The following is a 57,671-nucleotide window of genomic DNA, read 5'->3' as shown; positions in this document are numbered from 1 at the left end:
GCATATTGGCTACCATAAAGCGCATATTTCGTATAGTAGGTCGTCCTTTATGAACATTTGGGTTTAAGGTAATTTGTTCTGATAAATTCATAGTATTTTAGTTTATTGTTCGTCCTCTAATTGTAACACTTGTATTTCGTGAATAAGTCTATCTACATCGACAAGTTCAGTTCCTTTGTAGTAGCCTCTAATTTGTCCTTTTTTATCTACCAAGACAAAACGTTCTGAATGGTCTATATTGACATACGTATCTTTCTTTTCGGCAGGTAAAAAATAGCTGCATTTTGCTTGCTCAAAAATCTGCTCTTCTGTTCCTGTCAAGAAATACCATTTTGAATTATCGGCATTATATTTCTCTGCGTATTCTTTCAAAACTTCTGGCGTGTCGTAGGTTGGGTCAATGCTATACGAAACTATTTTTATGGCTGCATCATCTTTAAATGCTTCTTGTACACGTATCATTTCGGAAGCCATTTTCGGACAGATATTTTGTGTACAACGAGTAAGAATAAAATTAGCTACATAAATACTCCCTCTCAAATCATTTTGTGTTATTGTTTCTCCAAGTTGATTGGTAAGAGAAAAAGGAATTGTTCGGTGCGTAGAATCTTCAAAATTAGGCGTACAACCTGATGATTTTATAAAAGTAGGGTCAAACTCAGGCAAACGCAAACTGTACATAATTGGAAGTTTTTTGTGCTTTGTTTCACCTGTCCAAAGAAAAGCAATGAATAAGGCAGGAAGAACTAAAATGACAAGTAAAACAGCTAGGTTTTTATAATTTTTTTTCTCTGGAATTGGTTCTGATGTATCTGACATAAAAAGTTGAATTTATTAAAACAAGGTTTAGAATAATAATCTTTTGCAAAACAAAAATGTTTCTTATAGTTCTGCTAAAAACAGATACTACAAGAAACATTTTCAAAAATAACATGGAATAGCTTTTTGGGTTACATGACTAATTCAGGAAAACGAATTCCAAACATAGTCGTTCCTTCGATAAGCATTGACAAAATGAGCCAACAAACAAAAATAGTAGGAGCTATAATAGCAAAAATAAGATATTTTTGTTCATGCTTTAAGTGCATAAATTCAGCTACAATATAACCAGCCTTTACGAGTGTAAGCAAAATAAATACAACATTTCTATACATACTTGGAGGAACAGTAAAAGCAATAACATATTCTACTGCTGTAACAACAGCCAAAATACCTGCTACCATCCAAATTCTCTTGATATTCTTAGCTCTTTGTTCTTTTGGGCTAAGTGATGAATCTACGTGAGCCATAATTTTATATTTTTAATAGTAATAATGTAGAGCAGACCTTAGTCTGCTTAAAATCTGTAGAATAGACTTTAGTCTGTTCAGTATTATTTATACAAGGTAGAAGAATGTAAATACAAATACCCAAACTAAATCTACAAAGTGCCAGTACAAACCTACTTTTTCTACCATTTCGTAGTGTCCTGTGCGACGATAAACGCCCATTACTACATTATAAAAGATAAGAATATTAAGGATTACTCCAATAAGAACGTGAGTACCATGGAATCCTGTAATGAAGAAGAAGAAGTCTGCAAAAAGTGGTGGTCCATATTGGTTTTGAGTCAAACTAGCACCAAAATAAGTTCCTTCTACCAGTTTATCTCCCATAAACATAGTTGTTCCGTGAATAAAGTGACTCCATTCCCAAGCTTGACAGCTAAGAAAAGCAACACCACCTAAGATAGTCCAAAGCATCCATTTTTCTACTTCAGCTTGTCTTTCATCTTCATTAAGCGCAGGACTATGACCAGCCTCAACAGCCAAAACCATAGTAACACTACTCATAATCAAAATAAATGTCATGATACCAACAAAAACAAGAGGAGCATCTACACCATGAAAAAATGGCATTGAATTAAATACCTTCTCTGGAATAGGCCAATAGGTTTGAGAAAAGACAAAATCACTTGCTTCTCCTTGAAAAGAAGGAAATGCAAAACGGGCTACTCCATACGAAATAAGAAAAGCTCCAAAGGTAAAGACATCGGAAAGAAGGAAAAACCACATCATGAGTTTTCCATAACTTGCCTTTAATGGTTCGTTTCCACCGTCCCACATACTGCGAACAGGCGCATTCATTTGTGGTTTAGTAGATTCTGCAATAACTTCTGCTGCCATTGTATAAGTTGTATATAGATTTTTGTAATAAGATTTTTTAATAAAAAAAAAGCAAGACTTGTTTTGTTTTGAAGTTTGTTTTTTACTCTAGCCTTGTCTTTAATTTGATTTATTGTGTAAAATTAGTTAGAAAACTGCAAATTTCCTTATGTTAGACAACTAAAATATAGATTTTTTTATAATTTCAAAACTCAAATCTACTTAAATTGTTGTAAATCAGTTGGTTTTGAGCTTTGTGACTTCCTTTTTTATTCAAAATTTTTCTCAAAAAAACATGTCTAATTCTACTTTAAAGAAAATTTACGCAAAAAATATTGCTCTTATTCGTTTTTTATTTAGTCTTTTGGTAAATGGGTTTACCTTTTTTGGTATCATTGTCTGGAAATGGAACTTTTTTACTATCATTTATTTGTATTGGGCAGAAGAAGTAATTCGTATTATTTTTAGATTTTTTGAGAATAGAATCAATTATAACAAAAATCAAATTTCTAAAGCTGAATTAAAAGTCAAAAATGGAATTACAAGAACAATGCTTTTTCCGATGGGAATTTACTTTGTATTTATTATTGTCATCGTAGGAATTATTGCCTCTCCAAATAGCGATGCTACACTAGATAATCTATTTACAGTATTTTTTAGGAATATGGAATTTAATCTCAATCTAGGTTTAGCCATTTTGAGTGAAATAGCCATTTTGATATATTTATTTAAAAAACTAAATAAAAATAAATTTGATAATCAAAGTAAAATTGTAAGAAGTGAGGCGATGAGTCAAGAAGAATTAGAAAAAGAATTTTTGAGAAGCCAACAAGAAAAAGAAGCTAAAACCTACAAAAATCTTTATCAAAAAGATATGGCAACAAAAAACAATCAACCTTTTTCTACTCAAATGTTAGTTTTGCACGTTTCGATTGTCTTGGGTACACTTCTTTATTTTGCAGCTAATACTGACAAATTACCTATTCAGATAGACTTAGGAGAAGCTGGAAAGTTTGCTTTTGTAATTGTTTTTGCTGCTGTACAGACGGTTGGGGAGATATTGGCTTTTGTAAAGAGTAAGAAAAAGTAATTTAGAATAGAATTTTCAGTAAAAATATGTATATCTTGTTTTAAAAAAGATACTATACTCAATCAAAAGTAGTTTTCGAAACCCTAAGGGTTTAAATACATATAACTAAGGTCTGACTTGAACAAAATTGATTTACTTGCATTTAATTTAGCATTTACTATGAAAATCTTTAAAAGAAAAAAACTTTGGCGTTGGTTATTAATAGGTTTCATAACTCTATTTATTTCAGTTTTGATTGCTCCTTATATACTCTACAAAAATCAAGATTTTATTGCCGAAAAAGTAACTGAAAAGCTCAATGAAATGCAAGTAGGTCATACTACACTTGGTGGACTTCATATATCGCCTTTCAAAAACTTCCCTTATATTTCTGTTGATTTGGAAGACTTAAAATTTTATTCTTCTGATGATGAAACGCAGCGTCCTGTTTATGCTTTCGAAGATGTTTATATTGGTTTTGATGCGTGGAAGCTTTTGGGAGGCGAATACACTATAAAAAAAGTTGTTGTACAAAAAGGAGAGCTACATATTATTCGTTTTGAAGACAGCACTATTAATCTCGTTTTGGCTAAATCACTCAACCCAAAAGAGCTAAAAACAGAATTAGAAAAAGCTGAAAAAGACGAAAATAACCATTTCCATTTAGATTTAAAATCCATAGAATTAGTTGATATTTTTGTGGAAAAAGAAGATCGTTTGGAGAATAACCTTGTACAAACTCAGATAAAAAAAGCAAAAAGTACCTTTATCTACAATACAAGTTTTATCGATAATCATTTGGATATTGATTTTGAGTTGGTAGATTTGAATCTGCACAAGATGGACTTTTTTGTAAACAAACACATCAATATCATATCTGATATACATTATAATCTGAAAGATAATTATCTAGATATAGATCCAAGTGAATTACATATAGAAGGTGGTATTTTTGGCTTGGAAGGACGTATAGATATAGAAAACGATATTTTTATGGATTTGGTGGTCAGTGGAAAGAAACCTGATTTCAAACTTATTACTTCATTTGCTCCTCCAGATGTATATAAAAAATTAGAAAAGTATCGCAATGAAGGAGAAGTTTATTTCAAAGGTATTATTCAAGGAAAAGCGATGGGCAATGCACCTCAAATAACACTAGAGTTTGGTTGTAAAAATGCACATTTTATCAATCCTAATTCTAGCAAATCTATCAATGATTTGAGTTTTGCAGGTTTTTATACCAATGGAGAAGAACACAACCTCAAAACGTCTGAACTTTATCTTGAAAATTTGAGTGGTAAGCCGAATGAGAGTTTTGTAAAAGGAAGCTTTCATGTCATAAATTTTGATGACCCTTATTTTTCGATTGATTTGCACTCTAATCTAAATCTGACTTCCCTCTACGAACTCTTCGAATTAGATATGGTAAAAGACCTAAAAGGACAAGCGATTATTGACATGAACATCGATGAGCTATTAGATGCTAATGATATTCAGAGTATATTAGGGAAGCTAAAAGATGGCACAGATAGCCGTATTATTCTCAAAGATGTTAGTTTTTCTGCTCCTGATTATTATCCACATCCTATCAAAAATCTAAATGCAAAGGCGAGTTTTGTAGGTGGAAAATTACAAATTGATTATTTTGATATTGCCATAGAAGATTCAAAATTGGAGCTTTCGGGACTTGTTTCTAATCTTACAGCACTTTTGCACAATAAAGATGCTGATGTAGAAGCTGATTTGAAAGGCAAAGCATCAAAATTGAATCTTCCTGTACTCTTAGCTTTTGATTCTGCGCTTTCAAAGAGTACAACTGAGGTAATTAGCAATCTTGTTTTTGATACTAAATTTCTGACCAATACAAAATATATTCGTCAAGCTGATGGTATTCCACAAGGAGAATTTTTGGTAGATAGTTTGTTTTTTGATTTAAAAAATTATGCTCATACCATTCATGATTTTCATATTGATATAATGATTGATGAAAATGATGTTCGTGTAAAACGTTTTCATGGAGAAATTGATAAAAGCAATTTTGATTTAGATGCTTATCTCAAAAACTATCACGCACTTTTACCTAAACACGATGCCAAACCGATTGAATTTTATATCGATATTAAGTCCGATAATTTGATTTTTAATGATTTGCTTACCTACGAAGGCAAAAATTATTTACCCGAAGAATACAAAGATGAAACATTGAAGGATTTTGAAGTAGAAGCCTTACTCAATATCAATAGTAAAGATTTATTAGCTAGTGATTTTTTCAAAAATACAGACTTAAAACTTACTGATTTACACGGAAAATTTCGACAACACAAACTCAAAGTAGAGGGCTTACATGGCGATTTTAGTATGCGAAAAGGAGATTTGAGTATCAAAAATTTTAGTGGAAGATTAGGTAAATCTGATATTAAACTAGAAGCTCAACTATTTAATTATTTTGATAGCACAAAAACTTCTAAAGCCAAAGTCAAATTGGTGGCTCAAAATTTAGATGTCAATGAGATTATGAATTATGAAGAACCCAAAAAAGAATCAAATAAAAGTTTGAATAAAGTAGGAGAAACAGCATTAGCAGCTAATCATGATAGTGTTTTTAATATCTTTAGTATTGAGTTTCCAAATCTTGAACTAGATGCAAAAGTAGGGGATTTAACGTATCACAATTATCACTTAACCAATATTACAACTCAAATGCGAAGTACGAGCGAACATTATTTATATATCGATTCGCTTAGTTTTGGTTCTGCTGATGGTCATTTTGGACTCAATGGCTATTTTAATGGTTCAGACCCTACGCATATTTATTTTGACAGTGATTTGAAAATTGATGATGCAGACCTTGATAGACTTTTTTTTAGGTTTGATAATTTCGGACAAGATTTTTTAGTAAAAGAAAATATCCATGGCAGAATTAGTGGAACGGTAAAATCTAAAGTTCGAATGCACACCGATTTAGTTCCTTATTTAAGTGAAACAGAAGCGCATGCAGAGTTGAATATCAGAGATGGTAGTTTGGTAAATTTTCCTCCTTTTGAGGCATTTTCTGATTATATGGGAGATAAAAATTTGCAGAATGTTCGTTTCGGAGAACTTGCTAATATCTTTAATATCAAAAAAGGAAATGTTGATATTCCACGTATGGAAATAAGTTCTTCGTTAGAGTATATGTTTATTTCGGGTACTCAAAATTTTGATACGGATTTGAAGATGAATTATGTAGTCGAAGTACCTTTTAAGCTAGTCCGACAAGCAGCTTGGCAAGCTATGTTTAAGAAAAATAAAAAAGCAGCTAAAGATTTAGAAAAAATAGAAAATGAGATTCAGAGTTCAGACCCAGATAAAAATGCTGCTATGATTAGTATTAATATCTTTGGAACACCTGAAGACTTTGATTTTAAGATGGGCAAAGGGAAAAGAAAGAGGAAATAAAAAAAAGTATATATAACGAAAAAAGCATATGCCAAAAAATCTTACCCTAAGTCGTTTTTTATTTAGTCTTATCGTAAATGGATTCACGCTTTATGGAGTCTTTTTCTTTGACTGGAATTTCTTTACTGTTGTTTATTTGTTTTGGGTAGAGGAGATTATAAGGCTTATTTTTAAGTTTGTTGGAAATATTCTTGAGTATAAAAATAATATCATATCTAAACGAGAGTTTAAATTAGAGAAGAAAGCTGTTCTGAGAATGGGGGTTCTGATGAGTATATATTTTGTATGTATTTTTCTTTTTTTAGGTTATTTTAGACAGGTTAATAATCATATTTGGAAAGATAATTTGGATGTAATCTTATTTCAAGATATGCACTTTAATTTTAATATACTTCTGATGATTGTAAGCGAAATAATACTGTTTTCTTATCTTTTGAAGAATGTAAATACTCTCAAAGAAAAAGGTGAAAAAGCAGATAAAGAAGAGCTATTGAACGGTTTTTTTAGAAAAGAAGAAAAAAAAGAAATTGATATGAATGATTCAGAAAAAGTGATAGATGAGTATTATTTTCCTCATTTTTCTGTTTCAACAGTTTTCTTTCTACTATTTACTTTCTTAGGAATAGGCTTTTACTATGTTGGTAAAGGAAGGTTCAATTTACATACAGGAGAAACAGAAGAGTTTGTTTACATGCTTGTCTTTACAATAATTCAAATAGTAGGAGAAGTTTGGAGTTTTTTGTGGCACAGAAAAAATAGCTTGTAAAAAAAAGACTGACAAAATATTTCGTCAGTCTTTGTAGTCTATGAGTATTTCGAAGCATATAGACACACAATTTCTATAGCTTCAAAATCTCTCCCCCTTTGTTTATTTTTAATGTGTAACTTCTACTTTTAGATGAGGATAAAATTCACCTAACTTTTCGAAGAAATATTCAGCAGTAATTTTTGTTTTTGCTATATCAACAGCATGTTCTCCCTTAAATATTTGACTAATATCTGTATCTGTAAAACGACTGTTTACAATACGATCAATAGCTTGTAAAATACTTTTGCCTTTTTCGGATTTGATAATAATATCATATACTTTTGGACAGTCTCGTCCAGAAATAGCTAATATGTTTAATCTCATTTCCTTTTTTGCTCCTGTGAATTTTATTTCAGCAGTTTGAAGTTTTTCAGAACCAAACAAAATATGCTCAGATAAATCATTATGGATATCTGTATTAATAAAATGAAGTTCTTTTCCACTCAAGATAAAAAAAGCAGGGGCTTCTATCGTATTGGTAGTATTATATGTAAGAGACTGTCGTGCTGTATCTTTGATAGCAGTTTTAACAAACTCTCCCATATTTGACGGCAAAGTTGCAGAAGTATAAGCATCAATAGGATATTCTTTCATCCATTCTTTTAGATAAGGAACTTGTCTATCAAGGAAATCTTGTGATACTTGCTTTTTGTTATTTCGGAGAGCATCTATATTTTGATTTACCTTTTTTTGTTGGTTGAAGGCGTAGGCTATTATTCCTCCAACCAATAAGACTGGAACTATATATAAAAGTGTTACAAACATATATGTTTTTCATTTAGTTAGAACTATAAGACTAGTTTGATTTACTGTTTTATTTCAAGTAGCTTACAGGTCTTATAACTGCTTATCGCCGACTTTTTACTAAAAAAACTCATTACTTTGTACTAGCATTTTTTTTCATATAAGTTTTATATTCTTTTTCTGCTAACTCAATCATTGCATCAAACAAAACAGACTTTTGATCTAGAGTAGATAATTCTTCTTTTAAAGTTGTATTTTGTTTTCTAAGGTTAAGAATTTCTTGTTCTTGTTCGAATAAACGTTGTTCTGTGGTTTTCATAGTATATTGAATTTTGTAATTATTGTAACTTTTTAGTTTAAGTAATTTGAAGAATAATGTATCATCCCTCTTTACTATTGAGTTAGTTAGGTCTGTGCCGACAATCAACATTACAAATGTAAATACATAGAATTGATTTGAGAAGGTGCTTTTAGTAGGTGTGTAATTATAAGACAAACATGTAAAGTTTGAATTAGTATTCGTATTTCACATGTCTGTCTTATAACTGCTTAATAAGGTATAGAAGAAGAGGAGGGTATAAATCAATTTTGCTGAAATCCATTAATAATAGGCAATTTCAGACAGACAGTAGTTCCTTTTCCTTGTTCTGAAATAATTTGATAGTCTGTTGGTATCTTATATTTTTTAGATAATATTTCTAAACGTTCTTTGGCAATATCACCAGAAAGTGATTTGTGTTTCTTTTTTGGAGCTGTATGTATTCCTACTCCATTATCAATAATTTCTATTTGTAATTGTTTGGTTGCTACTAGTTCAGTTATTTTTATTTCTATACGCCATTCTCTTTCTCCATCAAAACCATGTAAAATACTATTTTCCACAAAAGGTTGAATAAGCATAGGAGGAATAAATAAAGCATCTATTTCTAACTCATCAGGCACTTGTATTTGATAAGTAAAATAATCTTTGAATCTAGCTTGTTGTAGGCTAAGATAATTATGCATTGTCTCTACTTCATCTTCTAATGAAATCATTTCTTTCCTACTCAATTCTAAATTACTTCGTAATAATCTACTAAATTGGTTTAAGTAATCGATAGCTTTTTTGGGGTCTTGGAAACGAATTAGACTTTGTAGAGTAGAAAGTGTATTAAAAATAAAATGAGGTTCCATTTGTGTACGCAGCAGTTTTTGTTCTAATATTACCTTTTCGTATTCCTGTTGGAGCTTTCGACTCTTTTGACGGTAGTAAAGAATAGCTAGAATTGCTAGTATGACTAAAATAGCCAATATGGTGATAGCAAGAAAATATTTTGTTTTTTGTAATTCACTTTCTGTTATTTCTACACTCTGATTTAGCTCCTTTATAGATTTTTTGTTTTCCTCAAGTTGATACATCGTATGCATTTCCTCTTTTGCTTGTAGTTCAGCTTTTTTCTGTTTTTCATCTGTCAGTTCTAGCACTTTTTCAGTAGCTTCGTGATATTTATCAAAATTTCTAAATTGGTAGTGATAATTCATCATGGCTTCCCCAAAAGCTAAATGCACTGAGTGAGATAAGTGGAGGGAAGTATCTTGTTGCATTTCTCTTAGTTTACTAATCGTACTATTAGCTTCATTCATTTTTTTTCTCTCTATACTATTTTGCAAGAGACGACAATAAGTTATGTATGTATTTGTAGGAGTATATGGTTTATCTTTCAACTCATTTTGGTCTATTTCTAAAACTCGCTGATAATAAACTCTGGCAGAGTCAAATTGATTACTGAGTTCAAAAAAACTAGCTTTGTGTAAGTAATAAAAGCGATTGCCTTCAACTGAAAGTAATTGATTCTCTCTTTTTTCTAAGTAATAACGAAGTGAATCAGTGTTTTTTTTGGTGTCGTAATCAGTAGAGAAAAGTTGTGTATATATTCTGAACCTTAAATAATCACTTTCAGGAAGAGAATCTATGTAGTTTGCAGCTTTTCTAGTCAAATCATACGCACTTTCCTTCAGACCTATATGAGCATTATTCTCAGCACTATATAAATAAAACATTATTTTATTCTTAGCTGGAATAGTTGAAATAGAAGGATTAGCATCTAGTATAGAAACTACTTTGTTTTTGTAGAAAGAAGAAAGGAAAAATTTGCTTCTATTAAAAGCAATAGTTCCTAACCCATTATAAATAAGTGTTTTTTCATTCTCAAAACCTTCTATATCCTCAATGAGAATAAGGGCTTTTGTTATATAAACTTCTGCACTATCTGTGTTTAAAGGAGCAAAACATCTTCCTATTTGATAATTTATGCTTGCTCTAGCTACTTTATCAGAAGTATACTGCTTTTGGTTTAGCAGATTTTTCCAATATTTTGCCTGATCATCCTCTTCAAGAGATGGTAATTTTGCTTTATTTATTTCTTCAAGTAATTGTTCTGTTGAAGAATCTTCTTGAGCTTCTGTACAAGAAGACAATACAGCAAAAAAGCTAAGGAAAGCAATAGCAAAGTATTTTATCATAATTCCGTCAAATAATTTAGTATAAGTAGTTAGACATAATTAGCGAGTGATTTTTATGATTACTATGATAATTGCAGGATAGTACATAAATACATTTTAATTATATATAAAAATAAATTTAGTGTTTTATTGTATTAATCTTGTATTTTATCTTAAAAATCATATAAATCACTCACTAATCAGTTATATGTATTATTAATTTTGCACGACTACTTATATTCTTTTTTTAATATAAAATTAGTTTTGTTGAAATCCATCAATAATAGGGAGTTTCAGACAAACAGTAGTGCCTTTTCCTTGTTCTGAAAAGATTTGATAGTCTGTAGGTATCTTATATTTTTTAGATAAGATTTCTAAACGTTCTTTAGCAATATCACCAGACATTGATTTATGGTTTTTTTTTGGAGTTGTATGTATTCCTACTCCATTATCAACAATTTCTATTTGTAATTGCTTGGTTTCGGCAAGTTCAGTTATTTTTATATCTATGTGCCACTTTTTTTCTCCATCAAAACCATGTAAAATACTGTTTTCTACAAAGGGCTGAATAAGCATAGGAGGAATAAATAAAGTATCTATTTCCAGTTCGTTAGGAGTTTGTATTTCATACGTAAAATAATCTTTGAACCTAATTTGTTGTAGGCTTAGGTAATTATGTATAGTTTCTATTTCATCTTCTAAAGAAACAATGTCTTGCCGACTTAATTCTAAATTGCTACGTAGCAGTTTACTAAATAGGTTTAGATAATTGATAGCTTTTTGAGATTCTTGAAAACGAATCAGACTTTGCAGAGTAGAAAGTGTATTAAAAATAAAGTGAGGTGCCATTTGTGTTCGTAGCAGTTTTTGTTCTAATACTACTTTTTCATATCCTTGTTGGAGTTCACTTTTTTGAGCTTCTTCTTTTTCTTTTCGATATTGATTAATACGCATAGCCAAAGCAATAGAAAACAAAATAACTTCAGCAGCCGAACCAATGAAAATAAAGTTTTGAGTTATAAAATTAGAAGGTATGACACCATTAATTTGTAGTATCAGTAATACAATTCCAGTTAAGTAACCTACCCAAGCAATACTATAAATTACTGCTTGTTGTTGTTTTTTAAAAATGAGTAAATAAAATCCTATCACAATTAGATAAAGACTAATTACTAAACTCATTACTTGAGATAAAGTATTTAAGATAATGCTATCTATAAATAAGTCAAAAATTGCCATTACTATACTTAATAGAGAAAGGAATTTAAGAACCCAGTAATTTTTTATACTATTTTCTTTTAACTTCAAATATTGAGAACAAAACTCTATAATAAAACAAAAAGCTAAAGCCAATATAAATACCAAATAATAATTCAGACTAGGTATATCAGGATACAAAAATATCTGTGCAAAACCTGTCAGCATTGCATAAAATAATCCTACACAAATAATATAGCCTAAATAATATATATATACTTTATCTTTTACATTAAACGCTAAAAAAAAGTTATACATAAAAAGAGCAAACAAAATCCCAAAGTATATTCCAAAGAAAAAATTAGAATTAGTTTGTTTTTTATCAATTTGTTTTTGGTCAGTCAAATAGATGGGAAGTTCTAAAGGAAATTGACTACTAAATCGTATATAAATCAACTCACTTTCATTAATATCAAATAAAAACATTCGATTGTTATAAGCACGTTGGTCAAAAGGTAGATGTGAACCATAGCGTTTTTTGACAAATGTATTCTCTCTGCTATAATATATATCAAGTGTATCAATTAAGGGATTAGCAATTTCTATAATTTTATTTTTAGCAGATATAGGTAGTTTTATACGAACCCAAATAGCACTATTTGTATTAGCAAAATTTAAAAAATGAGTTGGAGATTCTATAAATTTTACTTTATCTATTTTTTCAATCGTATGGTGGTGTAGAGAATCAACAAAATAAGAAATCTCTAACTTCTGTGCTTGGGAAGTAACTATAAAACCTATAAAAAAGAAAAGAAAAAATAATATATTCTTTAACATATTTTCAAAAAAATAAAATGAATAGTATCTTGTTCCATTTCGCTGAGTTTACTAATTATACTATCAGCCTCTATAGTACTGGACATGAGTTAAATTTTTGACAAAAAAAGGACAGAAAGAGTTAATTTAGAAGTGTGAAAACCAAAAAACTCTATTCCGTCCTGCTGAACAAATATACAAAGGAATTTTCAGATATTCCTATCCATTATGTTCACGCTACTTTGTTGCTTATTAGCTGTATTCTGATAAAAGAAACTGTTAATCTAAACAAATTAAAAAATCAAGTAGGTATTTTTTTAAATTCTCCTACTGTTCAAATTGATTCTCATTATAAACGGCTTACTCGTTATTTTTTGGATGTCTATGTTCAAAAAACACTATGGAAGCTGATTCTAGTTTTTAGTATAGGCTCTTTTTTGAATAGAAAAGACATAAAAAAAGAAATTTTCTATCTAGCTATGGATGGTAGTGTTTGGCAATTAGGGGAATATACCTATCATGTTTTGGTCTTAAGTGTTATTTATAGAAAAATGGCTATTCCTATTTTTTGGATCAATTTAGAACGAAAAGGTAGTTCTACTGTTGCTCATCGTAAAAGTTTATTAGCATCGGCTTTATTGTTATATCCTTTTTTAAAAAGATTTACAATTTTAGCTGATAGAGAGTATAAAGGTAGAGTTTGGTTTAGGTATTTAGAAGAACAAGGATATACTTACATTATTCGTCTTTGTAAGGGAGATTATCAATTAGAAGTTAAAAAATACCACAGCTTACTTAAAAAAGCTAAATCAGGCAAACTAGTAAGCCAAGAATTTGAAACTGACTTTGCAAAAAAACTAAAAATAGTGATTTCTTATAATGCTCAAGCAGCAAAAGAAAGTGAAAAGTTTGTCATTTTATTAACCAACAAATATCGTTTAACAAAGGAGAAAATTAGTGCTATCTATTATCTCAGATGGAAAATAGAGTGTTTATTTAGACATTTGAAAACAAATGGATTTCATTTAGAGGAGTTAGGAATGGTAAACCCAAGAAAAATTCGTGTTCTAATGGCATTAGTAATTGCATCTTTTTTACTCTGTATCTTAGAAGGAGTAAAAACAAAACAAAGAGTAAAAAAAGACAATGAATCCTTTTACGAGTCTGTTTTTAGAATCGGATATGGAAAAGTAGTATTTTATGCTACTTCTATAGACAAAATATTAAAAATAATAACCCAATTAGTGCAAAAATCTAAAACTCAAAATACAACCTAAATTAACACATGTCCAGTACTGTAATCAGCCTCACTCTTTTCTCCTTTCTGTATACTGATTTTCAAGAGATAACCATTATAAAGGTCTGTTTTTTTATTTTCAAAACCTTCTACATCATCAATTAGAATAAGAGCTTTTGTTGCATACATTTCTGCACTGTATATACTGAGAGAAGCAAAGTTTTTTCCTATTATATAATTTATCCTTGCATTTGCTACTCTATCAGAAGTATATTTGTCTTTGTTTAACTCATCTTTCCAAAAAACTATTTTTTCTTCTTGATTTAAAACCTTGTCAGAAGTTTTATCAGAAAGTTGTGCTTCTATCTCTTTTATTTCTTCAAGTAATTGTTCTGTCGAAACGTCTTCTTGAGCTTCTGTACAAGAAGACAATACAGCAAAAAGACCAAGTAACACAATAGTAAAGTATTTTATCATAATCCATTCAAGTTATTTAGTATATACTCTTTTCGTCTAACAGAAACAGAAATGTTTTTGCCATTCTTTAATAGAATATAACCTGTTTTTAAATATTTATCAATGTGAAATTTATTAACTAAAAAGGACTGATGACACCTCAAAAAAAACTCTTTTGGCAAAATTTCTTCGTAAAATTTAAGTGTCTTGGAAGCCAAAATAGATTGATTATTTTGTAAATAAATTTTGGTATAAGAAGAGTCACTTTCACAATAAACAATGTCTTTCAAACTAACCATTTGGATAAAATCTATTGAGGAAATAGAAATCATATCTTCCAAAGTAAGTTTTTTTCGTTCATAAGTAGTATTTGTTACAGCCAGTCTTTCATCAGCTGTTGGGAGTATTTTTTGTTCTAATCGTTCTATGGCTTTTGAAAACTCTTCATCGTTTATAGGCTTTAATAAATAATCAAAAGCTCCATAACGAATAGCTTTTATAGTATGCTCTTCGAAGGCTGTTATAAATATGAATTTGAAACCAACACGAGGAAAATGATTCAAAATATCAAAAGAAGTTCCGTCTGAAAGTTGAATGTCTAATAAGGCTAAGTCTGGTTTTAATCTTGGCAACTCTTGAATCGCATCTTTTACTGTAGCACTACTTCCTATATATTCTAATGAAGGATGATTAGTAACATGCCATATTATTTCTTCCCTAATTATTGGTTCATCCTCTATGACAAAGGTTTTTAGTTTATCCATAAATCCGATATTTATCTTTTAATATTTAACTATAAACTTGAAGTTGCGAAAGATACTAAAATTTGATTGTTTTTAGATTATAAAATTTATTTCAAGTGATTTAGATAGAACTTTACATGAAGGAAAAAGGTAACATGTTTAGTTACACAGACTTCGCAATTCCGTATAAATTATAATTTCGTAATTTTAGCACGGTTTTTTAAGTATATATTCATACTACTAGACATTATTCAAATAAATAGGTCAGTCCCAAAGGGCAGACTGTCTATCAAAACTAAAAACAAGCAAGATTGACCATAAACAGTCTGCTCTACGAGGCTGACCTATACAGTAATTAATAAAATGTCTAGTAGTATAGTATATATTGTTTCTTAGTCTCCAATTTCTATTTCCTAAATAATAACTATTTCAATGAAATTTCTAATTCCTATTATTCTAACAAGCCTTTTTAGTCTTTCTTTCATAAATAAAGATACAGATTCTTTTCAAACTGATAAAAACCAGATTACTGTAAAAGAATTTATTTCCTTTTTCGAAAATCGTACAAACCCAGATGCTGTTGATAAAGAAATCGGTAAAAAAGAATGGATTTATGTCAGTTCTGAAAAACACGGAACTACACAGGTTGATATGTGGATGTTCGAAATCTATTATCACGATGTGCAGTATATCATGCAGAGTATTTTTTCTCCTGAAAAAGGATTACAGACCAATCAATTACAACTCCACTTTCAACACCGTCAGCCGTATGAAGATTTTGTAGCACAGTTTGTGGATTCTAATTTAGACCAAACAAAACAAGAGAAAAAAGGAAATATCTACATTACACATTATGCAAATGATAAATATTTTGTTTATACAATCATTGATAGAGCGCAAAAAATGCCATATCGTGTTACGATTGCAGAATTACCTTAACAATTTGTAACTTAGTAGCGTTCTAATAACGTAAAGTAGGCTTGAAATAAGTCGTAATTTTTAATCCGTAATCCGTAATCCGTAATTATTTTAACTTATGGCTGAATATATATTATTATCGATTTTTATTGTATTTATGATTCTGTTTGTCATTTACTCTCGTACCAAAAAACTGAGAGATAATTTTAGACACAATATGGATGAGGAAGAAGTAGCCATCGAACCACCACAACCAAAACCTAGACGTTCTTTGGAAGATACTTTGAAGGCACTTACACAGCCTCATGAACTTCCAAAAATAGAAGAAGAAGAAAATCCTGCTGAAAACCTTTTGCAAGAAGTAAGAGATAGACGAGCAAAAGACCTTTTGGAGAGAAATAAAAGTTTGAGAGAAATTCCTGATAAAAAACCAATTATTCCAAAATTAGGAACTCCTATTACAGAAAGTCCTGAGACAAGGCGTTTGAAAGAGCAACTATCACGAGGAACTAGACAAAATGATACAGGAAGTCAAAACTATTATTCTATGAATAGTGATGAAGCCCATTATGCTAATTACAAAAACAAACAACAAAATTCATCTAATAAGTTTGGTGGCATGATGCGAAATTCTAATTCTGTTAAAGATGCTTTTATTGCTTCAGAAATATTTAAGACTAAATTTTAAGAAAATGAACTTTTTATTGATTCTAATCAAGACTCTTTTTTTTACTTTTCTATGTTTTATTTGTTTTTATAATAAAGCACAAACTACGCAAACAGAAGTAATATATTTTCCAACGGTAAAAAACAAAAGTGTAAAAGAACTTCAAACTAAAACAGGGGAATTTGAGTATGAGTTTTTGATGACAGATAAAAGTAAATGGAAAGCTCGTTTGTTTATTCCCAACATCAAAGAGGAGCAAAAAATACCCTTGGTTATTGCATTACATTGGGCAGGAAATAAAAATGTTTATAAAGAATTTGCTACATGTTTGGCTTTTCCTGCCTTTGATAGTAAGAATGTAATTATAGTAGCTCCTTCTTCAGAAGGAAAAATGTGGACAGATGAACCAATAGAAATACGTCTTATTCGTTTGGTAAAACAGCTCAAAAAATATTTGCCTATTGATGAAGATAAAATAATGATAATGGGATATAGCAATGGAGGAATCGCAAGCTGGCAATTTGCTTTAAAATACCCAAAGTTATTTTCGGTAGCTTTACCAATGGCAGCTATTTATTCTTCAAAAAAAATAACTATTCCTGTGTATGCTTTACATGGAAAGAATGACGAGTTGTTTGATGTAGAAAATTCTGAAAAAAGCTTGTTAGAATCGATTTCAAAAGGAAGTAAAATTGAGTATAAAATCATTGAAAATTTGTCCCATTACATGGCTTGTAATTATCTGGAAGAGTTAAAGAAAATGATTGATTCGATTAATAAAGAAGTGTTTTGAAAAACTGGATACACCTGTATTTCAACAAAGTAATGCCTAAAAAAGTATTTTTTAGTTTTAGATTCGTAAATTTGTTAATCTTGTTCATTAAATCCTTATATAATTTTGTTTTTTAAGGATTTTAGTGTAATTTTTTATAAAAATAATTCAAATTAGTTTTGATAAATTCCCTTTTGAAAAAAACTAATTTGTTCCTAAATATGCAAAAATCCCTTGTTTTTATTTTTTGTTGGTGTGCTTTCTTTATTTCTTCTTTTGGAGAGAAGGGGAAAACTGTGGCTCAAAATTCGTTTAAAAGTCAAAACTCTTCTTTTGAAAAAGTAAATGAGAAACCAAATAAAACTCAAGATAAAACTCAAGTAGAATTTGTGTTAGACAAAACACTAAGAGGACATTCAGCAGGTGTGCAAAATATTCGTTTTAGTCCTGATGGAAAATGGATTGCTTCGGCTAGTCTTGACCGAACGATTATTATTTGGGATGTCGAAACAGGTATTTTAAGACACCGTTTGTATGCTCACTCGGCAAGTGTTTATGAAGTTACATTTAATCAGAAAGGAGATTTACTTGCCAGTGCTTCCGAAGATGGAACAGTTTGTTTGTGGGATGCTCGTTATGGAAAACTTTTAGGGACGTACAAAAACAAGCCTTTATCTCTTACCAATGGACTTATTTTGCGTTCTGCTTCCTTTGTTGTTTTTTCTCCAGATAATAAATACTTGTATTTTGGTGGCGACAATGGTTATGTTATGCGTGTTCGTATTGATATTCCAAATCAGATTCCGATGCAAGTTTTTTCTATTAACTCTGAAAAAGATTTACTTTCGAATACTATTACAGGAGGAACGATTGCAAGCACAGGAAAAGAACTTATTTTTAGTGTCGATCATTATGTGTATGCTATTTCTCTTCAAAATCATAAATTAGTTCGTCGTTTTCATCACTCAAAATCTGATATAAATGATATTGTAATCGGTGCAAACAAAAACCAAATTACAGGTTGGGGATTTGATGGAACGCTTGTTACTTGGGATTATTTTTCTACCAAAAAGTTAGATGTTTTTCAAGTTTCTCCAAAAGAAAATTATAGTGCTGCTGCATACAGTAAAAATGGAGAATATATAGCAACAGGTGCAAATGGAATCGTTGCCAAGATTTGGGATACAAAGACAAAAGAAAATATAGCAACACTTTCAGAATCGAAGAGAATAGTGAGAGTTTGTCGTTTTAGTCCAATAGAAAATAAAGTAGCAATAGCTTCTTACGATGGAAGAGTCTATATTTGGAAAGAAAAAATAGAAGATGATGAGCAGAAAGAATTAGAGGAACTAGAAAAACAGCAAGAAAAAATTTTAGCAACTACAAATCAAAAGGAAACAATCAATCAAGTAAAAAATGGAGCGTGTGATACTGTTTTTGTGGATAGAATTGTAGAAAAGATAGTTGAAACACCAATTTATTTAGAAGCAAAAAATAATTCAGAAAGTCAGCAAGCAAGCCTAGAAAATATAGAACCAATTATAAAAGAAAAAATAGTCTATGTTCATGATACAGTTTACATTCGTGATACCGTTTATCAGAAGGTTTTTATAAAAGCAGAAACGAAAGAGGATGTGAAAAATAATTTAGAGAATGATAAAAAAAATGATAATAAAGAAAGTCAATCAACCATAAAAAAAAATGGAATTCAAAATCCTTTAGAGATACATATAGATAGCACAGAAGAAACAAAACAGAATAATCAAGACATAAAACAAGAAGAAGAATCTGAATTTGACAAACAATTTACAGTAGGAAAGACACTCAATCTTCATAATATTCAGTTCAAACAAGGAACTTCAGAACTACTTTCTCAAGCGTATCAAGATTTGGAAAAATTGCTTTCTATTTTGAATAAGTATCCAAAAATGAAGATTTCTTTGGGAGGACATACCGATAATGTCGGTTTGCATACAGTCAATCTTCGTCTTTCGGGTGAGCGTGTCAAGACTGTTCAAAATTACTTAGTTTCTAATGGTATTGCTCGTTCACGCATTCAAACAAGAGCTTATGGTGGAAAATATCCTATTGCAAGCAATTCAGATGAAGAAACACGAAAACTCAACCGTAGAGTAGAAATCACAATTCTTTCGAAGTAAATTAAATTAAATCTAGTATTTTAATATAAAAAGTCTTACCTTGTAGGCGTATGCACTTTGTTAATAAACTGTTTTTTACATTAGGAACAGAAATTAATTAAGATGTATATCTTTTAATACAAGTGATTGATAATTAAGGTATGGCATTCGTAATTGTTCCTTAGTATCTAACACTCTAAAAATTTTATACTACCCATTTATTAAAAACAAAAAAATATGAACAACAAAGCTAATTTTGTGTTATTTTTCTTACTTCTTAGTGTTTTTTTTAGTCTTTCTTTAGCTTCTTGTGAATGGAAAAGTGAAGAGGACGAAGTTGGAATTGTAGAATGTGATACTTCACAGGTAACACTTTCAGGAACGGTAAAGCCTATTTTACAAACAAACTGCTATTCGTGTCATTCGGCTGCTGGTGCATCATCTTTGGGAGCTGGAATAAATTTAGAAAGCTATGCGTCATTAAAAAGTAGAGCTACGAATGGTTCTTTATTGGGAGCTATCAAACATTCTTCTGGATATTCACCTATGCCAAAAGGTGCTGCAAAAATAGCTAGTTGTGATATTCGTTTAATCGAAACTTGGATTAATGATGGAGCAAAAGATGATTAAATTATCCAAAACAGCTTTAACAAATCCTACAAAACATATTTATTGCAATTATTACTACTAAAAAAATAAAATAATGAACAAAAATTATTCATTTCTTTCAGCTTTTTTAATCTTCTTTTTTACTTGTTTTTCATATCAATTTGCAGTTGCTCAAGATGATTTAGATGCTCTTTTAGATGAGCAAGAACAAGAAAACCCTACAACAGAATACATTACAGGCGCATATAAATCAACTCGTCTTATCAATCTACATACTTCTGAAAAAGTAGCCAAAGGAGCTTTAGAGTTCAGAATTTCACACCGTTTCGGAACGCTTGATGGTGGTGGTTATGAGTTTTTTGGACTAGACCAAGCTACTATTCGATTAGGTTTTGAATATGGATTAAGTGATCGAATTATGATAGGTTTGGGCAGAAATTCATTTCAAAAAACCTACGACGGACTTTTCAAAGCAGACCTTTTAAGACAAAGCACAGGTGAAAAAAATATGCCGATTAGCCTAACTTATGTAGGAACAACAGCCATAAATACCTTAAAAGCAAATGCAGGAGAAGAAAAAACTTTTGCAAATCGATTGACTTATACACATCAAGTGATTATAAGTAAGAAATTTAGTGAAGGGTTTTCGTTTTTGCTTGCTCCTTCGTGGGTACATCGCAATCTTGTTCCAACAGCAGAAGATAAAAATGATTTGTATGCGTTAGGTTTTGGAGGAAGAATAAAACTAACAAAACGTACTTCTTTTAATGCAGAATATGTTTTTAGAATGCCAGTTGAAAATTCACCTCTTTTTGATTCCTATTATAATTCTCTTTCTGTTGGTTTTGATATCGAAACAGGTGGACACGTTTTTCAATTACATTTGACAAATTCTCGTTCAATGATAGAAAAAGGATTTATTGCTGAAACTGGTGGCGACTGGCTAGACGGTGGCATACATTTTGGCTTTAATATCACTAGAGAATTTGTAGTCAATAGAAAAAAATTCAAATAAATTAATCAAACTTTAATCATCATTTCACCTATGAAAATTTATCACTCAGTATTTTTTATTGCAATATTATTTGTTATTCAAAGTGTTAATTCAACAGCCTTTTCACAGCGTTATACATTAGAAGAAAGTAAAGTTCACTTTTTTTCTAGCGCACCTATGGAAGATATAGAAGCAAATAACAAAGATTGCAAAGGCGTAATTGATACCAAAACAAATGCTTTTTCATTCCGTATTCCTATCAAGTCATTTATTTTTCCATCTTCTTTGATGCAACAGCATTTTAATGAAAATTATATGGATAGCGAAAAATATCCAAATGCAACTTTCAAAGGAACGATTGAAGGAGATTATGACCTCACAACGGATGGAACGTATGATGTTGTGGCAGTTGGAGATTTAGAAATTCACGGCAAAAAACAAGCTCGTAAAATTCCTAGTCAGATAATTGTCAAGAATGGAAAGGCTTCTATAAAAAGTACATTTGACGTAAAATTAGAAGACCACGATGTCGAAATTCCATCACTTATGTTTCAAAAAATAGCTGAAACTGTCAAAGTTGATATGGATTCGGATTTGAAATTATATGAATAGGAAATTGAACACAATTTAAAAACTATATTTTTGCTTTCACGAGCATAGATTTCCAAAGAAAAGGCAGACGACCACAACCCACAAAATCGGTTACTTTAAAGTCTGCCTCTTCTAAAAGTTGTGTAAGTGTTTTTTTAGACCAAAATTTTATATGTCCTCCGTCCCAAAGAACTGTAAAATGAGAATCCATTTTTCCAGTAACTGATAATAATACATTTTTTAAGTAACCATGATAAGGTGTTGTAATCAAAATTTCTCCTCCATTATTTTTTTGAAGAATTTGTTTACAAAAAGAAATATACTTTTTTGGGTCGTAAAGATGTTCGATTACTTCAGTAGAAATAATAGTATCAAATTTCAAGTTTACTAATTCATTAGGCAAAGAATCTGTACTCAAATCTTGAACAAAAAAACGTTTTTTTCCTCCTTGTTCTGCCTGACATTCTTTGCGTTGATTTGCTATTTCAACTCCACTTTCAGAAGCATCAGTTCCATATACTTCAAATCCTTTTTGAATCAAAATAGCTGTCAGCCAGCCATTTCCACAACCTACATCAAGGATTAATTTATTTTTATTTTTGTCTAATAGAGAAAGAATATTATCTACTAAATAGTTTTCTGTATGATCGTTATTGGCTATCTGATAACCGTAATCTTTGTATTCACTCATTGTTTTGATGAAATATGAAGGAGTTTTTTATAGTTTGATTTCTTTTATTCAGTCCACAAACGTCTATTTGGAATATCATTTTTTCCTAAAGTAAAAATAGCATTTATCCCAAAAATAGGCGTTTGTTGATTCAAATTTCTTGTAGGTTTTAGTTCTTCGCCAGCCATATTATATTGTGCTAATGCAATAAACTGTTTGGTATGAAGTCCTGCAAAAGCTCCCAAATAGATATTTTTATGAATAGGAAAAAACCATTCTGTTTGTATGCGTTGTTCTTGAAAAAAACGACGTTCTGACTTAGGATTTATCTTCTGAATTTCTTTAAAAAGCTCAAAAGAAATTGTTCCGATGAGTTTTTTTTGTGGGTTGTTTTTTGAAATTGTAAAATATTTGTTTGCTGCAAACTGAAAACGAAGCCTAGAAATAGGGTCGTAAAAAGAATTATTTGATAAAATTCTTTCAATAGCAACTTGCTGCCATAAGGTCAAATCAATTTTTTTGATAGGTGAATAATGGCGTAAATGTCCACGCAAAGTAGTCGTATTAATATTCAATTCGGAATACCTAAAAGAAAGTCCTCCTATCCATTTTTGAGAAAGTAAGCGTTCATAACTTAGATACAGACTTTGTTGATAAAAATAATCTTTATCTGTCTGTTTCATAGTAGAATGTTTACCCAAAACTTGAATAAGAAAAACATTTTTCGAAACAAAATTACTATCCAAATCAGCATTATCATTTAAACTAATTTGAGTATTCAAGCCAAACCAAATATCATTCTCTAGTCGTACTTTTTCTTTTGGATAATCGTTTTGACTATATGACTCATTGCATAATAACAACCCAAAAAATATAAGTAGAAAGCAGAAATGTAATTTCATAATTTACAGTTAATCATTAATAACTTATCACTAAATTAAAGTACATTCAAAGTCTGTTCCTTTATCTTCTCTAATTCTTCTTTCATTTCCACGACAAAATGCTGCATATCAGCATCGTTTGCTTTTGAGCCGATTGTATTTATTTCTCTACCCATTTCTTGCGCTATAAAATTCAGTTTTTTTCCACTTGTATTTTCCTTTGTTAATTCTTTCAAAAAGTAGTCAATATGCGTTTTTAAGCGAACTTGTTCTTCTGCAATATCTAGTTTTTCGGCATAATAAATAACTTCTTGTTCGAAACGATTTTTATCAAAATTATCTGAATTGACTACGCTCTCAATATTTTTTTCTAATTTCTGACGAATTTTTTCTATTCTGCGAGGTTCAATCTTATTGATTTCTGAAAGCGAATTTTTAATAGAACTCAAACATTCCTCTATTTGATTTTGTAGAGATTTTCCTTCGTCTTTTCTAAACTCATTACAATCTAAAAGAGCCTTTTCAATGGTTTGATAGATAGCTTTCCAATGTGATTCGATGGCTTCTTCGTTGGCTTTTTCTATAAAAACATTGTCTTGCATCATTGCAATTCTGAAAATATCATCGGTAGGAGCGTTTAACTCTTTAGCTGATTTTATCATCGCTTCATAATAACTACTTACAAGCTGCTGATTGACAACTAATTGAGAAATATTCTCTCCCTTCGAAACGTAATTGAGGGTTATATATACTTTTCCTCTTTCTAGTATTTTTTGAGCTAGATTCTTTACTTCAATTTCTTTATCTGCAAACAGTTTTGGAAGGCGAAGACTACAATCTAAATATTTCGAATTGACTGTTTTTATTTCTGTATTGATGGTATATTCTTCGTTCTCTAAATTGCTACTTCCATAACCTGTCATTGATTTTAACATATTCTTTTATTTTCTAATTGCTTATAAAGTGAAGTTTGTTTTTTGAAGTGATAAAGATAAGAAAGTTTGATTGAATTTATTGGTTACGTTCTATCTAAAAATCTAATAATTTTCTGTCTTTGTTAGTTAATTTTGATTGTTTTTCTAAATAAATTTCACAAAAAATTGTAACTTTGCTCAAAATATAAGCAACTTATTTACTAAGAAAAGAATATGTCAGATAAATTATTTTTGGAAAAACTAGGGTTTACAACTCAAAACGAGGTATTATATATAAAAAAATACTCCTTGCAAAATTATACTATAAAAGTAGATACTAGTACAAAAAAAATATTTTATAGGTCAGATAATCAGACAACAGTAGAAAGACAAAATGATAATCAAATACAATTAGGAGATAAAACTACCTCAAACCTTAATCAAGCAGAAAATTATGTTGTATTAGAATGTGTAAACAGGCTTTTAGAAAAAGGATATGAAGCAAATGACATTCATTTAGAAAGACGTTATCCTTCTGGAAGAGGTGCAAGTGGAGGAAAGTCAGATATTTGTGTATATGGAAAAGATACAAAATCTTTATTGGTCATAGAGTGTAAGACATGGGGAACAGAATTTGAGCGAGAAAAAATAAAAATGAACGAACATGGAGGACAATTATTTGCCTATTTAGCTAATGACCAAAATGCTAAGTTTCTCGTTTTATATACTTCTAAATTGAACGAAAAAGAAAATTTTGAATATGAAAATTTAATTGTACAAATTAAAGACAGAGAGGAAGATTTAGTAAAGTTGCTCAAACAAATCGAAGAAGAAGACTTAAAATTATATAGAGATGCAAAAAATAAAAGTGAGTTTTTTGAAGTGTGGAAAGATACTTTTATAAAATACGTTCATTTTAACGGTGTGTTTGATGAAGATGCAAATCCGTATTCTTTAGAATTAAAAGCTCTCAAAAAGAAAAATTTGAAATCAATAGAAGATGCAACAGGATTATTTAACAAATTTGCTGAAATTCTAAGGCACAATAATATTTCAGATAATTCAAACGCATTTAATAAAATTCTCTCGTTGTTTCTCTGCAAAATTGTAGATGAAGAAAAAAATGATGAAGAAATCTTAGATTTTCAAGTCCGAGAAGATGAACAATACGAACATATCATTGACCGTCTGCAAGCTCTTTATCAAACAGGAATGAAAAAACTCAATGAAGAGGTTATTTATTATTCTGAAAAAGAATTACAAGATATTATTCGTCTTTATCCTGCTCAAACACCAATTCATAAAGTAGAAGAAATTTTTAGAGAACTAAAATATTATACACACAATGAATTTGCATTTAAAGAAGTTCATAACAGAAAGTTATTTGTTCAAAATGGAAAGGTTTTAAGAGAAGTAATCAAACTTATTCAGAATTTCCGTTTTCGTTTTTCAAATAAACAAGCTGTATTAGGCGATTTTTTTGAATTAATGCTTAATCATGGTGTAAAACAGTCAGAAGGTCAGTTTTTTACACCTATTCCTATTGTTCGTTACATTATTCTTTCTCTTGGCTATGAAAATATAATTCAGAATAAAATAAAAGAAGGGAAAGAAAAAATTTTACCTAAAGTTTTAGATTATGCGTGTGGTGCAGGACATTTTCTGACAGAGAGTGTAGAAGAAATACAAGCTATTATTAAAAGAATGGATACTTCTACTCTTTCTTTAGAATTACAAAAAAAGATAGAAATCTATAAAAAAGGAACAGAATGGGCTGAGAATTTTATTTATGGAATAGAAAAAGATTATAGATTGGCTCGTGCTTCTCAAATAGCCTGTTATATAAATGGTGATGGTGATGCAAACATTATTTTTGGAGATGGATTGGAAGATAATGAAAAACTGAAATTAGAAGAGAACAAATTTGATATTGTGGTTGCCAATCCTCCTTATTCAGTTGATGCTTTCAAAAATTATCTCAATGTAGGAAAAGCACATTTTGAGCTTTTTGATAGCTTGACAGAAAATAGCAATGAAATTGAAACTCTATTTATTGAAAGAACAAAACAAGTTCTTAACTACGGTGGAGTAGCAGGAATTGTTTTGCCTACTTCTATTTTTGAAAGTGGGGGGATTTATATAAAAGCAAGAGAAATTCTTTTGAAATATTTTGAGATAAAAGGAATTACAATTTTAGGAAGTAAAACATTTATTGCTACCAACGTAAAGACATTAATTGTATTTTTGAAGAGAAGAAATGATGATTTTTTAGAAGACCGTCAGCAAATAGTCTCATCTTTATTTTCGAATATAAAATATGAGAAAGAATTTAGTTATTTAGACGCAGAAAAACTATTGAGTTTGTTTGTAGAATATAGAGATTTTGATTTGGAAGAGTACAAGCTATTTTTACAAACTGAAGTTTCAGATGAGTTATTACAAACTGAAATGTTTTTGGAATATAAAATGGCTTTTGATACTCTTTCTGAAACCAAAAGGTTGAAAGCAACAGCTTCTTTTAAAAGAAAAACCAAAGAAGAAAAGTTAGGAATCTTAAACTCTAAATTTTATTTGTATTGTAAAGAAAAGGAAAAAGAAAAATTTTTGTATTTTATGTTATGCCTGTCAGATGCCAACAAAAACCCTCACATCATAGAAAAATATTATGACTTTCAACAAACAGTTGTGGTAAAGACAGGTAAAACAACTACTGAGCAAACAGAAACTTTAGGATATGAATTTAGTACACGAAAAGGACAAGAGGGAATAAAAATTAATAGTTATGGTGGAAAGTTATTTGATGAAGAAAATATATTGAATCCTAAAAAAGCAAGTAATTATATTTATAAATCTATCTTAGATGAAAAAATAAAAGCTATTGATGAAGAAATAAAAGAACAAGTGCAATTATTCAATTTAGTTGAATTAATAGACTTTGACCAAACTGACTTTGATAAAAAAATTAGCACCGAAACGGTATCGAAAACAAGTTGGGAAGAGATTTGGCAATCAGATAATATAACTATTCTTAGTTCTATTGCACATATTCAGAAGGGAAGTTCTATCACAAAAGCAAAAACTATAGAAGGCAAAATTCCAGTTATTGCAGGAGGACAACAGCCAGCTTATTATCATAATGTATCAAATCGTTCTGAAAATTGTATAACAGTAAGTGCTTCGGGAGCTTATGCAGGTTTTTTAAATTTTTGGGATACAGAAATATTTGCTTCTGATTGTACGACAGTTCAATCTTTAGATGAAGATAAAATTTCGACTAAACTACTTTATGAAATTCTTAAAGTAGTTCAATCTGAATTGTATAAATTACAAAGAGGACAGGCTCAACCTCACGTTTATCCAAGAGATATTCAAAAAATTAAAATCCCTATACCTACTAAAAAACAACAAGTTTTAATACAAGAGGATTTATTCAAGTTAGAAACTGAAAGAGGAAATTATTTATCAAAAGGAGTGTCTGTTTCAGAACTAGATGCGATTTTACAAGAACAAAAAAAGAAAATTATTGAAAAATATTGTTTTGGTAGGTAAAGTATTCAATTCTTATTCATACTCATTACTCTCAAAAACTTTATTCTCTTTTCTATAAAAAAACATATCCATTTGCCAAAGCATATCATCTTTTTTTCTTCTCATAATATCCACTAAATCAGCAGGATAAAAACCTTTTTTGTCTAAATACTGACACAGTTCATAAAAACGAAGACTGTTTTGTGAAGTATCTTCATCATTTTGTACAATCTGAAAATTATATACTTCAATTATTAATAAATCTGCTTGTTCTAGCGTTTTGGTTGCGCCTTCCAAAATTGGAATCTCAAAACCGTGTGTATCTAATTTTATACAAAAAGGAGGTTGTAATTTGTGTTTTTCTACCTGCAAATCTATCGTCGTAACAGGAACAGTAATGCAGTTTTTTTCTAGTTTTTCTTTAGAAGCCAATCCTGCGTGAAGGTCGGAAGCATCAAAATAAATTTCTCCTTCGGCATCTCCAGCAGCAGCCATACAAATCGAAATATTTTGACTTTTTGATTGAAAAGATTCTAAATCCTTACGGTGTCCTTCTTGCGCCTCAACTAGCAAATAATGTGAATTTGGAAAGAATTGCATCGCTAGTTCTGTCCATCTTCCATCAGAAGCTCCCACATCTATAAAACTTTTTGGCGAAGTATGTTTTGTACTGCGTTCTAATCCACCAGCCATTGTGAGTGAATTTCTGTCTATTTTATCTATATGATAGCCTAATTTATTGATAAAGGCTTTTAGAGAGCGTACTAATTTCTGTTTCAAGTTAATTTTGATTATCTTTTGTGAGTAAAATTGAATATGCAAAATTAGAAAACCCTTTTTCAAACTCAAAACACAAAAAACGAATACTTATTTGCTTTTATTGGTTTTTGGACTAAAAATTACACATAAACTACAAAAATTGTAATTTAGTAGTGGATTTTTATCATAATTTTAAGCAACTTTGTGTGTTGAGAAAAAATACTCACTATCTAAAACGACTCTTTTTTTATTTTTAATCATTATTTCTGCTTATCATTTTTTGAACTTTTACAAGGAAAATATAATTTTTACTCTAAACACACACACTAGGGACTGCTTTTTACAGAACAGATTGACAAATCATTTTCTAAATTTTTTGTATTCGATTGTTTTGCTAATGAGTTGTTTTGTTGTGCAGAGTATATTTTCGATTTCGTATGCACAAAGTAATATGTCTTTTGAGCATATCACTATTGATGAAGGACTTTCACAAAACACACCTAATGTTTTCTTTCAAGATTCTCGTGGCTTGCTTTGGATAGGCACACAAGATGGACTCAATATGTATGATGGAATCAAGTTTCATCATTATAAGCGTGTTGTTGATGATATAAATTCTATTTCTGATAATCTGATTCTTTGTATTACAGAAGATAAAGAAGGAAATATGTGGATAGGAACTGAAGGAGGATTGAATGTTTTTGACTTTGCCAAACAGCATTTTACAAGGTATCGTAATAATCCGATTGATGAAACAAGCATTATAAGTAATACTATTCGTTCTATTCACTGTGATAAAAATGGTGAGATTTGGATAGGAACAGACGAAGGACTAGTTCATTTTTTACAAGATGCTAAGGCTTTTGAAACTTTTAGAGAGAAAAAACTTGACGAATGTATTGTTCGTTGTTTTTTAGAAGATAAGAATGGAGTATTATGGGTAGGAACAAATGCAGGAATTGCTGCTTTTGATAGAAAAACAAAACAGTTTGAAAAACGAGGATTCAGACGGGATATTATCAATGGAATGGTAATGGATAATGAAGGGAATATTTGGGCTGGTGGAGCATCAGGACTTTTCAAACGTACTTTTTTAGCTTCAAATTATATAGATGTTGTTCAGAATAGGTATTTGACTATTAATAATGTTTTTATAGATAGTAGAGGTTTGCTTTGGCTCATGACAAATGACGGTTTGCAATATTTAAAGCCTTGGTTCAATTCGCCTCGTTTGCGTGTTATTCGCTCTCGTAATACAGACCCTTCTAGTCTTTCTTCGAATGATATTCTGACTATGTTTGAAGATCAAGCAGGTATTTTTTGGATTGGAACAAATGGATATGGAATCAATAAATTTGATAGAAATAGAATAAAATTTGATACTTACACAGCTTCTCGTACAGGTTTGAGTGATAATACAGTGCGTAGTGTTTTGGAAGATCATTACGGAATCCTTTGGATAGGTACAATACAAGGTCTAAATAAATATAAAGAAGGATTAGATAATGCTTCTGTTATTGGTGTTGTTGCAAGAAAGGGGATTTATGCGTTATTCGAAGACAATCAAAATCAAGTATGGGTCGGAACAGTCGAAGATGGTATTTATGTATTTGATAATAACCAACCTAGTTTGGGTGCTAATTTTAAAAAGCGTTTTACCACAAAAACGACAAAAGGACTTTTAAGTAATTCTATTCGTGTAATCTATCAAGATAAGTCAGGAACAATTTGGATAGGTACAGACAAAGGAGGTATTTCAAGATATGATGCAAATACAAATTCATTTACAGCTTTTGTTCACGAACCAAATGTTCCTAGTTCATTGTCTAATGACAGAGTAAGAGGGATTTATGAAGATTCAGAAGGTACTTTATGGGTAAGTACGTATGGTGGTGGATTGAATAAATTTGATGCAAAAAACAAGGTTTTTTCGGCTTATAAAAGTGATGTAAATGACAAATACAGCATTAGTACAAACCGAGTATATCCTGTTTATGAAGATGACAAAAACCATTTTTGGGTTTTGACTTATGGTGGAGGGTTAAATTCATTAGATAGAAAAAGTGGTAAATTCAGACATTTTACAGAAGAAGATGGACTCCCAAATAATGTTTTGTATGGAGTTTTGGAAGATTCTAAAAAGAATTTGTGGTTTAGTACCAATAGAGGAATTAGTAAGTTTACGCCTTCAGATACTACTTTTCTCAATTTTGGTGTAGAAGATGGACTGCAAGCCAATGAGTTTAATTCAGGTGCATACACAAAAGGAAAGTCTGGAATGATGTATTTTGGAGGAATAAATGGACTAAACTATTTCCATCCAGATAGCATTAAAGGAAATAGTTATATCGCTCCTATTTTATTTACCAATTTTCAAGTTAATAACAAAAATATTGAAATTGGAGATAGTAGTATTATTCAAAATCATATTTCTCTTGTAAAACAAATAAAACTGAATCATAAACAAAACTCATTTTCATTTTTCTTTGCATCCCTTCATTATTCTCTTCCTGAAAGAAATAAATATCAATATAAATTAGAAGGTTTCGATGTTGATTGGATAGAATCTGATAGAGGTGAAGCTCAATACACCAACCTAGATGCTGGAGAGTACACCTTCTTAGTAAAAGGTTCTAATTCTGACGGAGTATGGAATGAAGAACCTATATCGATACAGATTTCTATTACAGCAGCATGGTACAATACTCTTGAAGCAAAAATTGCTTTTATAGCAATTATCCTTTTAATTTTCTATTTAATTTATAGATGGAGGGTATGGCGAGTAGAACAAAAGAAAAGACAATTAGAAGAAAAAATTGCATTACGTACTCAAGAACTAACTAAAGAAAAAGAAAAAGTAGAAGAGCAGAATACATTGATAGAGTCTGCTAATAAAAAAATTACAGATTCAATTCGGTATGCACAGCGTATTCAAGATGCCATTATTCCTTCTGAGGAAGAAATGTTAGATGCCTTTACCGAACATTTTGTGCTTTTTCAGCCTCGTGATATTGTGAGTGGAGATTTTTATTGGGCTTGGAAAAAGAATGGTACAAGTCAGTTTGCAGTAGTAGATTGTACAGGACATGGTGTTCCAGGTGCAATTATGTCTGTTGTGGGTTTTGCCATGCTGGAGCAAACCACAAAAGTCAAACAAATCAATGAACCTGCTAAGATTTTAACTGAAATGAATGCAGGGATTGTGGATTGGTTAAAACAAAATGAAGGAAATGTTTTGCATGAAACAGGTAAAATGTGGAAAAGTCGTGATGGAATGGATATGTCAATGATTTTTTTGGATAAAGCAAATCGTAAAATTGTGTTCTCAGGAGCAAAAAACTCATTATTTTATACTGAAAATGGAAAAATAAAAGAGATAAAAGGAGATAGGTTTTCTATTGGTGGAACTTTACTTAAACAAAAGCAAAAAACATTTACAGATAAATATATAAGTCTTCAGAAAAATGATATGGTTTATCTCACTACAGATGGCTTTTTAGACCAATTTGGAGGAAAAGATAGTAAAAAGTTCTCTAAAAAGCGTTTTATAGAATTATTAGGTAAAATACAACATCTTCCTCTGCAAGAACAGGAAAAGAAACTACAAGAAAGTTTTGTGCATTGGCAAGGACTACAACGCCAAATTGATGACATGCTTGTAGTTGGAATACGCATGTAAGTGTTATTTTGAAAATAATGTAAATTTTTTAGTGCACAATAAATAAATTTATTGTTGTTACATTTTTAATAATAAAAGTTTAACAATCTGAAAAACAGTAAATTATAAATCTAAAAAGGTTTTTTAACAACATTTTGTATAAAATTCTGTAAAAATCATTTTGTCTTAATATAAATTTTGATTTAATTGCATTCGTAAAAATTACCTTTTGTTAAGAACGATACTAAATTTTTAGTATATTAAGATGGATAAGAGAGGAAATTTATATGAAAAGTTGCTTTTTTTGAGAAATCAAATAGGTTTTTGATTTAAAAATACGTAACTTAACATTCCCTTCAATTCTACAATTAATCATAAAGCAATTTTTACTGCTTAATATAATTTATGATAATTAGTCATTATAATTCATAATTTTTCTGAACAGAAAAGCTAAATGAATTATTACATAACTATCAAAATAAATATACCCTCCGAAAATTATTTTTTAAATTTTTCATTATCAAATTAATCAATTTACTCATGAAGAGAAAATTATTACTTAGTATGATGTTGATGTTCTTGCTTGTTAGTTCAGCATGGGCACAACGAACAATTACAGGTACTGTAACTTCTGCAGATGGTGCTTTGCCAGGTGCGACTGTTCAAGTAAAAGGAACACAGCAAGGTACACAAACTGACATAGAAGGAAAGTACTCTATTACTGTTCCTGAAGGAACAGAAACTCTCGTTTATCGTTTTGTAGGTTATAAAACAGTTGAAGAAACTATTGGAAACCGTACAGTTATTGATGTAACTATGATAGATGGTGTTTTAGAATCTGTGGTAGTAGTAGGTTATGGAGAGCAAAGTGAACGCTTTTCTACTCAAACAGTATCTACTGTAACTGGTACAGCACTGGCTGAACAGCCAGTAACTTCTGTACAAGATGCGTTACAAGGACAAGCAGCAGGTGTACAAATGACAGGTGCTTCTGGTGTTATTGGTAGCCAGCCAAATATTCGTATTCGTGGTGTTACCAGTATTACAAGTGGTAGTTCTCCGTTATATGTTGTTGATGGTGTGCCTTTAAATGATGCTGAAGGTACTACTTTGGAAGGTGGTTATTCTAACTTACTAGGAGGTGGTACAGCTACAAATCCACTTATAGAAATCAACCCACAAGATATTGAATCTGTAACAATCTTGAAAGATGCTTCTGCAACAGCTATTTATGGTTCTCGTGGTGCAAATGGTGTTATTGTTATTACTACTAAGAAAGGTAAAGCAAACCAAAAGACTATGTTTAATGCAGATGTGTATACAGGTTGGGTTACTCCAGTAGCTATAAATGAAACAATGAATAGAGACCAGTATGCTGAATATCGCAATGCTGTTCGTGTAGGTCTAGGTGCTGCCCCTATAGATTTTCCAGAAGGTAATTTTGACTGGGTAGATGCCGTCTTACGTACAGGTACGACATCTAATTACTCTTTATCTGCTACAGGTGGAACTGAAAAAACTCAATTCTACGTAGGTGGAACTTATTTCAGACAATCTGCTTATGTTATTGGAAATGATTTAGAGCGTTTATCGGGTCGTGTAAATGTTTCACATAATGCTACAGATAAATTACGCTTTGGTGTAAACTTAAACTTAGTAACGACAGACAATGATCGCATTAGTTCTGATAATAGTACTTTTGCTCCTCTTACTTCTTCTTATTTACAATCTCCTTTTGTACAACCTCGTGACGAAAATGGAGCTTATGTAAATACTGGCTTCATTGCTAACGTATTAGCTATTGAAGAATTAAGTACTCGTTACTTAAAAACACGCCGTACTATTGGTAATATTTATGCAGAGTATGATATCATTCCTAATTTGAAAGTAAGAACTTCATTTGGTACTGACCTTGTTTATGCAAAAGAGAAAATTAGAGATGTAGAAATTGTATCTCCAGGTGGTTATGCATATCGTCGTGATATTCAAGATAATAAGTGGTTGAACACTACTACAGTCGATTATAGTAAATCAACAGGTGACCATAGTTTCAACGCTTTACTTGGTTTTAGCTATGAAACTTCACGTCTTGAGACAATGGCTGTAGAAGGGTCAGGTTTTGTAACTGATGGATTCCCTAATGTGGGTAATGCTGCAACTCCTACCATTACTTCAGAAACAGGTTCACAGTGGGCATTAGAATCTCAGTTTTTACGTCTGAACTATCGTTATAATGACCGTTATTTAGCTGAAGCAACTGTTCGTAGAGATGGATCTTCTCGTTTTGGTGCTAATAATAGATACGGTATATTTTGGGCAGTATCAGGAGGATGGATTCTTTCTGAAGAGTCTTTCTTGAATGACATTGAAGCACTTGATATTCTTAAACTTTCTGTAAGTTATGGTACTACAGGTAATGACCGTGTAGGTAACTTTGCTTCTTTAGGATTATACCAAGGTGGTGTAAATTCCGATTATGCTGGTTTTCCAGGTATTCGTCCTACTCAGGCAGCTAACCCTGATTTGAGCTGGGAGGAAACTACACAATTAGATGTAACTGTAAGTTTTGGATTCTTAAAACGTTTCTCTGGACAAGTAAGCTACTATAATAAAGTTACAGATGGTATTTTATTAGATGTTCCATTACCTTATACTTCTGGTTTTGCTTCTATTATTCAAAATGTTGGTAAAATGGGAAATAGTGGTATAGACTTGAGTCTTACATCTACAAATATTGAAACTGCTTCAGGTTTCAAATGGGTTACTTCTTTAAATGCAGGTTATGTGAAAAACGAAGTACTATCTCTTCCTGCTGATAATCAAGATCCAGAGGGAAGAAATATTCTTACTGCAACCAGTTATCAAAGAGCTATCGAAGGGTACTCTTTGAATACTTATTATATGATAAAGTATAAAGGGATTAATCCTGAAACTGGAGATGCTGAGTGGTTTACTAAAGACGGTGAAGTAACTACAACTCCTACTCCAGATGATAGAGTTATAGTTGGTTCAGCTATTCCTGAATGGACAGGTGGACTTCGTAATACATTTACTTACAAAGGACTTAGTCTTGATGCATTGTTTAATTTTTCTATAGGATCTTATGTTTACCTTGATGAGTTTACATTCTTAAATAACCCTACGTCTAGTTTTAATAAAACAACTGAATTGTTGAATGTATGGGAGAATCCAGGAGACAATGCTTATGCACCAGCATATACAAGTGCTACTAACTTGACTTTTGCTCAAGAATCTACTCAACAGTTAGCAAATGCTAACTTCTTGCGCCTGCGTACTCTCACTTTAGCATATGATCTTCCTAAGAATATTCTTGCTAAGACTAAGACTATTACTAGAGCAAGAGTTTATGTAAGAGGGCAAAATTTGCTTACAGTAACATCTAAGGATTTCTTTGGAGCAGATCCTGAGGTAAACCGTGATGGAACAGATGGACAACTGCAAGGAGCTTCTTTCTTTACTCCTCCACAAGGACAGGCACTTACTATTGGAGCTAACTTTAGTTTCTAATATTGTTGTTTAGTTTCAACCCCAAAATTTAAATAGAAATGGAAATAAGAAAAAATTTATATAAATATGTCATAGCTGCTATCATGTTAGCACCTATGATGAGTAGCTGTGAAAAACAGCTAGAAGAAATACAACCACAGCAAGAGGTATCTACTGACTTAGCTTTCAATGATGAACTATCTTCTTTTGGATCATTGATGGGAGTATATAGTAGAGCACAGTTTTTAGATGCTTTCGGTGGTACGGTAGGTATTATCTCTGAATATCAGCCTGATAATGTAGAGTTTATTGGCTCATTTATTACTCTTCAAGAAATCAATAATTTTGCAGCTATTGCTAGTAATTCTACTATAGAGGTAATTTGGAGAGACCATTATCGTACTATATTTGCTGCAAATGCAGTGATCTTAAATGTACCAAATGTTGAGGTAGATGGATTTACTGTAGAAGAAAAAGCACAATTTGTTGCAGAAGCAAAATTTATGCGTGCTCTTTCTTACTTTCAATTAGTAAATATCTTCGGTCAGCCATTCCAAGTTAGTAATGGAGGAACTTTAGGTGTACCTCTAGTAACTGAACCTTTTAATGGTACTATAGAGCTACCAACTCGTGCAACAGTAGCAGAAGTACATGCGCTTATCAAATCTGATTTGGAAGCAGGAGTAGCAGATTTAGCAGATGATTTAGGTGATCCTTTAGAAACTCGTGGTAGAGCTACTAAAGGTGCTGCTCGTGCAATGCTTTCTCGTTTACATCTTTACAGAGGAGAGTGGGATCAAGCAGCTAGTTTTGCTCGTCAAGTAATTGATGCAGGACTTTATGACTTAGCTTCAGATCATTCTTTTTGGTCATCTAAAAATACTTCTGAAACTATTTTTGCTATTCAAAACTCTGCTACAGATAACGGAGCTACTGGATCTGGTGGATGGGCTTCATTCACTCGTCCTGCACAAGCTGGTGGTAGAGGGGATGCTCCTTTTTCACAAGATTTGATTGATGCTCATGAAGCAGGTGATGCTCGTTTAGCAGTATCTTCAGAACAAGATGGAGTTTTATTTTCACTTAAATTTTCTGATGCTATTACAAATGCTGATAACGTTTCTGTAATTCGTACTACAGAAGTATATCTAAATTTGGCAGAAGCATTAGCTGAGTCTAGTGCTGGTGTAAATTCAGAAGCATTAGCAATCGTAAATCAATTGCGTACACGTGCAGGATTAGGAAATTTAGCTCCAGCTCCTACAACAAAACAGGAACTAGTTGATGCTATTTTGAATGAGCGTCGTTTAGAACTTGCTTTTGAAGGACACCGTCGTATGGATTTACTTCGTAAGGAAAAAGCATTACGTGTAGATGGTCCTTTTGCTGCTCAAGCAGTATTTGGAGGTCCAAAAACAATCTTGCCTATTCCTACTCGTGAAAGAGATGCAAATCCTAATTTAGAACAAAATCCTAGTTATTAATCAATAACTAAAGGTTTATTCTATTAAATTAGAATTTAATAAATAATAAAAAACTACTAAGAATTTAGTTTCTTAGTAGTTTTTTTATGTCTATTTTTTATCAAAAATTCTCCTTAACTATTTTTAACCCCAGTAGTTAGTTATTTATAATAAACTGATGCGACCTTTTGAGCATTTTTTGCATCTACTTTTTAAACTACTTAAACAAACAATTCTATTGTCTTCGTTTGCTAGTTATTTTTTTACTCTTGACTCTCATTATTTTTACTAAAATAAAACTAACTTATATACAATGAAAAATATAAAATCAATTCAATTCAATAAATTTCCTCTAAGGAGGATAATAGGAATAATTACTTTATCTGCAAGTGTATTTTGTTCAGATTTTGCTTCTGCTCAAAATAATCCAGTAGCACAAGGTTCTTTTGGATATTATGTTGATGCTAATCGTTTTGCTCAAACAATTCCTACTATGGGAGCAAATGCACGTATTCAAGGAATTGGAGGAGCTGCAACTGCAATCGGTGGAGATATTAGTTCGGCTTCTGTTAATCCTGCTGGTCTTGGATATTTGCAGCGTTCCGAAATTACATTTTCTCCTTCTCTAGCTTTTTTGGGTTCGGATGCTACTTATAACTTAGGTTCTCAGAACATACCCACAGAAGATGCTAAACTCAATTTTAACTTTGCTCAACTTGGAGGAGCATTTGTTTTACCTTCCAATAATTCATCAGGATATAAAGGAGGAGCATTTTCGGTTTCATATAGTCGTTTGAATAGCTTTCACAGACGTACAAGTTATGAAGGAACAAATTCAGAAAATTCTATCATAGATTATTTCTTAAATCAAGCTGATGGTATTCCTTGGAGTTCTATTTATCCTTCAGGTGGAGCAACTGATTTATTAGCATTAGCGTATGATGCCTATTTAATTAATGAAGATTTTGATTTTGATAATGGAGGACAAAATACCTACTATTCTATCGTGCCTATTGCACCTACATTACAACGTGAAACAATAGAGTATTCAGGTTCTCAAAGCCAATGGAATTTTTCGTATGGTGGAAATTATAATGATAAATTATTTTTTGGTGCAGGTTTGGGAATTCAGTCATTTAGATATAAAGAAGAAAAACGTTATGAAGAAACTGTAACAGGAGAACCAACTGACCCAAGTCAAGTAAAATCATTAAATAGTTTAGTTATTGGAGAAAATTTATTCATTAATGGAACAGGTGTAAATCTTACGGCAGGAGTGATTTATCGTCCTATTTATGCTATTCGTTTGGGTGCAAGTGTTACTACACCAACATATTTTTCTGTAAATGATACCTATAATGCCAGTTTAGACGCATTATATAATAATTTTTATTTTGGAGATGACGATAATCAAAACCCTATTATTTTGAATGATGTAAGTGGAACTACGCTAGACGTGGAAAGTACCTATAATATGACTACGCCATTGCGTGCCTCTTTAGGAGCAGCATTTTTTGTAGGAAAATTTGGTTTTATTAGTGCTGATGTAGATTTTATTAATTATGAATCTTCGAAATTATTAAGTCCACCTCAAGAGTTTAGTTTTACAGCAGATAATCAAACTATCCAAAATCTATATGCTTCTACAATGAATTATCGTTTGGGTGCAGAACTTCGCTTGAATACATTTTATTTGCGTGGTGGAGTAGGTCTGTATGGAAATACGATGAAAGAAGATTTTCGTAGAGAAGATGAGGATGCTTTTCAAACTCGTATTTCGGGAGGTTTGGGTATTCATAAAAAGGCATTTTATATAGATTTGGCAGTTGTTCAGCAAACCAATAATAATGTTTATACACCTTATAATTTGCCTGATAATTCGAATCCTACTATTGATATAAAAAATACGACAACAAACGTAGTAGCGACTGTTGGGTTTCATTTCTAATAAATTTGAAATACTAGCCAAAAAATAAACTTACTAAATCCAATTACTTACAAAAAGTAGTTGGATTTTTTTATTTTTGTGGCATTATGTAGTTTACACTTTAGTGTGAGAATGATTTATAAGAAAAATCAAGTTATATTTTGACAGAAAAAACAATAATTGGAAGCAATATAAAAATTGCTAAAGAAAGTTTAGAAAACGGAAATTTAGTTGCTATTCCTACCGAAACAGTGTATGGTTTGGCTGCAAATGCTTTTGATATAAAGGCTGTTGCTAAAATTTTTGAAGCAAAAAATCGCCCTACCTTTGATCCTTTAATTGTCCATACAGATAGCATTGAAAAAATAAAAAATTGGACAAGTGATTTTCCCTTTTGGGCAGAAGAACTAGGAAATAAGTTTTGGGCAGGTGCTTTGACACTTCTTTTGCCTAGAAAATCAATTATTCCAGACCTTGTTACAAGTGGACTTCCCCATGTTGCTGTTCGTATTCCGAACCATGAACTTACTTTAGAACTTCTCAAAAACCTTGATTTTCCTTTGGCTGCACCGAGTGCAAATCCGTTTGGTTATATCAGTCCGACAACTGCAAATCACGTTTTTGAGCAGTTGGGAGAAAAAGTAAGTTATATTTTGGATGGAGGAAACTGTAAAATAGGCGTAGAATCTACAATAATTGGAGAAGAAAATGGAAAACTTACTGTTTTTAGAAAAGGAGGAGTAGCCATCGAAGAACTAGAAAAAGTAGTCGGAAAATTAATCATAAAAGAACATTCAAATTCAAATCCTCATGTTGATAAAAAAGAACTAACAAAAGTAGCCTCTTCTGGAATGCTTTTAAGTCATTATGCACCAAAAATAAAAATGCGTTTGGGGAATATTGATGAAATGTTGAAAGAATATTTATCAAATAATGAACTACAACTAAACGAAATAGGAATTTTATCTTTTTCTAAAAATTACAATCAAATTCCTACAATCAATCAATTTATTTTATCAAAAAAAGGTAATTTTTCGGAGGCTGCACAAAATTTATTTTCGTATATGAGAGAATTAGACAAACTAAATATCAAAATTATCTTGGCAGAACTTTTACCTGAAAAAGAATTAGGAAGAGCAATAAATGACCGTTTGAGGAGAGCAGCTTATTAGTAAATCATCGAACGGTTCGCTTAAAGCGAATCGTTCGGTTAGTGTCATGATTATAAAAAATGACTTCTTGAAGAAGAGCGTTCTGTTTCAATATTTTCTTGTAAAATTATTTCTAATGTATCCAAATTTAAAGCTAAAAGTTGTCCCAAACCTGCTTTTCTACGTGCTTTATAGACACAACCATTATCAATACAAATAGAAGGACAGCCATAATCAATCTCTTCTTGAATAAATTGTAAATATTCGGGAACATGTCCGTGAATAACTCTTTTATCTCCTACAATACTTGTATCAACCTCAAAATAACGCACCCAAAGCATTTTTTCAGTTTCAGAAAAAGGATCTGGTGCTTCAAAATCAAAACCTGCATGAACCAAATAATAATCTTCTAATTCAAAATAATAAGAAAGACTTTCCAAAAAAGGTAAATATTGAGGCAAAATACGACGGTTTTCATCTACCAAACCTCTACCACGATGCAAAACAGGAATTAAACGAATTGATTTATCTCCTCCTGCTCTTCTATGCGCTCGCATGAGAAGTTCTTCATGATTTCCTCGTAAACAAAAAACAGAATAGCTTTTTTGAAGTTCTATAATATAATCTAAAACGCCTTTGCTATCTGGTCCTTTATTAATATAATCTCCCAACAAAAAAAGCTGGTCATCTGTAGAAAGATTTATTTTTTTGATGAGTGCTTTAAATGTTTGGGCGCAGCCATGTATGTCCGAAATGGCATAACGAGTACCTTTGGAAGAGTCAATTTTGGGAATAGAGCGAGTAATGGTTGTATTTGCAGCATTCATTTCTCAAAAATAATATAATTCTTTCAAAATCACAGTAGTAATTTTTTTATTTATGATTTTATAATTCACATTATGGATATAATTTTCATTTACAATCAAGAAAATTTTTAATGCCATGCAAAATTTTGTATTTGTGATTGACTACCTTATCTTTATATTTACCTTCTGAAAAGTACAATTATGTTTTATACTACAATTCCCTTCTATCAAATATAAACTGGAGAATGAAAACCCTCCTCTAAAAATACAGTTATTTCGATACTATTACTATCGATAAAATAAATCTATACCAATGAATAAGGATTTTTTCTATAATTTAAAAAACATAAAACCTATTAAATCAAATTTTTTTACTTCTGATTTAGCTACTAACCGAACTGCTAAATTGATTTGTAGTGTTTTTACTTGTCTATTCTTTTTGTCTTTTTTATCTCAAAATGCACACGCTACCCACGTTAGAGCAGGAGATTTGACAGCCGAACGTATTTCTGATATTAGTCTGACTTATCGAATTACGGCAATTATTTATACTGATGATGGAGGAGTTCCACCTGACCCAGAAATTGAATTTAATTTTGGAACTGGAGAAACACGTATGGTAGATCGTCTTTCAGGTGTTAGTATTGGAAATGCTACTACAAGAAATACTTATACTACTACTTATACTTTCCCTGGTGCTGGAGAGTATAATGTGGGTGTTGCTATTCGAAACAGAAACGAAAATATTGTCAATATTCCTAATTCTGTCAATACAGCTTTTCATATTCAATCTACTTTTTTGATAAATCCTTTTTTGGGATTAAATAGGTCACCTATTTTGCTTGTTCCACCGATTGACTTTGCTCGTGTAGGTGAAAAATTTATTCATAATCCAGGGGCGTATGATGCTGATGGTGATAGTTTAGCATATATTTTTGTTACTCCCAAACGTGATATAAATACGCCAGTTGAGGGTTTTAGTCTGTTAGATGACCCTTCATTTGGGGGAGAACGTGAAGAGGGAGGAGCAACTATTGCTACTCTTGACCCCATTACAGGAGATTTGGTTTGGAATACACCTGGGCGAACAGGGCAGTTTAATGTAGCTTTTATTGTTCAAGAATGGCGAGAAGGTATTTTGATTGGACAAGTAAACCGTGATATGCAGATTATTGTAAGAGATAATCCAAATAAACGTCCTATTTTAGAAATTCCTAGAGATACCTGTGTTACGGCAGGAGCATTTTTAAGAGATACAATTACAGGAACAGACCCTGATGAAGATTTTGTTAAACTTTTTGCTTATAGTGCATTATTTAGAGATGCAAATGTATTACAATCTGTTCCACCAAGAAATTATGCGAATTTTAATGTTTTGAATATTCAGCCTCCAAATGGAGAAGAAAAGGGTGTTTTTGATTGGCAAACAGTCTGTGAAGATGTACGTTTGCAACCTTATGCTGTTACTTTTAAAGCAGAAGACCAACCTCAACCCAGCAGCAACAAATTAGTAGATTTAAAAACGTGGCAAATCCGAGTTGTAGGTCCAAAACCTGATACGCTCATTGCTGATGTCAATACAGTTGATAATAGCATTTCATTGAGTTGGTTTTCTTATCAGTGTCCGAATGCTAGTGAAATGACTATTTGGCGAAGAGTAGGCTCTTTTGAGTTTAACCCTGATACATGTGAAACAGGTTTGCCTGCTTATACAGGTTATACACAAATTGGAACAAATGAAATTGGTAATCTATTCTATTTAGATGATAATAATGGAGAAGGATTAGAACGAGGAAAAACATATTGCTACCGTATTTTTGCAAGATTCCCAAATCCAGCAGGAGGAGAAAGTTATGTTTCTGACGAAGTTTGTGTAATTATTCCAACCAATGCACCGTATATTACAAAAGTAAGTGTAGAAGAAACAGACACCGAAAATGGAGAAATGCAAGTGGAATGGACAAAACCCCAAGACCTCATAGAAGAAGATTTTCCAAGACCTTATGAATATGAACTTTTCCGTGCAGATGGTTTCTCTGGAACTCAGAATTATACGCAATTAGGAGAACGTTTTGCTGAAAATGACACTACTTTTAGAGACACAAATCTGAATACTGAAGAAGAAGTTTATAATTATAGAGTTCTTTTTTATTCAAATGATAATTTGGTAGATTCTTCGGCTGTGGCAAGTTCTGTTCGTTTGAATGCAACTCCTTTAGTAAATGCAGCTACTTTAAGTTGGCGTGCAGAAGTGCCTTGGAACAATACTGATTCACGTTTTCCACAACATTATATTTATCGTCAAACGGATGCTGATGGAACTGATTTTGTTCTTTTGGATAGTATAAATGTCTTTAGTGGCTCGTTTTCTTATACTGATACAGAGCTTTTAGACAAGGTAGAATATTGTTATTTTGTTACAACACAAGGAAGTTACAATAAAGAAGGTTTGCCAGAACCACTTTTGAACAAGTCTCAAAAAGTATGTATTGTTCCACTTGACGAAACGCCTCCTTGTTCGCCTACAACCTTGTTTTTAGACTCTTTGATTTGTGAAACCATTAATTTTGAAGATCCAATTTATTGTAGTGATTCTCTTTTTAGAAATGAATTGAGATGGCAAAATGATTATTCGCCTGATTGTGATTTGGAAGTGAGTAGTTATAATTTATACTTCAAAGCCCAAATTAATGATTCATTGCAGCTTTTGATAAATACTACTGACACGACTTATACACACGAACAAGTTCGTTCTGTGGCAGGTTGTTATGTTGTTACAGCTCTTGATGCGTCTGGAAATGAGAGTACATTTAGTAATCAAGTATGTAATGATAACTGTCCAAATTATGCGCTACCAAATGTATTTACACCAAATGGCGACGGAATAAATGATACATTTAGAGCATTAGACTGTCCTGCTTTTGTCAAAAATGTAGAAACCAAAATTTATAGCCGTTGGGAAGATTTGGTTTTTGAAACTACAAGCGATGAAGATAATAATGTCTTTATTGATTGGAATGGAGAAAATAACAACGGAAAAGAAATGCCTTCTGGAATGTATTATTTCCAAGTCAAAGTTACTTTTAATCGTTTGAATCCAACTGATGAAGTTTTGATTTTGAAAGGTTGGGTTTCTTTATTGAGAGAATAAGATACAATTACGGATTACGAATTAAAAATTACGAACGGTTTGCTTTTGTGTGAACCGTTCGTTTTTTATTTTTCTTCGTCATATTTTTTAGATAAAATAAGTTTAAAATTACTCTTCATTTTCTTCAGCAGCCCAGCGTTCAGCTTTTTCTAAGGCTTCATCTAATGAACTTGAATCTTCATCTTCATAGCATAATCCTCCTGTGTCCATGATTCTAATCCAAGAGTCGCTATTTTCATCTGAACCGAGTTCAATCCAACCTTGTGCATCAACCCAATATTCTAAATTCGGATATTTTTCTGAAAACATTGTTTTTTTGTTTTTTGAGTGAGAGTTTTTAGTTTGTCGTTAAATTAATATTTATTTCTGTATTCCCATATTTGAAAAGTATCTAATGTATCTTCATCTGCTTCTACATTTCTTAGTTCACTTATTTCTACTGGAATAACCATATCCACATCTTCAAGTAGAGCTGATAAATAAAACTCTCCTCCTTCATAATTTGAAGAGTTTGTATAATTCTCTATAATTTTGACTTTTTTCCATTCGTTTGGTTTAGATGCTCTCCTTACTAAATATTCTGCTTCAAATGGAAAATTGATATTGTCTTCCATGTATGTTGCCCAGCCTGTTTCTGCTTCTTCATCAGTATAAGCATCTACAATGATTTCATTTTCAATGATTTCTTTAATTTCTTGTTCTGTTAGTGCCATAGTTGTGTGTGTTTTTATGTAAAAATTATTTGAACTTTGTCAATAGTCTGTAATCAGACTTTGACAATAGTTTAGATTATACTGCTTTTAACTATTGTCAGAGTTTGCTTAGGCAAACTACTGACAAAGTTTTTTTTGAGGAAAAAATGAAAGTTAAAATAGCTTCGTGAAAAAAAATGTCACTATGCTAAAACACTAATAAGCGCAAGGAAATATTATTCATAATATGAGTTTGAATTCGGATGCATAACTTTTTCTATTCCTTCATTTACTACACCTTTTTTTATAGCCTTGTATATTCTTAAGAAAGAGGGTAATTCAATTAATCCTTTTTTACGATAAACCAATTTATTTCTACATTCATTTATCAAATCATCTTTATTACAATTAAAAGGAAATTGATCTTCGTTAAAAGTAGGTATATGACTTTTTAATAGCTTTTTACGTTTATTTAAAACGTTCATTACTGTACTCAAAAGCCATTTATCCATTTCAATCATCTGATTTTCATCCGTTATTAACGGATAAAAGCTCATAATTCCTTTAAAAGAAAATCGTTTATATGTACCATTCAAATACTTTTTGAGAGTAATTTCAGTTAGGTTACCATACAAATATCTTCTTATCTGCATAATAGCAGTTATAAAGTCTTTATCCATATTATTTGCAGGAAGATTCATTGCTTTGAATGATTTAGTTCTAATAGGTTGAATTAAATTACGATACAAAAGATAAGAAATTTGCTTTTTTATTTTGTATATAGAAGCATCTTTAATTCCCACATTCTCACATGATATTTTATATCCTAAGAATTCTATGAATTCTTTTGAATTGTGAAACTCCGATTTTAACCCTGTCTTTTGTAGTAGACTTATACCATCAGATTTTTTATAGTTTAGTGAAATACCTGTTTCTTTAGAAAAATCTGCAATTATATCAAATGCTTTAGAGATTTTTGAATAATCTCTTGACCATATTATCGTGTCATCAGCATATCTTGCAAAACGAATCCCAGCATCTTCAAACTTTCTATCTAGTTCCCAACAAACTATATTAGCAAGAAATAGTGAAATAGAAGTACCAAGTGGGATTCCCTTCTTATCTTCTTTATAGGGTTCTAAGAAAGATTCAATAACATGTATTTCTAGCTCACTAACTAAAAAAGAGTTTTGTTTTAATTGATGAAACAAATAATTATGATCTATAGACCCAAAAAAGTTGCTAAAATCAAATTCAGCTACATAAATGCGTGGAATACTTGTTAGCTCTTGTGCTATATCTTGAATTGCAAAATGTATATTTCTATCATTACGATAAGCATAAGACAATGAGCTAAACCGATGTCTATTTTTTCCTAAAAGGTTATAATAAAACCTATCAGATACGGCAGAATCAGGGATTTGATAAATACTTATTGTTCTTGTACCTCCTCCTTTCTTAGGTATTATTTTTATATATGGAGGATTAGGCTTATAATTTTTGTCTAAAAGTTTCTTAGATATTGATCTTGCTATCTGCTTTTTGTGTTTTAACACATAAAATGGATTAAATTTACGGTCTTCTCCCCACTCTTCAGGTGTTCTAACATCTTTTGCAGGAGGATTTTTCAACCTACGACAATTTCTTTTGTGCTCAAGATGTAAATAATTATGATACAAATTATATTGAGCAGCTTTCTGTTCAGCTTCTTTCTGTATGTCACCTAGAATTATTTTTTCCATAATTATTTTTTTTTATAAAAAAAGTATTCACTGTAAACAGCGAATACTTTTGACACGGCAAGTACAAATAAAAATAAGTTTTCATTTTACAGGATTTCTTGAAAAAAACCTGAACCCAATTCCAAATGTTTCAATTTGGAGGTTGTAGCTTCCGTTAGCCCCCATAGGACATTTTCTTTAATATTTTATAGCTCAAATATAACTTTTTTGGCTCTTCCGACTTTTTAGCGATTATATGAATTTGACTATCATTCTCAATCTAAAATTTTGAAAGTTTCTAAACCCATACCCACTCCTTTTGAGGGTCTTAATTTTATTATTAATTCCCTCTACTATTCCGTTAGAATATCTATCTTTGAAGAAATTAATAATATCATTTTTCCAAGAATTAAACGTATTTATAAATCTATTTAGAGCCTTATGATTTATTTTTTGAGCTTCTTCTATCCATTGGTCTAGTAGTTTTTTAGCTTCTTGTTTACTCAAATCAGTATTAAATATATTTTGTAATTCCACTTTCATAAAATACACCTGTCTAAGCGTTGAGCTAAACCTAAACGCTTTAAGTAAAACTCGTCTTTCTTTATAAGTAAGGTCTTTCCATGCCTTGTATAAAAGCCATTTTATTTGCTTGAAATGAACGTTTTTATCATCTTTTCGTCGTAATTCTTTACGAATGCTATCTAGCACTTTATTACAATGCTGAAAAAAATGAAAGCGATCTATTACTACATCAGCGTTAGGAAATACTTCTTTTGCTGTATTTGAAAATCCCTCCCACATATCACAAGAAAATACTTCTATACTAGTACAAAAAACTTCGCCTTTGGATAAAAAATAGGCTTTTAAATACTCTTTATTACGGTATTCTAAAATATCCCAAACTTGACCTGTATCTAAATCTACTAAAACAACAGCATATTCCTTTTTTCCTTTTTTGTAAGCAAATTCATCAATACCTAAACGTCGAGGAAAATAATCTAGGTGTTTTTTTATCTCACGTTTACTATAGGTTTTAAAAATACCATCTAAAACATCCCAAAGTATGTTTTCTCGGATAGCTACTTCTTTGAAACTGCTATCTTTCAAACATAAATAAAGATATTTTTCCAAACGATGAGTTTGATTTTTTTGCTTAGAAACAAAACTAAAAACTTCTTGAAAGTAACGAGTACAATCTTGACAATGAAATTGACGAGAAGTTAAGTGTAAATAAACCTCTTTGTCTAAAATATTTCGGTCACGAACAATACGTTCTGAAGTAGAAGTCACTTTATTGCACTTTTTCAAGCAATTAGGACAAATAGAATCGGCTAAATTACTTTCTCCATAAATAGTTAAGCGAAGTGGAGAAGATTCTATTTTCGTTACTGAAAAATCTGAAAAACCTAATAAAATTGCTATTGTGTTAGTATCCATAGAAAGGCTAAATTAAGAAATTATCGCTAAATTGTCGGAAGAACCACTTTTTTTTACCTAAAAAGAAACTCTAAACCGTTTTAGGCTTATAAACTTCCGTAGGAAACAAATTTTTCTCTATTCGTTCGTTTCCAATTTGTTGGAAGTCATTTTTTTAGTTATTCAAATCTTCTTTTTCAAATAAACTTTTTAGCAATTTATCATAAGTAATATTCAAAGCAACATCATTTTTTACTTCAATGGCACTTGATAATTGAATAGCATCTAAAGTTCTCAAACCTTCTATTCCGTATTTTTTTAATAATAGAAATGCTCTTTGTAAAATTTTATCATCAATCTCTATCCAAGTAAATTTGCTAGAATCTTCAGTAAAAAGCCTTGAAATTTCTTCAGTTTCACTTTCTGTAAGTAATTTCATACGTTGTTTTTTTCTGATAGCAGATTCTAATTCTAAAATCGTAAGAGAAGAGAGATAGATTTTTTCAATTTTATTGGTAGTGAATAAAAGTTCCATTTCATCACTGCCTATTTCATTATCGTATAATTTCAATAATGCAGAAGTATCTAAAAATAAATTCATTCGTAACTTCTCCTTTCTTCAATAACAGCATCACTCAAATTCAGATTTTTTCCTTTCAAAATTTCTCTAGTACGTCCAAACGAAAAATCATCAAATTGTAGTCTTTTTGTTTCTTCTTTTTCTACGGATTGAGCAGGATTTAGAGTATAAGATTTTATTTTTTGTTGTAGAAATTCCCAGACAACCCAAATTTCATCACGATTTAGGTTTTCAAGGTCTTTTAATAGTAGTTCTATTTTTGCCATAATCAATTTATTTTATCTTTTAAGTTATAAAACTCTTTATCTAAGATACAAAAAAATACCGAACAGTTCACTCAAAGCGAACCGTTCGGTAAATATATTAAACCGTCTTCGGCTTATAAACTTCCGTAGGAAACAAGTTTTTCTCTATTCGTTCGTTTCCAATTTGTTGGAAGGAAGAAACTATCCAACCTCCACCAATGACATCATCGCCATCATAAAAAACGGCAGATTGTCCAGGGGCAATGGCATCGACAGGCTCGTGAAAAAGAACAGTAAGTTCTTGTCCGTCTTCGCTTTGTGTGATGGTTGCTGGTGCGCCTGCGTGGTGTACACGAACTTTTGTAGTGGTCAGTAAATCGCCTTCAATGTTTGCATATTTTTGAAGATTTAATTTTTTGACAATCATTCCATCTCTATACAAATCATCTTTGAAACCTAAAATAACTTCATTGGTATCTTTTTTAATTTCTACTACATAAGCAGGTTCGCCGAGTGCAATTCCTAATCCTTTGCGCTGTCCGACCGTATAAAACGGATAACCTTCATGTTGTCCGACTACTTCTCCAGTTGTCATTATGAAGTTTCCTTTTCCTACTTTTTCGTCCATATCTGGAACTCTTCTTTTCAAGAAACTACGGTAATCATTATCAGGAATAAAACAGATTTCATACGATTCTGATTTTTTGACAAGCTCATCAAAACCTCTATCCAATGCCATTTGACGAATTTGTGCTTTGGTAAGATTTCCCAAAGGAAGCATAGTACGGCTCAAACTTTCTTGCGAAACACCCCACAAAACATACGATTGGTCTTTTTTGGTATCGACACCTTTCGAAACTACAAAACGTCCGTTTTCCTCTCTAATATTGGCATAATGACCTGTCGCAATATACTGACAACCCAAATTATCAGCACGTCTTAAAAGTGCGTCCCATTTGATATGCGTATTGCAAAGTACACATGGATTTGGCGTTCTGCCTTCCATATATTCTTCTGTAAAATAATCGATGACGTAATCGCCAAATTCGGAACGAATGTCCAAAATATAATGAGGGAAACCCAAATCAACCGAAATAGAACGGGCATCATTGATAGAATCCAAGCTACAACAGCCCGTTTCTTTTTTCATATTGCCACCCGAAGCAGCATAATCCCACGTTTTCATCGTCATTCCGATGACTTCATAACCTTGTTCGTGCAACAAAACGGCTGCCAACGAACTATCAATTCCACCACTCATGGCGACCAAAACTCTTCCTTTCGAATTAGGGTTTTCTGGATTTTTTGTAGTTATATTCATAGTATTGTTTTTTTGAAACGGATTCAAAGTCCGTTAAAAACTTAATTTAATTACGAATTGGTCAATTACGGATTACGAATTTTTAATTACGAAATTCTATAGCTTAACTAGCTTCGCTGTTTTATTTATTACTGATTTTTCTTTAAAGAAGTTTGTATTTTACCAATTATTTTGCAGATTTCTTCTGCATCTTGAATCAGACTTTTACTCATTTCTTCTGAAAGATAGTCAGTTGCTTCTAAGAGTTTAATCCAATAAAGTGTTTCTCTAGCTTCTTTGTATGCAATGGATAATTTAAAACCAAAATCTGTCCTAGAATATCCACCTATAGCCTCTTCTACGTTTGCACCTATTGAAGTTCCACTACGTAATAATTGTTTTGACAAAACATATTCTTGTTTAGAAATCAAAAACTTATAAGCATTCACTATTCGGATAGCAAAATCAAAGCTCTTTTTCTGAATAATGTTGTCTTCTTTCATATCAATTACGAATTAAAAATTACGAGAGTAAAATAATGAATACTCAATAAGCTTTTGTTTTTATATATGATAAATATACTAGGTTTATTTTTGTATTTCAATTCGTAATTAGCTGCGCTGCTTTAGCAGGTCGTAATTGAAAATTCGTAATTTAACTTATTGAATTTCTTACTTTCTGTGTATATTCACGCATTGCAGCACGAGCATCAACGCCATCTTTTTCCATTTTTTCTTTTACCCAAACGGCTGCAATTACGTGTGTAAATTGTTCGCCTTCGTCTTCGCCTTTTACTTCAAAAGTAGGGTTTTCTCCTTCTTCCATAGCCATTTCAGCTTTTTTGAGGTCTTCTAACGAATGAGTTTCTACTAATTGTTTTATAACTGGTAATTTCATGATATTAGTTCAATAATTTTATTTGATAGTAAAAGTAGCTGTTAATCCAACAGAGAAATTTCTAGGTAATTTGTGAACTCCAAAAATAGCTCTTGAATGAATGCCTTTATCTTCTAATATTTGCACAAATAAATCAGAAGCTCCATTGACAACTTTTGGAGAATCATCCCATGTTTCATTGGATTGAAAGTAAGCATCTATATGATTTAGACCCATAATATTTTCAAAACCTATTTTTGAATCAATTTGAGCTAAAATATTTAAAGCACATAATTTCATTGCTTCATATCCTTCTTCTGTGGAAATTTCATCTCCTAATCTACCTTGAAACTTATATTCTCCATCTAAGATTGGAAATTGAATAGCAACGTAGGCAATGTTTGCTCTTACATTTACAGATACATAAGTTCCTCCAGGAGTTGAAACAGAAGGAAGAGTTATATTAGCTTTTTCTAAGTTTTTTGTAATATTCATAACTATACAAAATATTATAATTTCTCTAAAAGCTCAATTAAACTCTCTTCTTTGCTTGTAGAAAGACCTTCTACCAATTCTCCATTTTTGAAAATAGCAAAATAAGGAAGGCTCTGAACACCTGCTAAACCTCTAGCTTCTGGGTTGTGTTCTGCATCAGTATCTAAAAAAGTAATTGCTTCAAAACGCTCATCATTAGAAAGACGCTTGTATTTTGGTTTGATTAGTCTGCATGAGCCACACCAAGACGCATAATATTTTACAATTACTTTTTCGTTTTGGTTCAAGTTTTCTTTTACGTTTGAGTCGTCTATGTCTATAACTGCCATGATAATAAAGTTAGATTTAAGAATTGTAGGGAAAAGGCATGCCTTTTCCTGTACAGTAGTGAATTTTAAATATATTTTATCTAGGAACTCTGTGTTTAAATAAAATGCAAATTTACGAACAAAAAATGAAATAGTTTTTTGTCCAGTCTAAAGAACTTTTGTGAAATGGTTATGTTTTAGAATATTTGGGGCAGGCAATTTTTGTAGATGGTTTTATTCTTGATAGATGACTTCACCACTTTCAGCCATGTACACGTACTCTCTCCATCTTCCATCTTGCCATTTTATTCCTTTTGTGTTTTTTTCAAGAAATGGAAATTTATAGAATACTGACAACTACGGACAAGTTCATTAGTAATGCAAAAAACCTTATCTTTGTTTTAAAAAAACAGATGGCTATTGAAGATTACATTTCAGATTTACTCTCCCATTATAGTAATGTAGGGATAAAAAAAAATATTTCTTTGTGTACAACATTGATATTTTTAGGTGGTGTTCTTTTTATAAGGATGGATTCTATGCAATAATTTCATTGTTGTAATTTACTATAAAATATTTGATTGAATTATAATGATTCTCCCATTTTTTAGAAAAGGATAAAGAAAGCCTAACTAATGGGCTATTTCTCTGTCTGATTGTGTTATTAAAACGCTCAATTTTAGTAGTTTCTTTTTTACCTTCTTGTCGGAGTTGTTTTTTAGGAAATACAGTTCCATAAGAAGCAAAATCATCAGCATAAACAATGGCTTTTTCTCTTAATTTCTTATCTATACTCAAATAAAGTCCTAATGCACCCTCTTGATCTCTACCTCCACTATGAAATCCAACTACCAATCCTGTACGTCTTTCGATAGCTAACCAGATCCATTCTGGACAATCTTTAGCACCTACAAACCGAGCTTGCGAGCTCAGCGTAGCTAAACTCCATAACTCGTCGGCTTCTACCAGATATAAATCTATATCTGCTGAAGCTAAACGACCAATAGGCAAATCTTCTTTTATTCGCTCATAGCAGAGTTTCATACGAGAAGTAACCCAACTGACACTTTTTTTAAAAAGGCGACTAATGCCTCTTAAAGCAATACGTTCTAATAGAAGTTGAGCTACTAACTCATCTTGGTAAGAACTAATAATAGCTTCCTTACTTTCAGGTAAAGGACGTTCTACAAATTGGCGTTTACAAGTTTTACACTTGTAATTTTGCTTATTGTAATAAGTTTGACCGTTTTTTACGGTATATTTGCCTTGGCAATGAGGGCAAATGTGAGTTTGTTTAGTTTGCATTTTACAAATATCACAACTCATTGCCATTTTTTCAAAAAAAACATCCTTATATTTAGAACACTACCGATTTATTTTCCCCAAAATTTACTCAAAAATAAACTCTCTACATAATTTTTTGATTTTGTAGAGAGTTTTGAATAAAACCCAACGCCAAATGCTCATATAGACGATGCCCCTTGCTAAAACATTCGAAACGTTTTGGGTTATTTCTCAATGTAGAAATACGATTTTTTGAAGAAAATATTTTTATTTTTTAGGTAAAAATACGGTCTTTATTAGATTCTATATGTTCTTTTGTATATTCTGTAACAATAAAATCTTTTACATCATCACTCATCCCCACAAAATAGACTTTTATTTTTGCTCCTAGATTACATATTTCATCATTCATGTAATTGGGATAATTTCTACCATTAAGATTCTTCATAGCTACAACTCTTAACAAAGCAGGAAATTCTTTCCCAATATCCAAAAAAACACCAAAGGGAGCTTTTACAAAAATAGTTCCTGTAAAAGAATCATATTCTTGAAGTTCATTTTTAATTTTATCCCAAAGAATTTGTTTTTCTTCGTCAGTATAATTTTCTATTCTTGCATAGACTTTTTTAGCTAATTTTTCGTCTATTTTCCATTGATTACTCATAAGATTTTATTTTTCTCCAAAATTTACTCAAAAATAAACTCTCTACATAATTTTTTTTGATTTTGTAGAGAGTTTTATAAAGGATAAGAATAGAATTGTTTTTTTATAAATTCAAATTACTTTACTGTGTAAGTTTCAATTTTATCAAAATAATAAGGAGAATAAGGTCCTAAAACAATTACGTCAGACGAATTATATCCCAAATCCCAACTCGTAAAATGGTCTTCTGCAATGGTAGCAGTAGTTTTTAAGTACGCTACCCCTGGAATAGAAGCCGTACAGTCTTTTCCTATTGTTTCGGTAAAAAACCAGTTTTTGTCTTCAATAAATTCAAAGTCTAATCCACAACCCACTTTTTCGGTCAAATCTGCTGGTGTTGCTACATCAAAAAAATCAGGGTTTGCCCATTGTCCATTAAAATTCAAACCTCTAGGAAGTTCATAAATTAAGTCTTTCAACACTCCGTTTTGTTCAAACAAATGATAAATACGCTTACGGTACGGACTGCCCAAATCATCTGCATACGCCTGTTCGATATAGAGCCAATATCCATCTGTACGCTCATCCCAAATCTGAACCAACTGAACACGCACATCTACATGATAAACATCACTACTAGAGTCAGCTTGATTTTGACTACTAAATGAACCTACCATCCAATTTGCTAACTTAAAAAGTTCTGGATTGATAGCCAATACTTCCACATTAAAACTAACTTCTGCACTAAGTCCCTTCGAATCAGTTGTAGTAGCTGTAATTTGATGCGTAGCTGGCGAAAGATCTGAAAAAGTAACTGTTGTTCCTGTTCCAATTTCTCCATCTTTATCCGAAACCCATGTTATAGTTGTCAGATTTCCGTCTTCTACATCAGTGGCTGTTACACTGGCTGAAAAAGAACGATTTTGATAGGTTTTGGCGATGGGTGTTTCTACTAAACTAATTTGAGGCGCAGTATTAGGCACACTTACAAAAATAGTAACACTTGCTGTAACCGAAATTCCTTTACTATCTTCTACTGTTGCAGTAATAATATGCGTATTTTCAGTTAAGTTACTTACAGAAATTTCACTTCCTGTTCCGATTTGTCCGTCTTTATCAGAGTTCCAAGTTATGTTTGTCAAAGCACCATCTTCTGCATCATTTGCTGTTGCTTTGAAAGTAATAACTTCTCCTAGATTAAAATCTGCTTGGTCTTGTGGCGAATTTATTTGAATTGTTGGACTCTCGTTTAGTTTTGTTTCCTCATCTTTTTTACAAGAAAAAATAGCAAAGCATAGTAAAATAATAACAAAATTTGTCTTCCCAAAAAATAACTTTTTCATAATCGTTTTTTATTAAAAGTAGCGTATCTGTAAAATAGTTAGTTAAATTAACTATTGTAAATATACTCTTTATTTATTGATTAGAAAAAATACTGTTTGTTTTAGGGCTTTTCAATTAAAAATTAGATAATTCATAGTGTAAAATTTAAAGTTTCTACACTATGAAATCTCAAACTCCTACTTTCCATCTTCATCTATCAAAAAAGGAGTTTTTCCATTTGTGATAATTACTTTTGCATTATTCGATTTTGAAAGCTCTTTGAATGCTTGTATGCTTAAATATTTTAGTGTAATTTCATTGAGTGATTCATTAATGATTTTTTGGGCATCACGAATGGCTTCAGCTTCAATTTTCATTCTTTCAGCTTCTTGTCTTTCACGTTCCAAAACGAATTGCATGGTTTGCGCTCGTTGTTCGGCTTGTAACTTTTCTTCTATTGTTCTTGAAAGATTGGCAGGTAAGTTAATACTTTTCAAAAGAATAGATTCTACAACAAAACCTCTATCTCCTAAGCGTTCAGCCATTTTTTTAGCAATGGCAAGTTCTATCTCCTTACGTTCAGAGTTGTATAAATCCTTAGCAAAAAAGTTAGCTGTAACATCAGCCACAGAAGAGCGCAAAACATTCATAATTATATCCTGACCATTTTTCACACCAACTGTCTGAACTACTTTTATAGCATATTCTTCTTGGATATGAAATAAAACAGACAAATCACAACTAATCGCCAGTCCTTCTTTGGTAGGAAGAGAACTGAGAGAAGCATACATATTTATTGTGCGTGTTGGTACTTTGACAATTTTAGTAAAAAAAGGATTGTGCAAATACATTCCAGGTTGTCTTACTCCTCCTTTTATTTTTCCTAAACGCTGTTTTACGCCTACTTCTCCTGGTCGGACGATGCCACATGAAGAAATAGAAAATGAAAGAATAGTAATTAATAAAAGAGATAAAATAAGTTTTGAGTTAATTTTAAGGTAATTCATTGTAGTAGAAATTTGATGGGTAAAATGGAATTAGAGTTTTTATTTAATACCTCAATGACGGTTTCATTTGAATTTCATTGATGGTTACTATGAAAACAAGACAATTAAGATGATTTACTTTCTAATACGACAAAAGCAGAAAAAAGTATGCACAATGAAGAAGGTTATTTGCTAAAAACTGACTTTTAATAATTCTAATTTAGGTGTTAAAAATCATTAAATAAAGTATTTTACTTTTAAAAACCGACTTTGTTAAAAAGTGACATAATCCTAGTTTGTAATCATTTCCTATTATATTTAGTTTTTAATCAATCAGTAATTTCCATTTAAAGATGCAGAAAATGAAATATTTGTTTTTAATTTTAGTATTTGTTATAGATTTTTTACTCGTTTATTTTCTAAAACTTCTAGATAATTTTTGCTTAATTCTTTCATTACTTTTTTTTAAAGTCACAGTAATTGGAGCTTTTCATTTTTCTAAAAATACAGATAGAGCTTCAAAAAATACTCTTTGGGGATTTTTTTATGGCTCATTATTTTTTTTGATTGGTCTTATTTCATTTGTTGTTTGGTTATCATTTAATTTCCCTAAATAAAATAAAAAAATTGGTATCTTAGTCTATCAAAATACTTTTTAAATTTAAAACACGACTCATTTTGCAATCCTCAACTATATCAAATCCAAATCAAGAAACAGGGCAAATTCTCAACGCTGAACAAACCAAACAAAAAATACGCAGATTAGCCTTTGAGATTTATGAAGAAAATTTTGAAGAAAAAACGCTTATTTTGGCAGGAATTGAAGGAATGGGAATGATTCTTACAAAACTACTTGCTGAAGAACTAAAACAAATTTCGCCTTTAGAAATTACTCAAATCTGTGTACGTTTGGATAAACTTCAACCTACTCAAAGTGAGGTAGTTTTGGATTGTGAAACTTCTGTTTTTGAAAATAAATCTATTGTTTTGATAGACGATGTTTTGAATACAGGCAGAACACTCGCTTATAGCCTTCGCCCATTTTTAAAAGTAAGAATTAAAGAACTTCATACAGCAGTTTTGATAGATAGAGGGCATCATTCTTTTCCTATTGCAGCAGATTTTGCAGGTTTTCGGTTATCAACCACTTTACAAGAACGAATCGAAGTTATCTTAGATGATGAAAAAAAATATGGTGTTTACTTGCATTAACCTAAAAAAATTCGGATTTTAAAGGATATTTCAAAATAAACACTACTTTGATTCTTAATTAGTTTGAAAATTACCTGTAAAAGTAATATCTTGTATCAATAATAGCATTACTATAATTATAGCATATACATTCTAGTTTTTGTATAATTATTTTACTTCAATCAAAGATTCTGACAATAGACCCTAAAGTCTATTTTTACATAAAAAAACCTAACTCACTCTTATCTCCTCAATTTATATTATGGACAAAATTTGGCTCAAATCATACCCAGAAGGCATTCCAGCAGAAATAAATCCTGATGAATATTCTTCTTTATTAGGATTATTCGAAGAAAGTGTTGCAAAATATG

General features: G+C 31.1%; 51 protein-coding genes (2 of these 51 only partly in view). 20 read left to right on the top strand and 31 right to left on the bottom strand.

All coding sequences use genetic code 11. The features are described 5' to 3' along the window. From ACE193_RS08470 to ACE193_RS08455, 4 genes are all read right to left on the bottom strand, one after another. On the bottom strand, positions 1–91 hold the 5' portion of the coding sequence (locus ACE193_RS08470; RefSeq protein ID WP_375562564.1) for a DUF433 domain-containing protein. The gene continues 116 nt to the left of window position 1, outside the view; the window shows 91 of its 207 coding nt (coding positions 1–91); it begins with the start codon at positions 89–91; its stop codon lies off the left edge, out of view. Between the two features lie 11 nt (positions 92–102). Next, the gene (locus tag ACE193_RS08465; protein WP_375562563.1) at positions 103–819 is read right to left on the bottom strand and encodes an SCO family protein; all 717 of its coding nucleotides are present in this window, start codon (positions 817–819) and stop codon (positions 103–105) included. A 131-nt stretch (positions 820–950) separates the two neighbouring features. Beyond that, complete coding sequence (locus ACE193_RS08460; protein WP_375562562.1) at positions 951–1,289, bottom strand: cytochrome C oxidase subunit IV family protein; 339 nt, start codon at positions 1,287–1,289, stop codon at positions 951–953. An 87-nt stretch (positions 1,290–1,376) separates the two neighbouring features. Then, positions 1,377–2,165 (bottom strand): cytochrome c oxidase subunit 3, encoded by a 789-nt coding sequence (locus tag ACE193_RS08455; protein ID WP_375562561.1) that lies wholly within the window; start codon positions 2,163–2,165, stop codon positions 1,377–1,379. 274 nt (positions 2,166–2,439) lie between these two features. Here ACE193_RS08455 and ACE193_RS08450 point away from each other — a divergent pair, with 274 nt between their 5' ends. The 3 genes from ACE193_RS08450 to ACE193_RS08440 all read left to right on the top strand — a co-directional run bounded on the left by ACE193_RS08450 (position 2,440) and on the right by ACE193_RS08440 (position 7,417). Beyond that, positions 2,440–3,234, top strand: coding sequence for a DUF6498-containing protein (locus ACE193_RS08450; protein ID WP_375562560.1), 795 nt, complete (start codon positions 2,440–2,442; stop codon positions 3,232–3,234). Between the two features lie 159 nt (positions 3,235–3,393). Beyond that, positions 3,394–6,651, top strand: coding sequence for an AsmA-like C-terminal region-containing protein (locus ACE193_RS08445; RefSeq protein WP_375562559.1), 3,258 nt, complete (start codon positions 3,394–3,396; stop codon positions 6,649–6,651). A gap of 28 nt (positions 6,652–6,679) precedes the next feature. Next, positions 6,680–7,417 carry a hypothetical protein gene (locus tag ACE193_RS08440; RefSeq protein WP_375562558.1) on the top strand — a complete coding sequence of 246 codons (738 nt, stop codon included), beginning with the start codon at positions 6,680–6,682 and terminating at the stop codon, positions 7,415–7,417. Positions 7,418–7,525: 108 nt separating this feature from the next. Here the strand turns inward: ACE193_RS08440 and ACE193_RS08435 are convergent, their stop codons facing one another. The 4 genes from ACE193_RS08435 to ACE193_RS08420 form a co-directional block, all read right to left on the bottom strand. Continuing rightward, positions 7,526–8,224, bottom strand: a complete 699-nt coding sequence (locus tag ACE193_RS08435; RefSeq protein ID WP_375562557.1) for a hypothetical protein — start codon at positions 8,222–8,224, stop codon at positions 7,526–7,528. 112 nt (positions 8,225–8,336) lie between these two features. Next, positions 8,337–8,522: a hypothetical protein gene (locus ACE193_RS08430; RefSeq protein WP_375562556.1), complete on the bottom strand. Its 186-nt coding sequence runs from the start codon at positions 8,520–8,522 to the stop codon at positions 8,337–8,339. Between the two features lie 263 nt (positions 8,523–8,785). Beyond that, entirely contained in the window at positions 8,786–10,705 is a 1,920-nt protein-coding gene (locus tag ACE193_RS08425) for a sensor histidine kinase (protein ID WP_375562555.1), read from the bottom strand. Between the two features lie 237 nt (positions 10,706–10,942). Beyond that, positions 10,943–12,718, bottom strand: a complete 1,776-nt coding sequence (locus tag ACE193_RS08420) for a 7TM diverse intracellular signaling domain-containing protein (protein WP_375562554.1) — start codon at positions 12,716–12,718, stop codon at positions 10,943–10,945. 134 nt (positions 12,719–12,852) lie between these two features. Here ACE193_RS08420 and ACE193_RS08415 point away from each other — a divergent pair, with 134 nt between their 5' ends. Then, on the top strand, positions 12,853–13,974 hold the full coding sequence (locus tag ACE193_RS08415; protein ID WP_375559008.1) for a transposase: 1,122 nt from the start codon (positions 12,853–12,855) through the stop codon (positions 13,972–13,974). Here ACE193_RS08415 and ACE193_RS08410 read toward each other — a convergent pair. Both ACE193_RS08410 and ACE193_RS08405 read right to left on the bottom strand, forming a co-directional pair. After that, a complete protein-coding gene (locus tag ACE193_RS08410) occupies positions 13,971–14,411 on the bottom strand; it encodes a hypothetical protein (RefSeq protein WP_375562553.1) in 441 nt (146 codons plus the stop codon). The genes ACE193_RS08415 and ACE193_RS08410 overlap by 4 nt on opposite strands. After that, positions 14,408–15,154, bottom strand: a complete 747-nt coding sequence (locus ACE193_RS08405) for a LytR/AlgR family response regulator transcription factor (RefSeq protein WP_375562552.1) — start codon at positions 15,152–15,154, stop codon at positions 14,408–14,410. The genes ACE193_RS08410 and ACE193_RS08405 overlap by 4 nt, the downstream gene beginning before the upstream one ends. 411 nt (positions 15,155–15,565) lie before the next feature. On the opposite strand from ACE193_RS08405, the gene ACE193_RS08400 reads away from it, so the two are divergent. The 7 genes from ACE193_RS08400 (at position 15,566) to ACE193_RS08370 (ending at position 21,843) form a co-directional block, all read left to right on the top strand. After that, positions 15,566–16,072, top strand: a complete 507-nt coding sequence (locus tag ACE193_RS08400) for a hypothetical protein (RefSeq protein ID WP_375562551.1) — start codon at positions 15,566–15,568, stop codon at positions 16,070–16,072. A 97-nt stretch (positions 16,073–16,169) separates the two neighbouring features. Then, the gene (locus ACE193_RS08395; RefSeq protein WP_375562550.1) at positions 16,170–16,739 is read left to right on the top strand and encodes a hypothetical protein; all 570 of its coding nucleotides are present in this window, start codon (positions 16,170–16,172) and stop codon (positions 16,737–16,739) included. A 4-nt stretch (positions 16,740–16,743) separates the two neighbouring features. After that, positions 16,744–17,511, top strand: a complete 768-nt coding sequence (locus tag ACE193_RS08390; protein WP_375562549.1) for a prolyl oligopeptidase family serine peptidase — start codon at positions 16,744–16,746, stop codon at positions 17,509–17,511. A 200-nt stretch (positions 17,512–17,711) separates the two neighbouring features. After that, positions 17,712–19,649, top strand: coding sequence for an OmpA family protein (locus ACE193_RS08385; protein WP_375562548.1), 1,938 nt, complete (start codon positions 17,712–17,714; stop codon positions 19,647–19,649). Positions 19,650–19,865: 216 nt separating this feature from the next. Then, complete coding sequence (locus ACE193_RS08380) at positions 19,866–20,258, top strand: c-type cytochrome (RefSeq protein ID WP_375562547.1); 393 nt, start codon at positions 19,866–19,868, stop codon at positions 20,256–20,258. A gap of 73 nt (positions 20,259–20,331) precedes the next feature. Then, complete coding sequence (locus ACE193_RS08375; RefSeq protein ID WP_375562546.1) at positions 20,332–21,252, top strand: DUF5777 family beta-barrel protein; 921 nt, start codon at positions 20,332–20,334, stop codon at positions 21,250–21,252. 30 nt (positions 21,253–21,282) lie between these two features. Beyond that, positions 21,283–21,843, top strand: a complete 561-nt coding sequence (locus tag ACE193_RS08370; RefSeq protein WP_375562545.1) for a YceI family protein — start codon at positions 21,283–21,285, stop codon at positions 21,841–21,843. A gap of 22 nt (positions 21,844–21,865) precedes the next feature. Here the strand turns inward: ACE193_RS08370 and ACE193_RS08365 are convergent, their stop codons facing one another. Genes ACE193_RS08365 through ACE193_RS08355 form a run of 3 tightly spaced genes read right to left on the bottom strand, consistent with a single transcriptional unit; the run spans position 21,866 to position 24,308 of the window. Beyond that, entirely contained in the window at positions 21,866–22,513 is a 648-nt protein-coding gene (locus ACE193_RS08365) for a class I SAM-dependent methyltransferase (protein ID WP_375562544.1), read from the bottom strand. Between the two features lie 44 nt (positions 22,514–22,557). Continuing rightward, entirely contained in the window at positions 22,558–23,394 is an 837-nt protein-coding gene (locus ACE193_RS08360) for a hypothetical protein (protein WP_375562543.1), read from the bottom strand. 35 nt (positions 23,395–23,429) lie between these two features. Beyond that, a complete protein-coding gene (locus ACE193_RS08355) occupies positions 23,430–24,308 on the bottom strand; it encodes a YicC/YloC family endoribonuclease (protein ID WP_375562542.1) in 879 nt (292 codons plus the stop codon). Between the two features lie 213 nt (positions 24,309–24,521). On the opposite strand from ACE193_RS08355, the gene ACE193_RS08350 reads away from it, so the two are divergent. Beyond that, a complete protein-coding gene (locus ACE193_RS08350; RefSeq protein WP_375562541.1) occupies positions 24,522–27,836 on the top strand; it encodes an N-6 DNA methylase in 3,315 nt (1,104 codons plus the stop codon). A gap of 12 nt (positions 27,837–27,848) precedes the next feature. Here the strand turns inward: ACE193_RS08350 and ACE193_RS08345 are convergent, their stop codons facing one another. Then, a complete protein-coding gene (locus ACE193_RS08345; protein WP_375562540.1) occupies positions 27,849–28,595 on the bottom strand; it encodes an FkbM family methyltransferase in 747 nt (248 codons plus the stop codon). A gap of 376 nt (positions 28,596–28,971) precedes the next feature. On the opposite strand from ACE193_RS08345, the gene ACE193_RS08340 reads away from it, so the two are divergent. The 5 genes from ACE193_RS08340 (at position 28,972) to ACE193_RS08320 (ending at position 40,301) form a co-directional block, all read left to right on the top strand. After that, on the top strand, positions 28,972–32,253 hold the full coding sequence (locus tag ACE193_RS08340; RefSeq protein WP_375562539.1) for a two-component regulator propeller domain-containing protein: 3,282 nt from the start codon (positions 28,972–28,974) through the stop codon (positions 32,251–32,253). Positions 32,254–32,772: 519 nt separating this feature from the next. Further along, entirely contained in the window at positions 32,773–35,760 is a 2,988-nt protein-coding gene (locus ACE193_RS08335; RefSeq protein ID WP_375562538.1) for a SusC/RagA family TonB-linked outer membrane protein, read from the top strand. 38 nt (positions 35,761–35,798) lie between these two features. Next, positions 35,799–37,223 (top strand): RagB/SusD family nutrient uptake outer membrane protein, encoded by a 1,425-nt coding sequence (locus tag ACE193_RS08330; protein ID WP_375562537.1) that lies wholly within the window; start codon positions 35,799–35,801, stop codon positions 37,221–37,223. 292 nt (positions 37,224–37,515) lie between these two features. Further along, positions 37,516–39,150 carry an OmpP1/FadL family transporter gene (locus ACE193_RS08325; protein WP_375562536.1) on the top strand — a complete coding sequence of 545 codons (1,635 nt, stop codon included), beginning with the start codon at positions 37,516–37,518 and terminating at the stop codon, positions 39,148–39,150. 140 nt (positions 39,151–39,290) lie between these two features. Beyond that, positions 39,291–40,301, top strand: a complete 1,011-nt coding sequence (locus ACE193_RS08320) for an L-threonylcarbamoyladenylate synthase (RefSeq protein ID WP_375562535.1) — start codon at positions 39,291–39,293, stop codon at positions 40,299–40,301. A gap of 50 nt (positions 40,302–40,351) precedes the next feature. Here ACE193_RS08320 and ACE193_RS08315 read toward each other — a convergent pair whose 3' ends face one another. Further along, positions 40,352–41,107, bottom strand: a complete 756-nt coding sequence (locus tag ACE193_RS08315; protein WP_375562534.1) for a metallophosphoesterase family protein — start codon at positions 41,105–41,107, stop codon at positions 40,352–40,354. A gap of 292 nt (positions 41,108–41,399) precedes the next feature. On the opposite strand from ACE193_RS08315, the gene ACE193_RS08310 reads away from it, so the two are divergent. Continuing rightward, positions 41,400–44,237, top strand: a complete 2,838-nt coding sequence (locus ACE193_RS08310; RefSeq protein ID WP_375562533.1) for a gliding motility-associated C-terminal domain-containing protein — start codon at positions 41,400–41,402, stop codon at positions 44,235–44,237. Positions 44,238–44,345: 108 nt separating this feature from the next. Here the strand turns inward: ACE193_RS08310 and ACE193_RS08305 are convergent, their stop codons facing one another. The 16 genes from ACE193_RS08305 to ACE193_RS08230 all read right to left on the bottom strand — a co-directional run bounded on the left by ACE193_RS08305 (position 44,346) and on the right by ACE193_RS08230 (position 56,130). Then, positions 44,346–44,546, bottom strand: a complete 201-nt coding sequence (locus ACE193_RS08305; RefSeq protein WP_375562532.1) for a hypothetical protein — start codon at positions 44,544–44,546, stop codon at positions 44,346–44,348. Positions 44,547–44,590: 44 nt separating this feature from the next. After that, positions 44,591–44,950, bottom strand: a complete 360-nt coding sequence (locus ACE193_RS08300; RefSeq protein ID WP_375562531.1) for a calcium-binding protein — start codon at positions 44,948–44,950, stop codon at positions 44,591–44,593. Between the two features lie 215 nt (positions 44,951–45,165). Beyond that, the gene (locus tag ACE193_RS08295; RefSeq protein WP_375562530.1) at positions 45,166–46,671 is read right to left on the bottom strand and encodes a reverse transcriptase domain-containing protein; all 1,506 of its coding nucleotides are present in this window, start codon (positions 46,669–46,671) and stop codon (positions 45,166–45,168) included. A gap of 231 nt (positions 46,672–46,902) precedes the next feature. Then, positions 46,903–48,090, bottom strand: coding sequence for an ISL3 family transposase (locus ACE193_RS08290; RefSeq protein ID WP_375558606.1), 1,188 nt, complete (start codon positions 48,088–48,090; stop codon positions 46,903–46,905). Between the two features lie 154 nt (positions 48,091–48,244). Next, positions 48,245–48,670, bottom strand: coding sequence for a type II toxin-antitoxin system VapC family toxin (locus ACE193_RS08285; protein ID WP_375562529.1), 426 nt, complete (start codon positions 48,668–48,670; stop codon positions 48,245–48,247). Next, positions 48,667–48,915, bottom strand: coding sequence for a hypothetical protein (locus ACE193_RS08280; RefSeq protein WP_375562528.1), 249 nt, complete (start codon positions 48,913–48,915; stop codon positions 48,667–48,669). The genes ACE193_RS08285 and ACE193_RS08280 overlap by 4 nt, the downstream gene beginning before the upstream one ends. Before the next feature lie 97 nt (positions 48,916–49,012). Beyond that, positions 49,013–50,215: a tRNA 2-thiouridine(34) synthase MnmA gene (gene mnmA / locus ACE193_RS08275; protein ID WP_375562527.1), complete on the bottom strand. Its 1,203-nt coding sequence runs from the start codon at positions 50,213–50,215 to the stop codon at positions 49,013–49,015. Between the two features lie 128 nt (positions 50,216–50,343). Then, on the bottom strand, positions 50,344–50,697 hold the full coding sequence (locus ACE193_RS08270; RefSeq protein ID WP_375562526.1) for a four helix bundle protein: 354 nt from the start codon (positions 50,695–50,697) through the stop codon (positions 50,344–50,346). Positions 50,698–50,848: 151 nt separating this feature from the next. Continuing rightward, positions 50,849–51,091 carry a DUF6952 family protein gene (locus ACE193_RS08265; RefSeq protein ID WP_375562525.1) on the bottom strand — a complete coding sequence of 81 codons (243 nt, stop codon included), beginning with the start codon at positions 51,089–51,091 and terminating at the stop codon, positions 50,849–50,851. An 18-nt stretch (positions 51,092–51,109) separates the two neighbouring features. Next, positions 51,110–51,565, bottom strand: a complete 456-nt coding sequence (locus tag ACE193_RS08260) for a RidA family protein (protein ID WP_375562524.1) — start codon at positions 51,563–51,565, stop codon at positions 51,110–51,112. Between the two features lie 14 nt (positions 51,566–51,579). Then, positions 51,580–51,894, bottom strand: coding sequence for a thioredoxin family protein (locus ACE193_RS08255; protein WP_375562523.1), 315 nt, complete (start codon positions 51,892–51,894; stop codon positions 51,580–51,582). A gap of 213 nt (positions 51,895–52,107) precedes the next feature. Further along, positions 52,108–52,230, bottom strand: coding sequence for a hypothetical protein (locus tag ACE193_RS08250; protein ID WP_375562522.1), 123 nt, complete (start codon positions 52,228–52,230; stop codon positions 52,108–52,110). A 180-nt stretch (positions 52,231–52,410) separates the two neighbouring features. Then, positions 52,411–53,178: an IS1 family transposase gene (locus tag ACE193_RS08245; protein WP_375562323.1), complete on the bottom strand. Its 768-nt coding sequence runs from the start codon at positions 53,176–53,178 to the stop codon at positions 52,411–52,413. A gap of 253 nt (positions 53,179–53,431) precedes the next feature. Further along, entirely contained in the window at positions 53,432–53,821 is a 390-nt protein-coding gene (locus ACE193_RS08240; RefSeq protein ID WP_375562521.1) for a hypothetical protein, read from the bottom strand. A gap of 116 nt (positions 53,822–53,937) precedes the next feature. Beyond that, on the bottom strand, positions 53,938–55,143 hold the full coding sequence (locus ACE193_RS08235) for a CpcT/CpeT family chromophore lyase (RefSeq protein WP_375562520.1): 1,206 nt from the start codon (positions 55,141–55,143) through the stop codon (positions 53,938–53,940). Positions 55,144–55,320: 177 nt separating this feature from the next. Then, a complete protein-coding gene (locus ACE193_RS08230; RefSeq protein WP_375562519.1) occupies positions 55,321–56,130 on the bottom strand; it encodes a prohibitin family protein in 810 nt (269 codons plus the stop codon). A gap of 657 nt (positions 56,131–56,787) precedes the next feature. Between ACE193_RS08230 and ACE193_RS08225 the strand changes: the two genes are divergently transcribed. Both ACE193_RS08225 and ACE193_RS08220 read left to right on the top strand, forming a co-directional pair. Beyond that, positions 56,788–57,321 (top strand): phosphoribosyltransferase family protein, encoded by a 534-nt coding sequence (locus tag ACE193_RS08225; protein ID WP_375562518.1) that lies wholly within the window; start codon positions 56,788–56,790, stop codon positions 57,319–57,321. Between the two features lie 241 nt (positions 57,322–57,562). Further along, a protein-coding gene (locus ACE193_RS08220) for an AMP-binding protein (RefSeq protein ID WP_375562517.1) crosses the window boundary here: on the top strand, positions 57,563–57,671 show its 5' end (the start). 1,571 nt of this gene lie beyond the right edge of the window; the window shows 109 of its 1,680 coding nt (coding positions 1–109); its start codon is at positions 57,563–57,565; its stop codon lies off the right edge, out of view.

The sequence above is a fragment of the Bernardetia aquimarina genome (assembly GCF_042180575.1).
GTDB lineage: Bacteria > Bacteroidota > Bacteroidia > Cytophagales > Bernardetiaceae > Bernardetia.
This window is presented reverse-complemented; position numbering and strand designations above follow the sequence as displayed.

What these genes read in the sequence shown, in the direction of transcription:
- ACE193_RS08465 (WP_375562563.1), bottom strand. Translation starts at nt 819, where the DNA reads ATGTCAGATACATCAGAACCAATTCCAGAGAAAAAAAATTATAAAAAC.
- ACE193_RS08460 (WP_375562562.1), bottom strand. Translation starts at nt 1,289, where the DNA reads ATGGCTCACGTAGATTCATCACTTAGCCCAAAAGAACAAAGAGCTAAG.
- ACE193_RS08455 (WP_375562561.1), bottom strand. Translation starts at nt 2,165, where the DNA reads ATGGCAGCAGAAGTTATTGCAGAATCTACTAAACCACAAATGAATGCG.
- ACE193_RS08450 (WP_375562560.1), top strand. Translation starts at nt 2,440, where the DNA reads ATGTCTAATTCTACTTTAAAGAAAATTTACGCAAAAAATATTGCTCTT.
- ACE193_RS08445 (WP_375562559.1), top strand. Translation starts at nt 3,394, where the DNA reads ATGAAAATCTTTAAAAGAAAAAAACTTTGGCGTTGGTTATTAATAGGT.
- ACE193_RS08440 (WP_375562558.1), top strand. Translation starts at nt 6,680, where the DNA reads ATGCCAAAAAATCTTACCCTAAGTCGTTTTTTATTTAGTCTTATCGTA.
- ACE193_RS08435 (WP_375562557.1), bottom strand. Translation starts at nt 8,224, where the DNA reads ATGTTTGTAACACTTTTATATATAGTTCCAGTCTTATTGGTTGGAGGA.
- ACE193_RS08430 (WP_375562556.1), bottom strand. Translation starts at nt 8,522, where the DNA reads ATGAAAACCACAGAACAACGTTTATTCGAACAAGAACAAGAAATTCTT.
- ACE193_RS08425 (WP_375562555.1), bottom strand. Translation starts at nt 10,705, where the DNA reads ATGATAAAATACTTTGCTATTGCTTTCCTTAGCTTTTTTGCTGTATTG.
- ACE193_RS08420 (WP_375562554.1), bottom strand. Translation starts at nt 12,718, where the DNA reads ATGTTAAAGAATATATTATTTTTTCTTTTCTTTTTTATAGGTTTTATA.
- ACE193_RS08410 (WP_375562553.1), bottom strand. Translation starts at nt 14,411, where the DNA reads ATGATAAAATACTTTACTATTGTGTTACTTGGTCTTTTTGCTGTATTG.
- ACE193_RS08405 (WP_375562552.1), bottom strand. Translation starts at nt 15,154, where the DNA reads ATGGATAAACTAAAAACCTTTGTCATAGAGGATGAACCAATAATTAGG.
- ACE193_RS08400 (WP_375562551.1), top strand. Translation starts at nt 15,566, where the DNA reads ATGAAATTTCTAATTCCTATTATTCTAACAAGCCTTTTTAGTCTTTCT.
- ACE193_RS08395 (WP_375562550.1), top strand. Translation starts at nt 16,170, where the DNA reads ATGGCTGAATATATATTATTATCGATTTTTATTGTATTTATGATTCTG.
- ACE193_RS08390 (WP_375562549.1), top strand. Translation starts at nt 16,744, where the DNA reads ATGAACTTTTTATTGATTCTAATCAAGACTCTTTTTTTTACTTTTCTA.
- ACE193_RS08385 (WP_375562548.1), top strand. Translation starts at nt 17,712, where the DNA reads ATGCAAAAATCCCTTGTTTTTATTTTTTGTTGGTGTGCTTTCTTTATT.
- ACE193_RS08380 (WP_375562547.1), top strand. Translation starts at nt 19,866, where the DNA reads ATGAACAACAAAGCTAATTTTGTGTTATTTTTCTTACTTCTTAGTGTT.
- ACE193_RS08375 (WP_375562546.1), top strand. Translation starts at nt 20,332, where the DNA reads ATGAACAAAAATTATTCATTTCTTTCAGCTTTTTTAATCTTCTTTTTT.
- ACE193_RS08370 (WP_375562545.1), top strand. Translation starts at nt 21,283, where the DNA reads ATGAAAATTTATCACTCAGTATTTTTTATTGCAATATTATTTGTTATT.
- ACE193_RS08365 (WP_375562544.1), bottom strand. Translation starts at nt 22,513, where the DNA reads ATGAGTGAATACAAAGATTACGGTTATCAGATAGCCAATAACGATCAT.
- ACE193_RS08360 (WP_375562543.1), bottom strand. Translation starts at nt 23,394, where the DNA reads ATGAAATTACATTTCTGCTTTCTACTTATATTTTTTGGGTTGTTATTA.
- ACE193_RS08355 (WP_375562542.1), bottom strand. Translation starts at nt 24,308, where the DNA reads ATGTTAAAATCAATGACAGGTTATGGAAGTAGCAATTTAGAGAACGAA.
- ACE193_RS08350 (WP_375562541.1), top strand. Translation starts at nt 24,522, where the DNA reads ATGTCAGATAAATTATTTTTGGAAAAACTAGGGTTTACAACTCAAAAC.
- ACE193_RS08340 (WP_375562539.1), top strand. Translation starts at nt 28,972, where the DNA reads ATGAGTTGTTTTGTTGTGCAGAGTATATTTTCGATTTCGTATGCACAA.
- ACE193_RS08335 (WP_375562538.1), top strand. Translation starts at nt 32,773, where the DNA reads ATGAAGAGAAAATTATTACTTAGTATGATGTTGATGTTCTTGCTTGTT.
- ACE193_RS08330 (WP_375562537.1), top strand. Translation starts at nt 35,799, where the DNA reads ATGGAAATAAGAAAAAATTTATATAAATATGTCATAGCTGCTATCATG.
- ACE193_RS08325 (WP_375562536.1), top strand. Translation starts at nt 37,516, where the DNA reads ATGAAAAATATAAAATCAATTCAATTCAATAAATTTCCTCTAAGGAGG.
- ACE193_RS08315 (WP_375562534.1), bottom strand. Translation starts at nt 41,107, where the DNA reads ATGAATGCTGCAAATACAACCATTACTCGCTCTATTCCCAAAATTGAC.
- ACE193_RS08310 (WP_375562533.1), top strand. Translation starts at nt 41,400, where the DNA reads ATGAATAAGGATTTTTTCTATAATTTAAAAAACATAAAACCTATTAAA.
- ACE193_RS08305 (WP_375562532.1), bottom strand. Translation starts at nt 44,546, where the DNA reads ATGTTTTCAGAAAAATATCCGAATTTAGAATATTGGGTTGATGCACAA.
- ACE193_RS08300 (WP_375562531.1), bottom strand. Translation starts at nt 44,950, where the DNA reads ATGGCACTAACAGAACAAGAAATTAAAGAAATCATTGAAAATGAAATC.
- ACE193_RS08295 (WP_375562530.1), bottom strand. Translation starts at nt 46,671, where the DNA reads ATGGAAAAAATAATTCTAGGTGACATACAGAAAGAAGCTGAACAGAAA.
- ACE193_RS08290 (WP_375558606.1), bottom strand. Translation starts at nt 48,090, where the DNA reads ATGGATACTAACACAATAGCAATTTTATTAGGTTTTTCAGATTTTTCA.
- ACE193_RS08285 (WP_375562529.1), bottom strand. Translation starts at nt 48,670, where the DNA reads ATGAATTTATTTTTAGATACTTCTGCATTATTGAAATTATACGATAAT.
- ACE193_RS08280 (WP_375562528.1), bottom strand. Translation starts at nt 48,915, where the DNA reads ATGGCAAAAATAGAACTACTATTAAAAGACCTTGAAAACCTAAATCGT.
- mnmA (WP_375562527.1), bottom strand. Translation starts at nt 50,215, where the DNA reads ATGAATATAACTACAAAAAATCCAGAAAACCCTAATTCGAAAGGAAGA.
- ACE193_RS08270 (WP_375562526.1), bottom strand. Translation starts at nt 50,697, where the DNA reads ATGAAAGAAGACAACATTATTCAGAAAAAGAGCTTTGATTTTGCTATC.
- ACE193_RS08265 (WP_375562525.1), bottom strand. Translation starts at nt 51,091, where the DNA reads ATGAAATTACCAGTTATAAAACAATTAGTAGAAACTCATTCGTTAGAA.
- ACE193_RS08260 (WP_375562524.1), bottom strand. Translation starts at nt 51,565, where the DNA reads ATGAATATTACAAAAAACTTAGAAAAAGCTAATATAACTCTTCCTTCT.
- ACE193_RS08255 (WP_375562523.1), bottom strand. Translation starts at nt 51,894, where the DNA reads ATGGCAGTTATAGACATAGACGACTCAAACGTAAAAGAAAACTTGAAC.
- ACE193_RS08245 (WP_375562323.1), bottom strand. Translation starts at nt 53,178, where the DNA reads ATGCAAACTAAACAAACTCACATTTGCCCTCATTGCCAAGGCAAATAT.
- ACE193_RS08240 (WP_375562521.1), bottom strand. Translation starts at nt 53,821, where the DNA reads ATGAGTAATCAATGGAAAATAGACGAAAAATTAGCTAAAAAAGTCTAT.
- ACE193_RS08235 (WP_375562520.1), bottom strand. Translation starts at nt 55,143, where the DNA reads ATGAAAAAGTTATTTTTTGGGAAGACAAATTTTGTTATTATTTTACTA.
- ACE193_RS08230 (WP_375562519.1), bottom strand. Translation starts at nt 56,130, where the DNA reads ATGAATTACCTTAAAATTAACTCAAAACTTATTTTATCTCTTTTATTA.